Source organism: Mesorhizobium sp. M0904, assembly GCF_040319475.1.
Taxonomy (GTDB): Bacteria; Pseudomonadota; Alphaproteobacteria; order Rhizobiales; family Rhizobiaceae; genus Mesorhizobium.
Window position 1 is genome coordinate 55,347 of the sequence record NZ_JAMYOC010000011.1, and the last position, 55,559, is coordinate 110,905.

A 55,559-nucleotide genomic window follows, 5' to 3' on the forward strand; every position below is an offset into this window, starting at 1 on the left:
TGAGATCGGCCAGCATCAGCGGATCGCCGTCGTAGGCGAAGCCGGGAACCAGGCGCCCTGCAAGCAGCGCCTCGGCCAGCGTCGGCAGGAACGGCGCTCCGGGCGGAATCGAGAAAACGCGGCGGGAGCCGCTCATTTCGACTCGGTAAGAGCGCCGGGTGCCTCAGCAACAGCATTGGGCGTGCCGGCAAGCGCGGCGGCGACCGCTGCTTCCGCCCGCGGGATCGCGTCAGGTGTGCCGACAGTGATCCAGTGACCCTGCATCTTCATGCCGAACAGGCGGCCGGCGGCGATTGCCGCATCGAAATAGGCGTTGAGCGACAGCGGGCCGGCCGGCGCATTCTTGAAGATGCGCGGATGGACGATCGCGGCGCCGGCATAGATCAGGCCGGCCGGATCGTTGTTCGCACGCCGCAAGGCGCCATCCGGCGCCATCAGGAAATCGGTGCCGCCGCTATGTCCGGTTGCCGACTGGAGATCCGCAAGCATCAGCAGAATGTCCATTGTCGCGCCCTCCCATGCAAGGGCAAGACGCCTGAGATTGGAAACGCCGCTGTCTATCCAGAAGGTGTCCGCGTTAAGCACATAGAAGGGCGCCCCTAACCAGGGCAATGCCTTGACGATGCCGCCGGCAGAGTCGAGCAAGCCGCTGCTCTCATCCGAAATGACGATTCTCGGCGCACTGCGGCGGGCTACATGGTCCACGATCTGTTTCGGCAGGTAATGGACGTTGACGACGGCCTTGGCGACGCCGGCTTTGGCTAGGCAATCCAGCCCCCAGTCGAGCAATGTCTTGCCGGCGATCTTGACCAGCGGCTTCGGCATGGTGTCGGTGATCGGCCGCATGCGCTTGCCGAGCCCGGCGGCGAGCACCATGGCGGTCGTTGGCATCGGTCCCTCGTCCGACACCGCCAGGCCTGAATCCTTAGCCGTCAAATCGAGCGTTCCTCCAGCAAGCCGTGGGCGATGTAGAAATCCTGCAGCCCGGCCAGCGCCGGATGCGCCAGCGCCCGGCGAAGATAGTCGCGGATGCGCGGCAGATGCTTCAGATAATAAGGCTTGCCGTCACGTTTTTCGAGCCGCACGAAGATGCCGAGTACCTTGGAATTGCGCTGTGCGGCCATGATTGCATAGGTTTCGAGGAATTCGTCCTCGTCGAAGACGCCGGCCGCGCGCCGCGCGGCGATATAGGCGGCGAGCGTGTGCTTTTCGATTTCAGGTGAAATGGTGACGCGCGCGTCCATGGCGAGCGATGCGACGTCGTAGGCGGACGGTCCGATCAGCGCATCCTGGACATCGACGACGCCGAGGCGGTCATGACCGGAACGGTCAGCGCGCCAGATCAGGTTGGGCGAATGGAAGTCGCGCAACATAAGCGTGTATTCGCGCCCCTCGAGCCGATCGAGCACCGCATTCCATTCGCTGCGGTAGCCGGCGCGCAGCGCCTCGCTTGGCGGAGTGCGTGAAATCGCCGGGACATACCAGTCGACCAGCAATTCGGCCTCGATCATCATGGCGTCGCGGTCGAAAGGCGGCACTTCGTGGAAGACGCCGGGGCCGGCCTGCATACGGGCCGGCCATGTTTTGCCGTGCATCATGGCAAGCAGTTCGGCCGCCGCCGCATAACGCTCGACCACCGGCTGGCCGCGCTTGTCCAGAAATCCTTGGGAACCAAGATGTTCCAGCAGGAGAAAACCCTGGTCGAGGTCCTGGGCGTGGATTTCCGGGACGCTGACACCGCCGGCCCGCAAGGCCCGGTCAATGGCGACGAATGCCGAAACGGATTGCGCCGTGTGGGCGATCTCGGCATAGGGTTTGCCGTCGCGGACTGGCGGTCCGAGCACCAGCCTTGGCGAGTTCATCAGCACGCGCGGCGGAAATCCGGCGAGCGTGACGATCTCGTAGGAGCGAGCCGAGGCATCACCGATGAAATGTCGTCGCTGCGCTTCGCCCCAACCGGCCTGCCCGAGAAAATCGCGCATCGCCAGCGATCGCGCCGCGCGCTCGAAGGCGGCGCCCTCTCCCGACAGTCTCGCCAGTCGGCCGTCGCCCCGCTGGAGAAGTTCGACCAGCACCGAGGTTTTCGGCAAATATGCCTCTGCCCGCTCCGGCCATTCGATCAGCGCAGCCCCTTGGGACAGCGCCTCGTCGAAGCCCAGCTCGTCCAGTTCGGATGCCGTGCCCAAGCGGTAGAGATCGAAATGATGGACCGGCACACGCGTGTCGTAGCTCTGGACCAGCGTGAAGGTCGGGCTCGGCACGTCGAGGCCGGCATCGTCGGCCAGCGCCCTGATCAGCGCCCGTGCCAAGGTCGATTTGCCGGCGCCGAGATCGCCCTTGAGAGCGAGCACGTCGCCAATGCGCAGCGACATGGCAAGATCCTCGCCGAGCCTTGCCGTCGCAGCCTCGTCGGCGAGAAAACGCTCCAGCACCAATACCGCCATCGGACGCGCTACTCGGCCGCCGCACGAATGCCCGACGGCGTGTCGGGAAAAGCGCAAACAACCGTGGTGCCCTTATCCCTGCCGGTCTCGATGCGGACGCTGCCGCCATGGAGTTCGACAAAGCTCTTGACGATCGACAGGCCGAGCCCGGCGCCACGGCGGCGGCCGCCATTGGTGCGCGGCTCGAAGCGCCGGAACACTGACTCAAGCAGGTCCGGCGGCATGCCGGGGCCGTCATCGTGAACGGAAAATTCCACGCCGTCGGCAAGCTGGCGGCAAGCGAGCGTTATGGTGCTCGCCTCCGGCGCGTAATTGGCGGCATTGCTGAGCAGATTGTAGAGTATCTGGCGGACGCGGATCTCGTCGCCGTGGAAGGTCTTCGGCGCGGCAGCCGCGTCGATCCTAAGCTTGATCGCATGTTCCTCCAGCCGATCGGCGACCAGTTCGGCGGCGGCCGTAATGGTTCGATTGATGTGAACTTCGGAAATGTCGAGTTCCATGATGCCGGCATCCACCGTCGCCAGATCGAGGATGTCGTTGACGATGGTGAGCAGGACCGAGGACGACGAGCCGACATGCCCGATATATTCGCGTTGCTTCTGGTTCAACGGACCAGTCGACGGCAGTGAAAGAAGCTCGGTAAAGCCGATGATGTTGGTGAGCGGCGAGCGCAGCTCATAGGAGACGTGCTGCACGAATTCGTTCTTGATCTGGTCGGACTTTTGCAGCGCCTCATTCTTGTCCTTCAGTGCCCGCTCGACATTGACGCTGTCGGTAACGTCGACAAAGGTCATCATCACCTGGCCGTTGGGCAAAGGGATGACGGCGTAGCGCAAAACGGTGCCGTTGTTCAATTCGGTCTGGCCGTGGCGGTCGCGGCGCTCGTCGTCGAAGCCGGTGATGGCGGCAACGAACCCGCCCCATGGACTGTCGACGGCACGGCGGTCGCAAAGTTCGCGGATCGTCGAGACATGGACGTTGGGTTTTGAGGCATCGGCATCCAGCCCCCACAGTGCCGCGAAGGCCGGGTTGGACAATCTCAGCCTGCCGTCGGGGCCGAACACAGCGACGCCTTCGGCAAGGTTGTCGAGCGTCTCACCCTGAACCCGCACAGCGGTCTGATAGCGGCTTTCAAGGTCCATCTTCTCGGTCAGGTTCTCGAATACCCAGGTGACGCCGCCCTTGGGCTGCGGATTGGCGACGACGCGAATGGTTTTGCCGTCCGGCAGATGCCACCAATGCTCCTGCGATTCAACCGCGCGGTAAGCGCCGAGCAGGCTCTCTTTCCAGCGTCGCCATTCGGGCTGCTCGGCGATCTTGCCTTCGCTGCGCAGGCGGTCGAGCAGCAAGGCGTTATCCGGCGCGCTGTGCAGGAAGCCGCTGTCGAGGCCCCATAGTTTCTGGAACGCCTGATTGAAAAACCGCAATTTCTCGTCGGTATCGAAAATCGCCACGGCGGTGTTGAGCTGATCGAGCGTGTCGGCGTGGCTCTGCACGGTCCGCTCATATTCGGCGCGAATGGCCTCGATGGCGCTGATGTCGCAGGCAAGACCAGCCGAACCATCCGCCCCGGCAAAATCGGTCACGGCAAACATACGGCGGTCGCCTTCGATCACCGTGGAGAGCGTCTGTTCGAAGACGGGGTGCGACTTGTGCTGCTCAGCGATCGTGTCGCGCGCCTGGCCTCCGAGGAATTCCTTGCCGTCACGAACCGCCGCTTCGGCATTCTCGGCCTCGACCGCTTCGGCATAGGCCCGGTTGACCCATTTCAGCCGCCCGTCGACGGCCCGCAGCCATGATGGCATCTTGAGCGCATCCAGAAGGCCGATCAGCGTCTCATGGTCGGCGGCTAAGCGCTGGTTCTCGATCTTCAGCCTGGCCTGGCTTCGCTGTGTCTCCGAAAGCGAGACGAAGCGAACCAGCACATGCGCCGCACTCTTGCGGCCGTGAACCTCGAGCGGCTGGCCGGCCTGCGATTCGATGACCAGATCGAACGGCTTTGCCTTGTCCCGCAGTGATGCGACGGCATGTTCGAGTGCGGCCGCCGAACGCGGCATCAGCCAGCGGCCGAAAGCCAGGAAGGCCGCCCGGTCCTCCGGCGCGCCGCTCTCGATCGGCAATGTCCCGACAAGCTCGGGCTTCTTGTTCTCGGCCGCCCATACCACCACGCGCTGATCGCGGGAATGGAGCAGCGCCTCCGAGCGCTGCAGCGCGGCATTGACGTCGGCGATGCGGGTCCTGAGCTCGGCATTTTCCGCCGCGGTGCGCGCCCGTTCGCGGATCAGAAAGATGGCCGACAGCAATGCCGCCCCCATGACGCCGACGAACATGGCGAGTTGCATGACCTCGACCGTGCTGACCGACAGCCCGGCCTTTTGCGCCGCGCGGGTTTGGGCATGTGCAGCAGAGCCAAGCAGCGGACCAACCAGCGCGGACGAAGCAAGCAGCACTCCGATACGGCTGCCGGCACGCCACAAAAGGCTGCCGCCTCTGGCAGCGGAGCCCGTGACCCAATCGTTATGGCCGCCGGAAACGGCCTGTCCCGCGCAAGGCGGGTTATCCCCCGGCATGTCTTGGTCCTCTTCGCCGCCTGAATGCAAGACCGCCCTGATGCGTGCGCCCGGGCCTCGTCCCCGGACCGCGAATCAGCACCATAGCGCTTGCGCGAATCGGCGTGAAGAATCAATCAGCGCAAAAATAAAGCCGGGCGAAAAGTCAATCGCCCGGCTTCAATATCTAGTGGCAAGTTTCGCCGTGGTTAATAGCGGTAGTGTTCCGGCTTGAACGGTCCCTGCGGAGTGACGCCGATATAGGCGGCCTGTTCGCCAGACAGTTCGGTCAGGCGGGCACCGAGCTTGTCGAGATGCAGGCGCGCGACCTTTTCGTCGAGATGCTTCGGCAGGACATAGACCTGGTTCTCGTACTGGCCGGGCTTGGTGTACAGCTCGATCTGGGCCAACACCTGGTTGGTGAAGGACGCCGACATGACGAAGCTTGGATGGCCGGTGGCGTTGCCGAGGTTGAGCAGGCGGCCTTCCGACAAAAGGATCATCCGTTTGCCGTCCGGGAAGGTGATCATATCCACCTGAGGCTTGATGTTGGTCCATTTCAGGTTGCGCAGCGAGGCAACCTGGATCTCGTTGTCGAAGTGACCGATGTTGCCGACGATCACCATGTCCTTCATCAGGCGCATGTGATCGAGGGTAACGACGTCCTTGTTGCCGGTGGTGGTGATGACGATGTCTGCCGTCGGCGCCGCGTCTTCGAGCGTGACCACCTCGAAACCGTCCATCGCCGCCTGCAGCGCGCAGATCGGATCGACCTCGGTGACCTTGACGCGGGCGCCGGCGCCCTTGAGCGAAGCCGACGAGCCCTTGCCAACATCGCCATAGCCGCAGACGACCGCGACCTTGCCGGCCATCATCGTGTCGGTGCCGCGGCGAATGCCGTCTACAAGCGATTCCTTGCAGCCATATTTGTTGTCGAATTTCGACTTGGTGACGGAATCATTGACGTTGATTGCCGGGAACGGCAGCAGGCCTTTTTTCTGCAACTGATAGAGCCGGTTGACGCCGGTCGTCGTCTCTTCGGTGACGCCGCGGATCGCTTCCTTCTGCCTGGTGAAGAAGCCGGGTGATGCCTGCATGCGCTTCTTGATCTGGGCAAACAGGATCTCTTCCTCTTCGCTGCCCGGATTGGACAGCACATCCTCGCCGGCCTCGGCGCGGGCGCCGATCAGGATGTACATGGTGGCATCACCACCGTCGTCGAGGATCATGTTGGAGGTGCCGCCATCGGCCCACTGGAAGATCTTGTCGGTGTAGACCCAATAATCCTCCAGCGTCTCGCCTTTGACGGCAAACACCGGAATTCCGGCCTCGGCAATGGCCGCGGCGGCGTGGTCCTGGGTCGAGAAGATATTGCAGGAAGCCCAGCGGATATCGGCGCCGAGCGCCTTCAGCGTTTCGATCAGCACCGCCGTCTGGATCGTCATGTGCAACGAGCCGGTGATGCGCGCGCCCTTGAGCGGCTTCTTGTCGCCGAATTCCTCGCGGCAGGCCATCAGGCCCGGCATTTCGGTTTCGGCGATCTCGATCTCCTTGCGGCCCCAGCCGGCAAGCGCGATATCTGCGACCACATAGTCCTTGCTACCCGTCATGGCAGTGCTCCGATGCGAATTGATTGCGGGACGCGCCCCGCCCCGAAGGCGTGTCGGAGGGCGCGAGTTGCCGGCCTGACTAGCAGATCGGGAGTTGGACGACAATGGGATATAAAGAAATCTTTATCCGTGCATGTCTTCGGAAGCGATCAGCACGTCAGCATTCCTCGCCAAAACGGGAAGCAACCAGTTGCTCCAGCGCATCGATGACCTCTTCGGCCTCCGGGCCGGTGGCGGTGACGCGGATCGAATAACCGGGGCTTGCCGCCAGCATCATCAGGCCCATGATCGAGGTGCCGCCGACCTTGACGCCGTCCTTCTCGACCTGGACCGTGGCATTGAAGCCGCTGGCAATTTGAACGAACTTGGCCGAGGCGCGCGCATGCAGGCCGCGCTGGTTGACGATCGGAAAGTCGCGAACGATCTTGTCCTTTTCCGGCAACAGCGCGCTCATTTGCTGCTCAGGAGTTGACTGGCGACATTGATGTATTTGCGGCCGGCAGCCTGCGCTTCATCCAGCGCTGCCGTCATGTTGTCGCCTTTGCGAACGCTGGACAGCTTGATCAGCATCGGCAGGTTCATGCCGGCAATGACCTCGATGCGGCCGGATTCCATCACGGAAATGGCGAGGTTGGAGGGCGTGCCGCCGAACATGTCGGTCAAAACGATGACGCCTGATCCCGTATCGACGCGGCCGACTGCGTCGATAATGTCGCGGCGGCGCTGTTCCATATCATCGTCGGCACCGATCGCCACGGTCTCGAAATTGTCTTGTGGCCCAACGACGTGTTCCACGGCATTGCGGAACTCGGCGGCCAGTTGACCGTGCGTTACAAGCACGAGTCCGATCATTCTTTGGTGGCTCCCGTCATCGCCGCTTCACAGGCGCATTTTATGCTCGCCGACCGTTCCAGGCGGCGGGAGCGCTATCTTGTCGACGCAAGGCCCGTTGACAAGCCCAAAATTGCGCCGGCCCAAGCCAATTTGACGCATTGCAGCAAAAAATCGAAATCGGATCACAGGAAAGGCGCAATCGACAGACGCGACATCACTGCCGGCAAGGCGGCCGCGACATTGCGCCCGGCAAGATCGATGCGCGGCACTGTCACGCCGACAACGGGTTCGCTGCAGTCTTCCTGGAAACGGGCCATTTTGCCGGCTGGCACCAGCCGGATAATGAGGTCGATCACGCAGCTTGGCTCGAACTGTATCGGTTTGGGGCCGAATCCCGGCACCTCCACGAGGCCGGCTATGCTGGCTGGTGCGCGGCAGACCAGCCGCCCCTCGCAATCGGCCGCAAAGAGCTGGTCATCGCCGATCAGCCGGGAAAACAGCCCACGTTGGCTGCAATGATCGATCAAGGCGAGCGCCAGCGTCGTCTTGCCCAAGCCGGACGGTCCGGTGATGAGAATGCCGCGATCACCTATCAGGATCGCGGTGCCGTGAATGTGTTCAGGCTGCACAATAGGACCAGGCGTGATTGGAATTCATCCCTCAGCCTTCCGCCGGCAGCGTCACCACGAAGCGCGCGCCCTTGATCTCGCCAGGCTTGGTGCCCGGGATGTTCTCGGCGCTCAGCGTGCCGCCATGGGCTTCAACGATCTGCCTGGATATCGACAGGCCAAGGCCCGAGTTCTGGCCGAACGCCTCGCCGGCCGGCCGATCGGTATAGAACCGCTCGAAAATGCGATCGATGTTATCGGCCCGGATGCCGGGGCCATTGTCGTCGACGGTGACGATGTTGAACTTGCCGGCGCGTGCCAGCGATATGGTGATGTGGCCACGATCTTCGGGAACGAACGAGCGGGCATTCTCGATCAGGTTGGTGATCACCTGGCCGATCCTCAGATCATGGCCGACGACGAAGTAGCCTTTCACGCCCTGCGGCAGTTTGGCGACCTTGAACTCGATCTCGACCGCCTTCTTGTTGCGCGTGGCCTCGCGCGAGACGGCGACCAGATCGGTGATGAACTTCTTCAGGTCGACGGTTCCCGCGTCTTCCCGCGCCAGCTCGGCATCAAGACGGGAGGCATCGGAAATATCGGTGATCAGGCGGTCCAGCCGCCTCACATCGTGCTGGATGATATCCATCAGCCGGCTCCGCGAATTGTCGTTCTTGGCCAGCGGCAATGTCTCCACAGCGCTGCGCAGCGAGGTAAGCGGGTTCTTCAGCTCGTGCGAGACATCCGCGGCAAAACTTTCGATCGCCTCGATACGGGCGTAGAGCGCATTGGTCATGTCGCGCACGGCGATCGAGAGATTGCCGATCTCGTCCTGGCGGTCGGAGAAGTCGGGGATTTCCTCGCGGTTCTTGACGCCGCGGCGAACCCTGACCGCCGCCGCGGAAAGCCGGCGAAGCGGGTTGGCGATGGTGGAGGCCAGCAGCATCGACAGGATGGCGGTAACCAGGGCGGCGATGCCGAACACACGCAGGATCGCCTTGCGCTCGGCCGCGACGATCTTGTCGATGTCGCCGCCTTCGGTCGACAGCATCAGCACGCCGAGAACGGCACGGAAGCGCTGGATCGGCACCGCCACTGAAACGATCTGCTCGCCCTGCTCCGAGATCCGCACGATCGTCGACGGACTGCCGGTAAGCGCCTTGACCACTTCCGGAAACGCAGCACCGTTGCCGCCCGGCTGCTCGCGATAGACAGGCAGCTGCTTGTTGCGGAAGAAATCAAAGACGAATTTCTGGATGCGCTCCAGAAGGTCCGGCTGTTCCACTTCGACCGGCGGCAGGTCGTAGCGAAGGATCTGGCCGCGCGAATAGAGATGGCGGGAATCGAGCAGCAGGTTGGCGTCGCGGTCGTAGATGCGGGCGCGCGTGCGCGTCGGCGAGATCAGCCGCCTGAGCACCGGCGCCACGCGCTCCGGATTGATCGGGAAATCGAGATTGTCGAGCTGGTCGGAGCCCGGGCCGAGGCTTTCGCCGGCCTGCAACTCAAGCAGCTTTTCCGGATCGATGCTGATGGAATCGGTTTCGACCGTCGCCGACGCGGCGATTGCGCCGGCGATGATCTCGCCTTGGGTCATCAGGCTCTCGACACGGGCGTCGATCAGCCCGTCGCGAAAGGTATTGAGATAGAGAATGCCGGTGACCAGGACGGCAAGGCCGGCAAGATTGAGAAAGAGGATACGCCGCGTCAGGCTGGAAAAGATGTGATGGCCGAGAAACCGGCGCATCGGCACCGTAATTTTCGACACGAAGGCGGGCAGAATCCGCGGCGGGCGCCTGGCGGCGCCCGACCGTCTCACTCGCTCTACTTCCACTGCCATCGAATAGCAGCTCCCGCTCGGTAATTAGTGAGTAGTGAGTAGGCAGCAGGAATAGAGAAATGGTTGGCTGAGATCGCGGCGATGCATGAGTGGCCGCTCGCATCATTCAAAACTGACTACCGACTATTCCCTACTGCCTACTGCCTATTCATGCTTCGCGGAACCGATACCCGACTCCGTAAAGGGTTTCGATCATTTCGAAGTCATCATCGACGGCCTTGAACTTCTTGCGCAGCCGCTTGATGTGGCTGTCAATGGTGCGGTCATCGACATAGACCTGCTCATCATAAGCGGAATCCATCAGCGCATCACGGCTTTTTACGACGCCCGGTCGCTGTGCCAGGGAATGCAGGATGAGGAACTCGGTGACGGTCAGCGTCACCGGCTCGCCCTTCCAGGTGCAGGTGTGGCGCTCCTGATCCATGACAAGCTGGCCGCGCTCAAGCGACCGAGCCTGCTGGTTGGGCGCCTTGGCCGCCGCCTCGCGGGTGCTGGCGCGGCGCAGCACGGCGCGGACGCGTTCGACCAGAAGACGCTGCGAGAAGGGTTTGCGGATGAAGTCGTCGGCGCCCATCTTGAGGCCGAACAGTTCATCGATCTCATCGTCCTTGGAGGTCAGGAAGATCACCGGCAGGTCGGATTTCTGACGCATCCGGCGCAGCAACTCCATGCCGTCCATGCGCGGCATCTTGATGTCGAGGATGGCGAGGTTCGGCGGGCGCGCCGCCAGTCCCTCCAGCGCCGATGCCCCATCCGTGTAGGTTTCGACCCGATAACCCTCGGATTCGAGGGCGATCGAAACCGAAGTCAGAATGTTGCGATCGTCGTCGACAAGCGCGATTGTTGCCATTTCAAGCGGCTCCCTCATGAGCTGTCCCTTCTTTCGTCGAGAAGGGGCTTTTGCAGGACAAATTAGGTACAAAATGTGGCATAGGCTTTATCCGCTGTCACGCGCGGCACGCCGGCGGCCACAATTGTACCTCGATATGGATTGGACGAATGAACATCGCCAATCCTTTGGGCAACCATCAGTGTTTTTGCACATATAAACGATTTAAACAACTTTCAAAATATTTAAATCGATTAATGATTTGATATCATTCGCCTTTTCTGGTTTTGACGTTATTAGCTCCTGCAATGGGGTTTCCGGAATTCGCCGGTAAAGACGCGGTAAATCGAAGAAGGGAAACCCATGTCGGAAGCCGGCAAACGCAATCCTGCATGTGCAATCGATCGGATCGGCCTGAGAACCACTGGCGTGGTGCGCTATAATTTCGGCGCGGCCGCGCTCTACGAGGAGGCAATCCGCCGTGGCGAGGCCCGACTCACCGCGCATGGCGCGCTTGCCGCCGAGACCGGGCAACACACCGGCCGCTCGCCCAGGGACAAATTCGTGGTGCGCGACGAAAGCACCGCGCCGCATGTATGGTGGGACAACAACAAGGCGATTTCGCCGATCCAGTTCGATAGGCTGCTTGCCGATTTTCGCGCCCATGCGGCTGGAAAGGACCTTTATGTTCAGGACCTGGTCGGCGGTGCCGACGAGGAACTGAAGCTGCCGACCAGGGTGATCACGGAGCTTGCCTGGCACTCCTTGTTCATCCGCAATCTGCTCATCCGGCCTGCAGCCGCCGAACTCAAGCATTTCGTGCCCGACTTGACGATAATCGACCTGCCGTCGTTCCGCGCCGATCCCGCCCGCCACGGCACGCGCGGCGAAACGGTGATCGCGGTCGATCTTTCGCGCATGATCGTGTTGATTGGCGGTACCTCCTATGCCGGCGAGATGAAGAAGTCGGTGTTCACCGTGCTCAACTATCTGCTGCCGACAAAAGGCGTGATGCCGATGCATTGCTCGGCCAATGAAGGGCCCGCCGGCGACGCGGCCGTTTTCTTCGGCCTTTCCGGGACCGGCAAGACGACGCTGTCGGCCGACCCGTCGCGCACGCTGGTCGGCGACGACGAGCATGGCTGGGGACCGCACGGCATCTTCAATTTCGAAGGCGGCTGCTATGCCAAGACGATCAAGCTTTCGGCCGAAGCCGAGCCGGAGATCTTCGCCACCACCCAGCGCTTCGGCACCGTGCTGGAGAATGTGGCGCTCGACGCCGGCCGCGTGCCGGATTTCGACGACGGCGGGCTGACCGAAAACACGCGCTGCGCCTACCCGCTCCATTTCATCCCGAACGCCAGCAAGACGGGGCGCGCCAGCCACCCGAAGAACATCATCATGCTGACCGCCGACGCATTCGGCGTGATGCCGCCGATCGCGCGCCTGACCCCGGCGCAGGCGATGTATCATTTCCTCTCCGGCTATACCGCCAAGGTGGCGGGGACCGAGAAGGGCGTTACCGAACCCGAAGCGACATTTTCGACATGCTTCGGCGCACCGTTCATGCCGCGGCATCCGTCGGAATACGGCAATCTGCTGCGCGAGCTCATCGCCCGCCACGGTGTCGATTGCTGGCTGGTCAACACCGGCTGGACCGGCGGCGCCTACGGCACCGGCAAGCGGATGCCGATCAAGGCAACGCGGGCGCTGCTTGCGGCGGCGCTCGACGGCTCGCTGAAAGCGGCCGACTTCCGCACCGACGCCAATTTCGGTTTTGACGTACCGGTGACGGTTGCCGGCGTCGACCGCGCCATTCTCGACCCGAGATCGACCTGGGTCGACAAGCCCGCCTACGACCGGCAGGCGGCAAGGCTGGTCGGCATGTTCGTCGACAATTTCGAAAAGTTCGAAGCCCATGTCGACGCCACCGTGCTCGGCGCCGCACCACGCATGCAGGTAGCGGCTGAATAGCCGTCGCCCCTGGTGATGCTTCAAGGCCCGGCTTCGATCGGGCCTTTTCTTTTTCCGCCTGCCGCGCCATGACTGCGGCATGAACGCCGACGACAAGATCATCATCACCGACGATGCGGTGATTAATCCGGGCGACCTGCACGAGGACTTCATCCGTTCGTCCGGCCCGGGCGGCCAGAACGTCAACAAGGTGGCGACGGCAGTGCAATTGCGCTTCGATGCCGCCAATGCGGCTGGCCTGTCGGAGCGGGTGCGCGAACGGACCATCAAGCTTGCCGGCCAGCGCGCCACCAAGGACGGCGTCATCGTCATCGAAGCCGGACGCTTCCGCACCCAGGAGCAGAACCGGGCGGACGCCCGGGCGCGGCTGACGGCACTGGTTGCCAAGGCCGCCGAACCACCGCCACCGCCGCGCAAAAAGACCAGGCCATCCAAAGGCGCGGTCGAAAGACGGCTCAAGAGCAAGGCCGGGCGCGGCTCGATCAAGAAAATGCGCGGCCGGGTTGAGGATGAGTGACAGCCGAAGCGGCTTCGGATCTCAGATCGCCGGCGTAAAGTGCGCAGCTACTGTCGGAGGCGGCTTTCGGGTCGCCGTTTTCGTTTGACGGTGGCATTCTGATTTTCCAGACCAACGGATCAAGCGACGCGATGCTCGTACTGCCCAAAGGCGTCCGCCATATGCCCGGCCACCTGTCGCGCGCCATGCAGGAAGTGCTGGTGGAAGATATCAGGAAGGTCGTGGAGGAAGCCCCGCTGTTCGTGCCGGCAATGCCGCGTACCGGCAAGGAGATGAGCGTGCGCATGACCAATTGCGGCCCGCTGGGCTGGGTCACCGACAAGGAGCACGGCTATCGCTACCAGCCGACCCACCCGGTGACCGGAAGGCCTTGGCCGCCGATCCCGGAGATGCTGCTCGATCTGTGGCGGGACGTATCTGCCTATGGGCACCCGCCGGAGGCCTGCCTGGTCAATTTCTATTCGCAGGATGCCAAGATGGGTCTTCACCAGGACCGCGACGAGAGCGATTTCTCCGCGCCGGTCGTCTCCGTCTCACTCGGCGACGATTGCCTGTTCAGGGTCGGCCAGACGACGCGCGACGGCGCCACCAAATCGTTCAGGCTGAAAAGCGGCGACGTCGTAGTGCTCGGCGGCGAAGGGCGGCTCTGCTTTCACGGCGTCGACCGTATCTACCCCTCGACCTCAGCCTTGTTGAAGAACGGCGGGCGGATCAATCTGACGCTGAGGCGGGTGACGACGCCGAAATAGGCTGTTCGGGTGCCCGGGGGTGCCAGTACCACGACCGCCGTTGTAGCGTTTGGCCAGCAGCAGGGCACTGCCCGGCCAGGGTTGCAAGCCCGGAGCCTGGCGGTGCGTTGCATCGTTGCGCGCACGCCAGGCCTGGAGCGCCAACAGCCGATCTCGGGCGGTCCGGGAATCGCATCATCTCGAGCCGTTCCGCAAACCTAGACCAGCACTGGCGAATACCCAGTGGCGAAGCACCACATAGTTGACGAGCGGGACCACGAAGCATGTCAGCACAATCGGAACCTGCGCCTGCAGGCCCAGAATCCCGGACAACACGGCGGGCAGAAGAAATGACACCGCCAGACCAAGCAATGTCAGCACGAAAAAGCGAGGCGCCTCGAAACGATGCGCCCCGCTGGACGCGAAGGTAAAATACTTTTGTCCGGCATAGGAGAAGACGGCGGCGATGGCATAAGCGAGCACCGAGGCCGAAGCCGGCCGCATCGACACCGCGTCCCCCATCGAAAATACCGCGGCAAGCAGTGCGTAGAGCAGAGTGGCGCCAAAGCCGATAATCAGGAAACGCGCCGGCCGCTTTGCAAGTCTGAAGCCCGAACCGGCGCTAAACACGGCCGCTGCACACATATTGCGCACCGAGCGGCAGGTGCGAGACCCAGCCCTCGACCTTGCGCGCGACGGAATTCGCGAAGGGAAACATCAGGAAATGCCTGCCTGCAACCTGTGTGAGGCCGGCCGCCTCCAGGAGACGGCCGGCTTTGCGGCGACTGATCAGCACGGCGTCTTCATCGAATGGGCAGCGAAGCACGGCAAGGCGTGTCAGCGGATTGTACGGGTTGTGCTCGATAACCGACACGACGCCGCCGGGCCGCACGACGCGTCGCATCTCGGAAACAAAGCTCGGCCAATGTTCAGGCGGCACATGATGGACGACGCAAACGGCGAATGCGAGGTCGAATGTGCCATCCGCGTAAGGCAGCACGGGAGCCGTGTAGTCGGCATAGGTGACCCAGGGGTTTTCCTCACGCGCCCGGGCGATGGATTCCCTCGAAATGTCGCAGCCGTGAAGGTCTGGAAAAAGCGGCTTCACGTAGGGATGCAGTGCGCCGACCCCACAGCCAACATCAAGCGCCCGAACGCAACCGTCGCGCCTTGCAATACCACGCTCGGCGATCAGGTCGGCAAGGAGGACTGACTTCTCCTGCAGGAAGAAGTCATGCTTCAGCCCGGAGAACCTGATCGAGTCGTCGACCGTCCTGTTATAGGTGGTGCGATATTGATCGAAGAGTTCGGCCATCAACCAAACCTTCTGTCGCGTGACGCCGACAACGTCGCCTCGGTGTTTCGATTGTCGACTTCCGCCCGGAGCGCGTCCTCGAAGCCAGTAAGGCGATCAATGACATAGAGCGGCCGGCGCTTGATCTCGGAGTGGATCCCGCCGACATAGAGGCCGACGATACCGGTCATGAACAGGTTGATCCCGGACAAGAAGGAAACAATAACAACTGTCGACGTCCAGCCTTGGACAACACCGAAACTGAATGCCCAGGAAGCCACAGCGAAGAGCCCGAGCAGCGCGGCTACCCCCGAGATAGCGAGCCCGGCCCAGAGCGCCATACGCAACGGTTTTTCCGAAAAGCCGATGACCCCGTGGACAGCCAGGCGGAGCATCTTCCAGAAAGGATACTTTGTTTCACCTGCGGCGCGCGCCGGTCGCTCGAATGAAACCGCCGTCTGCTTGAATCCCATCCAACCGAACATGCCGCGCACGAAACGGTTGCGCTCCGGCATCTGCTTGAACGTATCGAGAGCCTTGCGGCCGATTAGTCGGAAATCGCCAACGTCGCGGGGAATGTCGACCGAAGTCATCTTCTCCATCAGCCGGTAGAAGATGCTGGCTGTCAGCCGTTTGAACCAGGTTTCGCCTTCGCGCCGCATACGCCTCGCGTAGACGATTTCATAGCCCTCCTTCCACTTTTCCACCAGTTGGAGAACGACTTCAGGGGGATCCTGGAGGTCGGCATCCATGACCACCACGGCTTCGCCGGCAGCCGCGTCCATACCGGCCGTAATTGCAATCTGGTGCCCGAAATTGCGCGACAGTTCGATCAGCCGGAAGCGTGGCTCCTCGGCAACCATCCCACGCAGGTAGATCACACTCGTGTCGGTACTGCCGTCATCGACGAAAATAGCCTCTGCCGGTGCGTCCAGCGCGTCGAGCAGGGCGACTATTCGCCGGATAAGGAGTGGAAGAACCGCCTCCTCGTTGAAGATCGGAATGACCAGGGAATAGCGGGGCTGCCTCGCACGAACTCCGGTACTGCTCGCGTTGATCACAGACTGCTCCCGACAGATCCGCTGGATTGCCCATCGAACACTAGCCGGGATAGCCTAAGGCGCCGTTAACCGCGCCGTTACAGTTTCCTGAGCGCCACTTCCTCGACCAGATGGTTGGCGCCCTTGCGCAGGATGAGATCGGCTCGGGCGCGGGTCGGCAATATATTCTCGCGCAGATTCTTCAGGTTGATGTTGGTCCATAGGCCCTCGGCGATGGCGCGGGCCGCATCCTCGGAAAGTTGCGAATAGCGGTGAAAGAAGGAGGCCGGGTCGCGGAAGGCGGTTTCGCGCAACCGCATGAAGCGGGCGATATACCAGTGATGGATCAGCGCCTCCTCGGCATCGATGTAGATGGCAAAGTCGAAGAAATCCGACAGAAAAGGCACGATCTTGCCGTCCTTCGGCAGCTTGCCCGGCTGCAGGACGTTAATGCCTTCGAAGATCAGGATGTCGGGCCGGTCGATGGTCTGGAACGCGCCCGGAATGACGTCATAGGTCAGGTGCGAATAGACCGGCGCGCGGACGTTGCGCTGCGCCGATTTGATGCCGGACAGGAAACGCAGCAGCGCGCCGACGTCGTAGCTGTCGGGAAAGCCCTTGCGTTCCATCAGATTGTTGCGGCGCAGGACTTCGTTCGGCAGCAGGAAGCCGTCGGTGGTGACCAAGTCGACCTTGGGACTCGACGGCCAGCGCGCCAGCAGCTCCTTTAGCACGCGCGCCGTGGTCGATTTGCCGACCGCGACGGAACCGGCAATGCCGATGATGAACGGTGTCTTGGCCGCGTGCAGCGCGTTGAAGAAGGCCTGGCGCTGCCTGAAGAGGAGTTGACTGGCTTCGACATGAGCCGACAACAGCCGCGACATCGAAAGATAGATGCGCTCGACCTCGTGGAGATCGACCGGATCGTTCAGCGACCGCAGACGACGGATCTCGTCCTCGGTGAGCGTCATCGGCGTATCGGCGCGGAACCGCGACCATTGCTCGGCCGAGAAGAAACGATAGGGTGAATACTTCTCGGTAGGAGCGAGCTGGTCCATCGAGTTCCTCCGCAGCGATCAGCCCCGGTCCAGCCGAGACGCCTTTTCGGCGATGCCCGAACGACCGGTGCGGCGTTCAAGCTCGTTGAGCACCTCGCTCAGCGGAATGTCCGCTATGCCGAGAACGACAAGCCAATGATAGATGAGATCGGCGCTTTCCGAAACAAGCGCGTCCCGGTCGGCGCTGACGGCTGCGATCACCGTTTCGACCGCCTCTTCGCCGAGTTTCTGCGCTGCCTTGCTCATGCCGCGCTGAAAGAGCTTGGCCGTCCACGAATCCGGATCGCCGGAACGTGCACGTTCGCCAATAATCTTCTCCAGATCGGAGAGCGAGAACTCGGTCATGACGGCGTTTACAGCCTCTTCTTAGCTGGAAAGGCTCTAGGACCGATTACCCGGCGAGTCCAGCCGCATCGGCAGTCCGGCTTGAGCCATGTGCAGCTTGGCTTCGGCGATGCTGTAGGTGCCGAAATGGAAGATCGACGCCGCCAGCACCGCGCCGGCATGGCCGTCGCGAATGCCTTCGACAAGGTCGTCGAGCGTGCCGACGCCGCCGGAAGCGATGACCGGTACGCGTACGGCGTCGGCGACCGCGCGGGTGAGTGCTATGTCGTAGCCGGCCTTGGTGCCGTCGCGGTCCATTGATGTCAGCAGGATCTCGCCGGCGCCGAGATCGACCACTCGCCGAGCGAACTCGACGGCGTCGATGCCGGTCTTCTCGCGGCCGCCGTGGGTGAATATCTCCCAGCGATCGGCCTCGCCCGCAGCGGACACTTTCTTGGCATCGATGGCGACGACGATGCACTGGTTGCCGAATTTGTCCGCTGCTTCGGCGACAAAATTTGGGGTCTTCACCGCCGCCGTGTTGATCGACACCTTGTCGGCGCCGGCCAACAGCAGCTTCCTGATGTCGGCGACCCGACGGACGCCACCGCCAACGGTCAGCGGCATGAAACATTGTTCGGCGGTGCGGGCGACGACATCCAAAATGGTCTCGCGGTTTTCCGACGAGGCGGTGATGTCGAGAAAGCAGAGCTCGTCGGCGCCGGCCGCGTCATAGGCTTTTGCCGCTTCGACGGGATCGCCGGCATCGACCAGGTCGACGAAATTGACGCCCTTGACGACACGGCCGTTCTTGACATCCAGACAGGGGATGACGCGGGCTTTCAGCATCAGATCCTCTCGATCTCCGCAAGAAAGTCGACGAGCAGCTGGCCGACGACGGGCGGAACCTCGGACTGGGAATCAAAGGCCGGGTCGTAGGCCGAGAGCGTCACGCCGACGATCGGGATGGACCTGGCCAGTCCGCAGGCAAGCTGCCGCAACTGTTCCGGGCTCGGACCGCCCGGGTGCGTGTAGCGGTTCACCTGCAGCACATTCGGATCGACGACGTCCAGGTCGAGATGCAGATGCGCCCGCACAGTCCCTGTCGCCGTGAGCTTTCCGATCATATCGAGTGCACCGGCACATTCGGTGCGCACGATCGGCAAGGTTTCCAGCAGGCGCTTTTCGTCGGGATCGAGGTCGCGGGCATCGACCAGCATGCAGCGCGCCGGGTTTATCGGCCGGAACCCCGGAATCGCTGCCGCCATCGGACGCCAGCAGAGCCCGAGAGTCGCCGCCAGCGCCATGCCGTCGAGAAAGCCGTAGGCCGACGTCTCCGGCGTGTTGAGATCGCCATGCTGGTCGATCCAGATGATCGAATCCGCGGCTTCACCGGCAACCGCTCCGGCGGCGGTCAGACAATTTCCAGCAACGATAATGGGGAAGCGCCCTCCATCGCGGGCGAGGCTAACCTTGGTCGCGACAGTGTTGCAGACGGCAAAGCCGGTTGCGATTTCGCGCCCCTGCTCGTCTCCCACCTTGCCGATATCTTCGACGGCGACTTCATGGCCAGCCACGGTCAGGGCTTCGACGAGCCCACCGCCGACAATGGCGTCCGGACCCTGGCCGCACCCTTCGTGATAGTGCCCGCTGTCATAGGGAGCGAGGATAATCGAGACCTTCACGTTTCACACCCCTGCCATCGGTTTGCCACGCAGGATCGCCAGTGCCTCGGCCGGATCGATGCGGCCGTCGTAGAGCGCGCGACCGGAGATCGCGCCTTCGAGCTTCTGCGCATCGGGCATGGTCATGCGCACGATGTCGGCGATCGAGGCGAGCCCGCCCGAGGCGATGACCGGGATCGACACCGCGTCGGCGAGATCGATGGTGGCGTCCCAGTTGATGCCGGTCAGCACACCGTCGCGGTCGATATCGGTGTAGATGATGGCGGCGACGCCGACACCCTCGAATTTCCTCGCCAGTTCGATGACGCCGAGGCTCGAGGCCTCGGCCCAGCCTTCGACCGCGACCTTGCCGCCCTTGGCGTCAATGCCGACGGCAATCTTGCCCGGGAAGGCCTTGCAAGCCTGCCTGACCAGATCCGGGTCGCGCACCGCCACAGTACCAAGAATGACGCGGGCCAGCCCACGGTCGAGCCAGTCCTCGATCTGCACCAGGGTGCGGATGCCGCCGCCGAGCTGCACCGGATTGCTCGTCGCCTTTAGGATGGCGCCGACCGCCGCGCTGTTGACGCTCTGGCCCTTGAAGGCGCCGTTGAGGTCGACGACGTGCAGCCATTCGAAGCCCTGCTCTTCGAAGGCGCGCGCCTGAGCGGCGGGATCGTCGTTATAGATCGTCGCAGTTGCCATGTCGCCATGCCTGAGGCGCACACATTTGCCGTCCTTGAGGTCTATGGCCGGAAACAGGATCACCTTCAGGCGCCTTCGACGATGACAAAGTGCCCGGTCGAGCCAGCGAGCCTGTACTTCAAGGCCTCCTGGTATTCAGGCGAGCCGTAGCATTCCAGCGCCATTTCATAGGATTCGAATTCCACCAGCACGTGGCGATTGCCGGTCGGTCCTTCCGGGCTGGTATACCGCCCGGCGCGCACCGGGAACTTCGCGCCGTATTTCGCGAAAGCCGCGGCATTGGCCTCGATGTACTGCTTGTAGATCTCGGGATCGTGGACATCGACCATTGCCATCCAATAGCCCTTCTTGCTCATGGTTCAGGGCCTCCAGCCTAGGAAATTGGTGATCAGCGCCAGGCCCAGCGCCTGGCTCTTCTCGGGGTGGAATTGCGTTCCGGCCAGGTTGTCGCGGACGACAGCGGCCGTTATCGGGCCGCCATAGTCGGCAACCGCCAGCACCTCATCCTCTTCCCGTGCATCGAGATGGTAGGAGTGGACGAAATAGGCGTGCAGTCCCTTGCCGCCCGTCGCAATGCCGGAAAACAGCGGATGCTTGCGCTTCAGGTCAATCGTGTTCCAGCCGATCTGCGGGATCTTCAGCGTCGGATCGGCCGGCGTAATCTCCTTGACGTCGCCGGCGATCCAGCCAAAGCCCTTTGTGACGGTCTTTTCCAGGCCTCGCTCCGACATCAGCTGCATGCCGACGCAGATGCCGAGGAACGGCCGAGCCTTGGCGATCGCCACCTCCTCGACCGCCTCCCACATGCCGGCGACCGCACGCAGTCCAGCGGCGCAATCGGCATAGGCGCCGACGCCGGGCAGGACGATGCGGTCGGCGGTCCTGACCCGCTCGGCATCGGCGGTGAGTTCAATCGCGGCGGCAATGCCGGCTTCATGCGCGGCACGCTCGAAGGCCTTGGTGGCCGAGCGCAGATTGCCCGACCCGTAGTCGATGATCGCGACCCTCATCTCAGGGCTTTCCCGGAATATGGTTCAGCCCCAGTGCCAGGCCCATCTGCGCCGGCCGGGCATGTGCTGCGTCTGGGACGATACGCTGCGCAGGAGTTTGTGCATCCGAATCCGCAGCGGCTTCCAACACATAGCGGATGTCGGCGTCGTCGAGCCTGTCGGCCTCGACGACACCCCATTCATGCCAGCCGCGGCGACGAAGGGCTGCAATTCGCAAGCCTTGTCCCTCCAGCCCGACAAAGAGCATGACAAGGAAGGATAAAAGCGAGCCGGCTGTTTCCAGGTCCAGCCTTTCGCCCAGCATCGAGAGCAGGCCCATGGCGACAAACGCCAATGCCGCCTCGACCCACAGCCGGTGCCAGGCCAGCCACAGCGGCGGCACCACGAAGCCGAGCCAGGCAAAGCCGTCACGGATAAAGGTGGTGTCCACGCTTTCACCGCGGCCTGGCGGCTCCATCACGACATAGATGGCCATGGCGTTACCCTTTCAGGGATCCCTTGGTGGAGGGAACCGCGTCCGGCTGGCGCAGGTCGCGCTCAAGTGCCGAACGCAAAACACGCGCCACGGCCTTGAAGCAGGTCTCGGCGATGTGGTGGTTGTTGGCGCCGTAATGATTGGTGACATGCAGCGTGATGCCGGCATTCTGCGCCAGCGCGTGGAAGAATTCGCGCACCAGCTCGGTGTCGAACGTACCGATCTTCGGCGATGAGAAGGAAACATTCCAGACCAGAAAAGGCCGGCCGGAGACATCGATTGCCGCCCGCGTCAGTGTCTCGTCCATGGCGAGGTCGATCGAGGCGTAGCGCATGATGCCGCGCCGCTCGCCCAATGCCTTGGCCAGCGCCTGGCCGAGCGCAATGCCCGTATCCTCGACGGTGTGGTGGTCGTCTATATGCAGGTCGCCCTTGGCCTTCACGGTCATGTCGATCAGCGAATGGCGCGACAACTGGTCCAGCATATGGTCGAAGAAGCCGACGCCCGTCGAAATGTCGGATTTGCCCGAGCCGTCGACTTGAACCGACACGGAGATGTCGGTTTCCCTGGTCTTGCGGCTTATCTCGGCGGAACGGGGCGCCATGACCTCATCCTTGTTTCAGATTTGCACGTCAGGCGTTCACAGGCCTGAAAACGAAAGCCTTCTAGCAGCATGATCCGGCGATTGCCAGTTACCGCTGCGGAGCACTATCCGACCCGGCGGATGGCCGGTTTGCAATCGTCCGGCCTATGCATACATATGGCCGATCAAGTCACTCGTAACGCACCGATCGCCTCGATGGGATCGGTGCTTGTCGGAGCAGGAAATGTCGAATGAACTGACCATGCATGCCACGACCATCCTGACCGTGCGCAAGGGCGGCAAGGTGGTGATCGCCGGCGACGGCCAGGTCAGCCTCGGCCAGACGATCATGAAAGGCAACGCCAAGAAGGTGCGCCGCATCGGCAAGGGCGGCAATGTCATCGCCGGTTTCGCCGGCGCCACCGCCGATGCCTTCACTCTGCTGGAGCGGCTGGAAGCCAAGCTCGAACAATATCCCGACCAGCTGACACGCGCCTGCGTCGAGCTTGCCAAGGACTGGCGCACCGACCGCTATTTGCGGCGGCTGGAAGCGATGATGCTGGTGGCCGACAAGTCGGTGTCGCTGGCGCTGACCGGCACCGGTGACGTGCTGGAGCCTGAATTTGGAGTCATGGCCATCGGCTCCGGCGGCAATTACGCGCTGGCAGCGGCACGCGCGCTGATGGACAGCGACAAGGGCGCAGAGGAGATCGCCCGCAAGGCGATGCAAATCGCATCAGACATTTGCGTCTACACAAACAACAACTTCGTCGTCGAAACCCTCGATGCCGCCTGAGCGGAGCCTCCGCTATGGTTTTCGGCCGGTGACCCAGAGGGACCTGCCGATGATCGCCGGCTGGCTTGCCGAGCCGCATGTCGCCGAGTGGTGGAACGACCCAGAGACCGAGATTGCGGAGATCCGCGAGCATATCGACAGCATTTCAGTCGAGCCGCTGATTATCGAGCTGGACGGAAAGCCCATCGGCTATTTGCAGAGCTACGATCCGCATCTGGAGGACGGCCATCCCTATAGCGACCAGCCGTTCGGCACGCTCGGCATCGATCTGTCGATCGGCGTGCCGGAGCTTGTCGGGGTCGGCCACGGCTCCGCGATCGTCCGGCAGTTCGTCGAGCAGCTTTTCGAGGAAGGTACGCCGCGCGTCATCATCGACCCGGACCCCGCCAATGCACGGGCTATCCGTGCCTATGAAAAGGCCGGTTTCACGGCTATCGATCGCAGGAAGTCGGAATATGGCGATGCCGTGCTGATGGCGATTGATGGCCCAGAGGGTGATGCCGGACAGGGTGACGCAGAAGAGGGGCAATAGCAGCATGAGCGTATCCAGCGACAAAACCGTCTCGGCCTACGAAGACAGTTGGCGAATGGGGCTCCTACTGGTTCTCGGCCTGGTCATCTTCCAGACCGGGGTCCTCTATGGCATGGGGCGGACGCCGATCTGTACCTGCGGCTATGTCAAGCTGTGGCACGGCATCGTGCAAAGCTCGGAGAATTCCCAGCATATTTCCGACTGGTACAGCTTCTCGCACATCATTCACGGCTTCCTGTTCTATGCGCTGGCGTGGTTCCTTTTCCCGCGCTCGCCGATCGGGCTCAGACTGGCGTTTGCGGTCGTCATAGAGGGCGGCTGGGAGCTGCTCGAGAACAGTCCTTTCATCATCGACCGCTACCGCGCCGGCACGATCTCGCTCGATTATTATGGCGACAGCATTATCAATTCGGTGTCCGACACGCTGGCCATGGTGCTGGGGTTTGTCATGGCGCGAAGGCTTCCTATATGGGTGATCGTCACCCTCGCCCTCATCTTCGAATTCGGTGTCGGCTATCTCATCCGGGACAATCTGACACTCAACGTGATCATGCTACTGCATCCGTTCGAATCCATTCGGCAGTGGCAAAGTGGAATTTAGTGATATGAGCACCTTCTCTCCCCGCGAAATCGTTTCGGAACTCGACCGCTTCATCATCGGCCAGAAAGACGCCAAGCGTGCGGTGGCGATTGCCTTGCGCAACCGTTGGCGCCGCCAGCAGCTCGAGGGCCAGATGCGCGAAGAGGTGATGCCGAAGAACATCCTGATGATCGGCCCGACCGGTGTCGGCAAGACCGAGATTTCACGCCGCCTGGCACGCCTTGCCGGTGCGCCTTTCGTCAAGGTCGAAGCCACCAAGTTCACCGAGGTCGGTTACGTCGGCCGCGACGTCGAGCAGATCATCCGCGATCTGGTCGAGATCGCCATCGGGCTGGTGCGCGAGAAGATGCGCGAGGACGTCAAGGCGCGTGCCCACATCAACGCCGAGGAACGGGTGCTCGAAGCGCTCGTCGGCAAGACGGCGAGCCCGGCCACCCGCGACAGTTTCCGCAAGAAGCTGCGCGACGGCGAGCTCGACGACAAGGAGATCGAGATCGAAGTGGCCGATACCGGCAATGGCGGCATGCCTGGCTTCGAGATCCCCGGCATGCCGGGCGCCAATATCGGCGTGCTCAACATCAACGACATGCTGTCGAAGGCGATGGGCGGCAAGAAGACCAAGTTGCGCAAGACGACCGTCAAGGAGTCCTACGGGCTGTTGATCAGCGACGAGTCCGACAAGCTGCTCGATCAGGACGAGGTGGTGCGCAGGGCCCTCGAATCGACCGAGAATGACGGCATCGTCTTCCTTGACGAGATCGACAAGATCGCCTCGCGCGAAGGCGGCATCGGTGCCGGTGTTTCGCGTGAAGGTGTACAGCGCGACCTGCTGCCGCTGGTCGAAGGCACCACGGTTGCGACCAAATATGGACCGGTGAAGACCGACCATATCCTGTTCATCGCCTCGGGCGCGTTCCACGTCGCCAAGCCCTCCGACCTGCTGCCGGAATTGCAGGGCCGCCTGCCGATCCGCGTCGAGCTGCGGGCGCTGGAGAAGGACGATTTCGTCCGCATCCTTACCGAGACCGAAGCCAGCCTGATCAAGCAATATATCGCGCTGATGAAGACCGAAGGCGTCGACCTGGTCTTCACCGATGACGCGATCGATTCGTTGGCCGGCATCGCCGTCGACCTTAACGCCAGCGTCGAGAATATCGGCGCCAGGCGGCTGCAGACGGTGATGGAACGGGTACTGGACGACATCTCCTATGACGCGCCGGACCGTAACGGCACCTCGGTGACAATCGATGCAGCCTATGTCGAGAAGCATGTCGGCGACCTCTCCAGAAACACGGACTTGTCGCGTTTCATCTTGTAGGAGACTCTTGATTCTCCAAGAGGCCGGGGAATTACTCCCGGCCTCCGTCAAATTCGGCCCGGCATTCCGGAGGTGTGGCCAAATGGAAGCATCCGGCAAGCTTTCGTCCCGTCCGGTGCAGGCGTCTCTCGACTCCCGGTGGAGCATTACCTAGTTTGCCGCCGACTATTTGGGCGGCGGCGCATGAAAAAACTGATCCTCGTCATTTTGGGGCTGACGCTGGCGACAGCTATGTTCGGCGCGCAAGCGGCAACGATGGTGCCGCCGGGCAACCGCAACACCGAGCAGCCTGACATACCGGGCGCATCGAGCCGGCGCACCCAGGCGACCAACACCACCTTCCAGGCGAAATACCGCAAAGTCTTTGCGCTGCTCCAGAACGATGCCGCGCTGCGCGGCAAGATCAAGCAGGCAGCCGCGGCTTATGGCATCGACCCAATGCATATCGTCGGCGCCATCGTCGGCGAGCACACCTACAATGTCGATGCCTATGACCGGCTGCAGACCTACTACGTCAAGGCGATCTCGTATTTATCGAGCAAGCTCTCCTTCGCCTATGACGGCGAGGACATCACCGATTTCGTGCAGCGGCCGCAATTCGCCAAATGCGCAGGGAAGTCCGATAGCTACGACCTATGGGAGTGCCGCGAGCAGGTGTGGAACCGGTCGTTCCGCGGCAAGACCGTCAACGGCGAGAGCTTTCCCAACGACCGCTTCGGTGCCACTTTCTTCCAGCCTTATTATGCCGGCCAGACTTTTGGCCTTGGCCAGCTCAATCCGCTGACGGCGCTGCAAATGAGCGACCTCGTGCACAAGGTTTCCGGCCTGCCGGAACTCGACGTCGGCGACCCCAACGCGGTCTACAAGACCATCATGGATCCTGACCTGACACTGCCTTATGTCGCAGCAACGATCCGGAAATCGATCGACGCCTATAGAAGCATCGCCGGCTTCGACATCTCAGGCAACCCCGGCATCACGTCGACGCTCTACAATGTCGGCAACCCCGAACAGCGCGCCTATGCGCTGAAGGCCGAGAACGACAAGCGCCGCGCTGCGGGCGAGCCGGAAAAATTGCCTGAGGAGAATTACTATGGCTGGCTGATCAACGACAAGCTGCCGGAGCTGAAAGCGCTGTTTTAGCCAAACGCGTTCGGCCAACTATCCACGCCCTCAGCTCACGCCGCCAGCAGCGACTTCAGCTTGACGGAGTGCGAGCCTAGCGCTTCCGGCGCCGGCTTTGCCTGCTTTGCAATCAGCATCTCGGCCAGCCTTATGTCACGGGCGACCGCGTTGCCGGGGCCGATGCCGCTTGCCGCAACCAGCCTGCCGTCCTCGGCCAGATGAAACAGGATGAAGGCGCCGTCGCCAACGTCGCGGCGAACGATGCTGCGGCCTTCGTCCGACAGGCCGGCGATCTGCAGGGTCAATCCGTACTGATCTGACCAGAACCAAGGCACCGCCGAATGCGCCTCGCCGGCGCCAAGCATGTTCCTTGCGGCGAGTGCGCCCTGCTCCTGCGCATTGCGCCAAGCTTCCAGCCGCACGCGCCGGCCGCCATAGATAGCGAGCGGAAACGAACAGCAATCGCCGGCTGCAAAGATATCCCGGTCGCTGGTGCGAAGCTCGGCGTCGACGGCGACACCATTGTCGATGGTCAGCCCCGCCTGCCCGGCAAGTCCGGTCACCGGCACGGCGCCGATCCCGATCACGGCAAGATCGGCGACAATGTCGTGTCCACCGGCAAGCGCGATGCGCACTTCGGCGCCGTCATCGGCAATGGCCGCGATGCCCTCGCCGCACAGGATTTTTACGCCTTCGGCTTCATGCGCCTGATGGATGACCTGCGCGATCTCGGCCGGCACGCCGCGCATCAGAATGCGCGGCTGCGCCTCGATGACGGTGACCGCGGCACCCAGCCTGCGCGCCGCCGCGGCGAGCTCGAGCCCGATGAAGCCGCCGCCGACTATGGCGATGCGATTGCCGGCGTTGAGATGGGCACGAATGGCCAGCGCGTCGTTGAAGGTTCGCAGATAGACGCAGCGCCCGCCAAGGCCCGGCATCGGCAATTTGCGCGGCACCGAACCGGTCGCCAGCAGGAGCTTGTCGTAGGCCAGGGCGGAACCGTCGGACAGGCGCACGACATGCGCCGTGCGGTCGATCGCCACAGCCAGAACCGAATGGATATGCCGGATAGAGCGCTCGGCCAGGATCGCGTCGCTGGCGATCGCCTTGATCAGGGGCGCGTCGGCGACCATCGCTTCTTTCGACAGCGGCGGGCGCTCATAGGGAAGATGCGGCTCGTCGCCGACCAAGGTTACGGGGCCATCATAGCCGAGCTCGCGCAGCGCAAGGGCGGCGCGCCCGCCGCATTCGCCGGCGCCGATGACGACCATTCCCTTCGTCATCATCAACCGATCCGGACAAGGACTTTGCCGGCGTCGACTTTGACCAGATAGGTCCTTAGATCGACGCAGACAGGCGCGCCCCTGGCAGCCCCTGTCTTGTAGTTGAAGCGGCCATTGTGCTTCGGGCATTCGATGATGTCGTCCATGACCAGCCCGTCGGCCAGATGCACCTTCTCATGCGTGCAAAGCCCGTCGGTGGCGAAATACTCGTCGTTGGGGCTGCGATAGATAGCAAAGGTGCGGCCGCCATGGTCGAAGCGCATCACGTCCTCTTCGTCGATGTCCTCGGCGTCACAGGCCTCGACCCAGTCGCTCATTTACGGGTCCCTCGATTTTTGGTGCCTCGGCATGGGCTTGTCATTCGGCAGCCACCGCAGCGGCAGCGTTGTCGTTGTGGAAGTCCTCGCGATAGGGCCTCGCCGTCGGCGGCAGTTCGCGCTTGATGAAATAATCCTCATTGCGCAGCTGCCGCAGGAAGGTCGGTATCATCTCGCGGTAGCCGGCCAGGATGGACGGTGTCGGCGCCGGCAGATCGTGCTTGATCAGCTCATGCAGCCTGGGCAGCGCATGATAGGGCACCATGGGAAACATGTGATGCTCGACGTGGTAGTTCATGTTCCAGTAGATGAAGCGGCTTATCGGGTTCATGTAGACGGTGCGGCTGTTGAGCCGGTGATCGGTGACGTTTTCAGCCAGGCCGCCATGCTGCAGCAGGCCGACCATGACATGGTGCCACGCGCCGTAAAGCCTGGGCAGCCCGACCAGCATCAGCGGCAGGAACGAGCCCGTGTAGAGCGCCAGCGCAATGGTCGCGGCATAGACTGTCGTCCAGATGCGGGCAATGCCAATTGCCTTCGGCTGCTCCTGGTCGGGAATGAAGGTTCTTTCGGCCGGACTGACGATACCGGCTGCATTGCGCAGCATGTCGCTCATCGCATGCCAGGCGTCGAGAATGCCGACGAAGTTGAGCACGACGCGCAGCAGATCGGGCGGACGCATCACGGAGATCTCCGGATCGCGGCCGACGATGATGGTATCGGTATGGTGGCGCGTATGGCTCCAGCGCCAGGTCACCGGGTTGCGCATGATCATGAAGCAGGCGATCTGATAGACCACGTCGTTCATCCACTGCGTTCTGAAGGCGGTGCCGTGGCCGCATTCGTGCCAGCGTGAATCGGTGGAGGAGCCGTAGAGGACGCCGTAGACGAAGAAGAACGGCACGCACCACCAGCTGCCCCAGAACCAGACGCCGCCGGCTCCGCTCAGGATTAAGGCGCCGAGCCAGATGACCGTATCGCGGATCGCCGGGCCGTCGGAGCGCTGCATCAGCTCCTTCATCTGCTTGCGTGGCACGTCCGTGTGATACCACTCGGCCGCCGCCAGCCCGCTCTCGATGGCGAGCTTCGCGTCGCGGCCGATCAGGCTGTAGTCACGCCGGGACGCTGCTGTGGCGATCGTGTTCCCGGTTCGGAGTCCAATATCCACCATGGCGGAGGCCTCGATCATAGTCGGTCCGCATTCAAATAACGCCGAAGCCTGATAGGCTCAATATCACAAAGATAGTTTCTATCATTTTCCATCATAATGGTGTAAAAGCCGAACAATAGAGCGAGGCAGCGATGGCGAAACGGCCGACGATTACCGATTTGGCACGCATTTCGGGGGTCAGCGTCGCCACCGTCGACCGGGTGCTGAACAACCGGTTGCCAGTGCGCGAGGAAACCGCGCGCCGCGTCTATGAAGCGGCGACCAGCATTGGCTATCACGCAGCCGGGCTGATCAAGCAGCGGATGCGCCATGAATTGCCGGAGTATCGGCTCGGGTTCCTGCTGTTGCGGCGGGAGGACGTCTTCTACAGCGAATTTGCCCGCGAGCTTGAACTGGCGGTATCGCAGTCGCCGCGCGTTCGCGGCGTGGCGACCATCGACTTCGCCGGCTCGCTGGCGCCGGACGAGATCGTCGAGCGGATGCGCAAGCTGGCCGCCAAATCCAGGGCCGTCGCCCTGGTCGGGCCTGATCACCCGACGCTGACGGTCGCCGTCGAGGCTCTCAAAGCCAATGGCGTACCGGTGTTCTCCCTGCTTTCCGACTTTGCGTCCGGTATTCGCGAGGGCTATGTCGGCCTGGACAATCGCAAGGTCGGCCGCACCGCCGCCTGGATGATCTCGAAGGCTGCGAAGAGGCCTGGCAAGGTTGCCCTCTTCGTCGGCAGCCATCGCTTCCATGGCCATGAGCTTCGCGAGATCGGTTTTCGCTCCTTCTTTCGCGAGCAGGCGCCGGAATTCACCCTGCTCGAGACGTTGGTCAATCTGGAAGCGAACCAGATCACGCATGATGCAATGATCGAGCTTCTAGCCCGCCACCCTGATCTCGTCGGCTGCTATGTCGCCGGTGGCGGCATGGAAGGCGCGATCTCGGCGCTGAGGGAGGCAAAGCCGGCAGAGGTGCCGGCGGTCGTCTGCAACGAGATCACGCCCGACTCCCGCTCGGCGCTGGCGGATAATTTCCTGACGATGGTGATCTCGACGCCACTGGCAGCGCTTTGCCGCGAGCTTGTCGGGCTGATGGCGCATGCCATCGAGACCGGCGCTGCGAATGCGCCGGGCCAGACCTTTCTGCCCTTCGACATCTATCTGCCGGAAAACATCTGACGTCGCGGTCATTGGCGGCAGACATGATGTAATCTATCAGAACGCTTTCAGGCTTGGCTTGCCTGAGCGTCCGTCCAAATGCGCTTGAAATGCCGAAAATCCATCCTTCATGGCGAAATCTCGCTTGACGCCCACGCGAAATGGAATAAATATTTCACCGACAGAGCATTTTGGTTCTTTCGTTCCGGAAGATCTGTTTCAGGCAAATGCCTCCGGAACTAAAATGGCAATCGGGAGAGAATTCCCTGCGAGATCGGGGATTCCGGGTAGATCGGTGCAGCCGGACACCAATGTGGAGGAGAAATAAAATGAAAAAACTGCTGTTGGGCGTCGCGTTCGCGGCGCTGATGAGTTCGTCCGCCTTCGCTGCCAAGATCGGCGTGTCGATGGCGTTGTTCGACGACAATTTTCTCACCGTGCTGCGCAACGGCATGATCGAGCAGGCCAAGGGCATGGACGGCGTGGAACTGCAGGTGGAGGATGCGCAGAACGACGTCGCCAAGCAACTCGACCAGATCAAGAACTTCGCCGCCTCGGGCGTCGACGCCATCATCGTCAACCCGGTCGACACCTCGGCGACCCAGGCGATGTCGGACGCAGCCGCCGCCGCCAAGATTCCACTGGTCTATGTCAATCGCGAGCCGGTCAACGTCGACACGCTGCCCGAAAACCAGGCCTTCGTCGCCTCGAACGAAGCCGATTCCGGCACGCTCGAGACCAAGGAGGTCTGCCGCCTATTCAAGGAGGCCGGCAAGACTGAAGCCAACGTCTATGTGATCATGGGCGAACTGTCGAACCAGGCAGCGGTGCAGCGCACCAAGGACATTGACGATGTGATCGCCACGCCGGAGTGCAGCTTCATCAAGATCATCGATAAGCAGACGTCGAACTGGAAGCGCGAAGAAGCGCAGAACCTGATGACCAACTGGCTGTCGACCGGCAAGCCGTTCGACGGCGTCATCGCCAACAATGACGAAAGCGCGATCGGCGCCATCCAGGCGATGAAGGCCGCCAACATCGACATGAAGTCGGTTGTCGTCGGCGGCGTCGACGCTACCCAGGACGCGCTTGCAGCGATGCAGGCGGGCGATCTCGATGTGACGGTGTTCCAGGACGCGGCCGGCCAAGGCGCCGGCGCGCTTGACGCGGCGCTCAAGCTGGCGAAGGGCGAAAAGGTCGAGCACAAGGTCTATATCCCGTTCCAATTGGTCACGCCGGCGAATATCGACAAGTTCCTGACGAAGAACTGCGGCCGCGGACCGGCGCGGCGCACCAGCGCCGCTCCTCCTTCTCTCTCTCTCGGCCTGAAGAGCGGCCGAAAGAGACTGTGGCTGACGGAGGAAGCACGATTGGCACAGACATCTCACGGCGTCGGCGGGCTCAGCTATGATGCGAAGCGGCGCGCATGGCCGGCCGAATTCAACGTCTTCCTGGCGCTCGTCATCCTGGTCGGCGCTTTCGAGCTGATCGGCCGGGTCTTCCTGGGCGACAGCTTCCTGTTCAATACCCGCGACAATATCGATGCGATCTTCAACGAAGCGCGCCTGCAGATCATCATCCTGCAGGTGTCGATCGTCGGCATCATTGCCATCGGCGTGACGCAGGTGATCATTACCGGCGGCATCGACCTGTCCTCAGGTTCGATCGTCGGCGCCACGGCAATGATCGCCATGAGCTTCGCCCAGGTGGCGACCGTCAACGGCAACCCGAACCCCAAGGCGATGTTCATCGCCCAGGGCTGGACCGACCTGCCGGTGATCGTGCCGGTGCTGGTCGCGATCGGCTGCGGACTGCTGGCCGGCCTGGTCAACGGTGCATTGATCGCCTACACCCGCATTCCGCCGTTCATCGCCACGCTCGGCATGATGGTGACCGCGCGCGGCATCGCCAAATGGTGGTCGAAGGGACAGCCGATCTCGTTTCCGACCGAGAGTTTCGCCGCCATCGGCAAGGGGCTGATGCCGGTCATCATCTTCATATCGCTCGCGGTGCTGTTTCAGCTGATCCTGAGCTACACCAAATATGGCAAGCACTGCTATGCAATCGGCTCCAATGAGGACGCCGCGCGCATGTCCGGCATCAACATCGCCAACCACAAGATCCTCGTCTACGTCATTGCCGGCGTCCTCGCCGCGCTCGCCGCCGTGGTGCTGAGCTCGAAGAATCTCACCGCCCAGGCCGGCATGGGTGTGATGTACGAGCTCGACGCGATCGCCATGGCGGTTATCGGCGGCGTCTCGCTGTCGGGCGGCCGCGGCTCGATTATCGGGACGGTGATCGGCTCGCTGATCTTCGGCGTCATCATCTCCGGCTTCACCTTTCTGCGCCTCGACGCCTATTATCAGGAGATGGTCAAAGGCGTGATCATCGTCGGCGCAGTCGTTCTCGACCAGTGGCGCCAACGCCTGCGGGCAATGAGGGCTTGACCATGTCGGACATCGTCCTGAAGACGGAAAACCTGACCAAGTATTATGGCGGCGTCCATGCGCTGGAGGGTGCCAACTTCGAGCTGCACAAGGGCGAGCATGTCGCTATCATGGGCGACAACGGCGCTGGCAAATCGACCTTCGTACGCCAGATCACCGGCGTCGAGCAGCGCACTAGCGGCAGGATGTGGTTCGACGGCAAGGAAGTGAATTTTGCCGGCCCGATCGAAGCCCGCGAGGCGGGCATCGAGACCGTGTTCCAGAACCTGGCGCTCGCCGACGATCTCGACGTGCCGTCGAACCTGTTCCTCGGCCGCGAGCGGGTGCTGTTCAATCTAGGACCCTTCTCGATCCTCGATCGCAAGTTCATGCGCAAGGCGACCGAGGCAGCCTTGGTCCGCACGGCGGTCAAGATCCCCAATCTTTCCAACACCATCCGCCATATGTCGGGCGGCCAGCGCCAGTGCGTGGCAATTGCCAGAACCGCGACCTTTGCTTCCAAGCTCATCATCATGGATGAGCCGACGGCGGCACTCGGCGTGCAGGAGACGATGCAGGTCGAAAACATCATCCGCACGCTGAAGGAAAATGGCGAACCGCTGATCCTGATCTCTCACAACATGCGCCAGGTGTTCGACCTGGTCGACCGCATCGTCGTTTTCCGGCGCGGCCGCATCGTCGCCAATTTGCGCAAGCAAGACACCGACGGCAACGATATCGTCTCCTACATCACCGGTGCCAAGACCGGGCGGGCGGAGCTTGCGGCGTAACGGCAACGCCAGGCCACAGGCGCTGACACGCCTTCCCTTCCCAACCATCCTCAAAGGAAAATTCTTCATGCCTCTTCGCTTTGCTCTTCTCGGTGCCGGCCGTATCGGCAAGGTCCATGCTCGCGCCGTTGGTTCCAATCCGCAGGCCAGGCTGGTTGCAGTTGCCGATGCCTTCGAGAAGGCGGCGACCGATCTGGCCTCTGCCTATGGCGCCGAAGTGCGCAGCATCGATGCCATCGAGAAGGCCGGCGATATCGATGCGGTCGTCATCTGCACGCCGACCGACACTCATGCCGATCTGATCGAACGCTTCGCCAAAGCGGGTAAAGCGATTTTCTGCGAAAAGCCGATCGACCTCGACGCCGCCAGGGTGGAACGTTGCCTGGCCGTCGTCGACAAGGCCGGCGCCACCCTGATGGTCGGCTTCAACCGCCGCTTCGATCCGCATTTTGCCGCCGTGCGCAAGGCGATCGACGACGGCGCCATCGGCACCGTCGAAATGGTGACGATCACCTCGCGCGATCCCGGCCCGCCGCCGCTCGACTATATCGGCCGCTCGGGCGGCATCTTCCGCGACATGACCATTCATGATTTCGACATGGCGCGCTTCCTGCTCGGCGAGGAGCCGGTGGCGGTCAGCGCGCACGCTTCGGTGCTGGTCGACAAGAAGATCGGCGAAGCCGGCGACTTCGACAGCGTCAGCGTCATCCTCGAAACCGCCTCCGGCAAGCAATGCGTCATCTCCAACTCGCGCCGCGCCACCTATGGCTACGACCAGCGCATCGAGGTGCATGGCTCGAAAGGCATGATCGCGGCCGAAAACCAGCGGCCGGTGTCGATCGAACTGGCCAACGAGAAAGGTTATACGCGGCCGCCGCTGCACGATTTCTTCATGACCCGTTATCTCGACGCCTATGCCAACGAGATCGCCGCCTTCATCGCGGCAGCGACGTCGGGCAAGAAGGCGGCGCCGAGCGGCCAGGATGGCCTGGTGGCGCTCAGGCTGGCAGATGCGGCGCTGAAATCGGCCAAGGAAGGCAAGACCGTCCGCCTCGACAAAACAATCTGACTATCAAACACAGGAGCAAGGCGATGAACGGTTCCGCCGGTCGCAATTCCGAAACACGCGCCATCGTCACCGGCGGCGCACAAGGCATCGGCTTTGCCGTCGCCGAAGCGCTGGCCGATGAGGGCTGCCGGGCGCTGGCGCTGATCGGCCGCTCGCAAGAGAAAGGCGACAAAGCTGTCGCCACTCTCAAGCGGGCAGGTGTCGATGCCATCTTCATCAGTGCCGACGTCTCAGAGGTGGCCGACTGCAAGCGTGCGGTCGAAATGGCGATTGGCCATTTCGGTACCGTCAACGCGCTGGTCAACGCCGCTGCCACCTCGGCTCGCGGCTCGCTGGTCGAGACCTCCGAGGATCTCTTCGACCAGATATTCCAGACCAATGTGCGCGGCCCGTTTTTCCTGATGCAGGGCGTGGTGGCGCATTTGCTGGCGCGCAAGGCACCGGGCTCGATCGTCAACGTGCTGTCGATGTCGGCGCATTGCGGCCAGTCGTTCCTGGCACCCTATTCGTCGAGCAAGGGTGCGCTGGCGACACTGACCAAGAATGTCGCCAATGCCTATCGCGGCAATCGCATCCGCTGCAATGCGGTGCTGCCCGGCTGGATGGACACCGAGGGCGAAGCGATCGTGCAGAAAAAATGGCACGACGCGCCGGACGACTGGCTGGAACGGGCCGAGGCCGCGCAGCCGATGGGTCAATTGGTGAAACCGGCACAGCTTGCCCGGTTGATCAGCTATATGATCAGCCCGCAGTCCGGCGTCATGACCGGATCGCTGGTCGACTACGACCAGAGCATCGCGGGGGCGTCGCCGGAGTAAGGCCAGCTGAGTGGCCCTGCGTCTGTTGCGTCGGCATCGCCATTCCCGCATAGTCAACGTAGTCGGACTAGTCACGGGATTAAGATGCCGCCTGCACCTAAGAATACCAATTGGACGGTCGCCGGGGCAAAAGCCCGGCTCTCAGAGGTCATCGAGCGCGCGCAGTCGGCGCCGCAGACGATCACCAGAAACGGCAAACCGATCGTGGTTGTCGTCTCGGCCGAGGAATGGCAGCGCAAGACCGCACGCAAGGGTACGCTTGCGGAGTTCCTGTTGGACTCCCCGCTGCGCGGCGCCGATCTCAACCTTGGGCGTCAGCGTGACGAACCGCTGGGGCGGCAAGAGCACGTCTGATGCATCCCTATTGGATCAAGGTAAGCGGCCACCTCGGGGTTGGCGTCACCGCGCAATCGAAAGCCGACGCGCTACAACTCTTTTCGCTTGCCTTTGGGTCTGCCGAGAATGTTGTCGGCATCGAGATCATCAAGGACATGAATGACCTTGACCAGAATCACGTCATACCCAATCTGGGCGTGGCCAACTGGTTTCGGCGTGGCATCTGGTTTCCCCAAGGCCAGGAGCACATTTCAAACTGAGACACTGCTTCGCCTCATCACCCACGTGACAAGCGCCCCGGCATCGATTATATGAGCCGCATGATCAACCTGACCGCCACCTATTGGTACTTTAGCAGCTCGCTGGCGGCGGGAGGATTGCGCTCGATCTGAAGATTGCAGCATCAAAAATCCGAACAGCCGCCAGACCTGGCGGCTTTTTTGTTTGCCGGCAGGTCTCCTAAAGCATGATCCCGAAAAGTGGCATCCGGTTTTCGGAAAAGATCATGCTCCAAACAAACAGGAGCAGAAAGCCGTGTTGACGACCACAGACGATCTTCGGGTCAAAGAAATAAGGGAATTGAGCACGCCGGACGAGGTGATGCGGGAGATACCGCGCACGCTGACGGCGACGCGCACCGTTGCCGCATCACGCAACGCGATCCACGCCGTGCTGACCGGCGCCGACGACCGACTGGTGGTTGTCGTCGGCCCCTGTTCGATCCACGACCCGGCCGCTGCCGTAGACTATGCCAGTCGTCTGGCGACGCTGCGCGAAAGCCTGTCGGACCGGCTGGAGATCGTGATGCGGGTGTATTTCGAGAAGCCGCGCACGACGGTCGGCTGGAAAGGCCTGATCAACGATCCCGATCTCGACGGCAGCTTCAACATCGACAAGGGGTTGCGGATGGCCCGCAACGTGCTCTCCGCGGTCAACAATCTCGGCCTTCCGGCGGCCACCGAATTCCTCGACATGGCCACCCCGCAATATATTGCCGACCTCGTCGCCTGGGGCGCGATCGGCGCGCGTACGACCGAGAGCCAGATCCATCGCGAACTGGCGTCAGGCCTGTCCTGCCCGGTCGGCTTCAAGAACGGCACCGACGGCAATTTGCGGATCGCCGCCGAAGCCGTGAAATCCGCCGCCCAGCCGCATCATTTCATGGCGGTGACGAAAGGTGGGCGCAGCGCCATCGCTACGACAACCGGCAACGAGGACTGCCACGTCATCCTGCGCGGCGGTATTGTGCCGAATTATGACGCGGCCAGCATTGCTGCTGCCTGCGCGGAACTCGGCCGGATCGGCGTGGCGCCGCGGCTGATGATCGATGTCAGCCACGCCAACAGCAGCAAGAAGCCGGAAAACCAGCCAGGGGTGGCAGCCGAGGTGGCGGGCCAGGTCGCAGCGGGCGACGAGCGCATCATCGGCGTCATGATCGAGAGCAACCTTGTCGCCGGCCGGCAGGATGTCGTGCCCGGCAAGCCGCTTGTCTATGGCCAGAGCATCACCGATGGCTGCATCGACTGGGCAACCACCGAGACGGTGCTTTACGGCCTTGCCGACGCCGTCGAGCGGCGCCGGTCGGTGCGCCGCGCCATGATATCAAGCCGTCCGGGAGCCGCCTGACCCGGCCGGCGCCGCTGCCATGGACGTTGCGCCCTTCGGGCGCGGAATTCACGCCGCCTTCAAGCCTTCCCAGACGGTGAGCGCCGAAACCGCAACGAGAAGCAGTCCGGCCGCCCGGCCGGCAAGAGCGGTTGCCCTTGGATTGGCGACCAGCAGATCGCGGCTGCGACCGGCGGTAATTGCGAGTCCGCCATAGACAGCGAACTGCGTGGCGATCGTCATGAGCCCCATGATGATCGCCTGCATCCAGATCGGGCCGTAATCCGGCCTCAGAAACTGCGGATAGACGGCAAGAACAAAGAGATAGGCCTTTGGATTAATCAGGCAGGTCATGATCCCCTGGCGAAAGGCCTTCCATGCGGAGCGGCTGGCGGCAGGGCCGTCATGGCCGACGGTGATGGAGCTGCGCATCAGCGTGATGCCGATAAAGGCCATGTAGGCCGCGCCGGCAATCAGCAGCGGATTGAAGAGGATCGGCAAGAAATGCATGAGCAGGCCGACGCCGAGCGCGCCGTTCAGCGTATGCACCACGCCGCCCAGCATGATGCCGCCGGTCGCCGCAAGCCCTCTGCTGCTGCCGCCGGTCAGCGCATTGGCAAGCACGAAAAGCATGTCCATGCCGGGCACGATGATGATGCCGAGAAGGAGGAGAAAGAAGAGCCAGAGGTTTGCCGCGTAGTCCATGTCAGTTGCCTGTCGCCTCATGCAGGCGAGCTGCAGAGGAACTTGTTGATTTTCAATTCGATAGGCGATCCTATAGGTCAGTCCAACTGACGAGGTGTTGTCAGTTGCCTTCGGGCCGAGTGAGGGAATGCGCAAGGCGTCGCGTCTGTTCGAGATCATCCAGATCCTGCGGCTGGCGAGGAAGCCGGTGACGGCGGCAATGATCGCCGAGCGGCTGGAGGTGACGGTGCGCTCGGTCTATCGCGACATTGCCGCACTGCAGGCGATGCGCGTGCCGATCGAGGGCGGGCGCGGCATCGGCTACATACTGCGTCCTGGCTTCGACTTGCCGCCGTTGATGTTTTCGATCGAGGAGATGGAGGCGATCGTACTGTCTCTCGCGCTGCTCGAACGCACGGGCGACAGCGAGCTCAAGCAGGCGGCCAAGCGCGTCAGCGCCAAGATCGCCGGCGCGGTGCCGCCGCCTTTGCGCCAAACGCTCGACGCCAATCAGTTGCATGCATGGGGTTTTGCCACGCCATCGGCCTCCGCGGTCGATCTGGCGTTGGTGCGCCGTGCCATCCGCGACGAGGCCAAGCTGGACCTTTCCTACCGCGACGAACTGGGCCGAGCCACCGAGCGCATCATCTGTCCGATCGCCCTCATCTACTACTCCGAAACCGCCAACATCGTTGCCTGGTGCGAGCTGCGCCAGGCAATCCGCAATTTCCGCAGCGACCGGATCGAGGATTGCCAGGCGACGGGACTATGGTTCAAGGGTGAAGGCGACGGTTTGCGGCAGGTCTGGGTGAACGGGTGGGAAACGGACACCTCGGCCGCAGGCGGCTGAAGCGGCCACTGTGAAGCGGATGCCGGGGAGGGCTACCTCACGTCCTCCCAGCGGCTCTCACTGAACGACCTGGCCATCGCGTGCACGGTGCGCTCGATCTCCAGGCCTTCTTCGAAATCGATGATGCGCGCCGGCTTGCCGGCCAGCCGCGTCAAAAGTTCCCTGCATTCGATGATCTTGAGGTCGTTGAAGCCAAGCCCGTGGCCGGGTGCCGGCAGGAAGGCGTCGTAGGGCTTGTGGTGCGGCGCCACCAGGATCGTGCGATAGCCTTGCTCGGTCGGCCGGTCGGCTGTCAGATAGAGCTGGAACTCATTCATCCGCTCCTGATCGTACAGGATCGAGCCCTTCGAGCCAAAAATCTGGATGGCGATCCGGCCTTTGCGGCCCCAGGCCGAACGGTTGACCAGCAGCGTGCCGGCGATGCCGTTTTCGAGATGCATCAGGATACTGGCGATGTCGTAGGTTTCGACCGTGCGGCGCCCGCCCGAGGCGACGCGGCGTTCGGCATAGGGTTTGGCCATGTCGCACATGACGCGGGCAACGCGGCCGAACAGCACGGCGATGAGCGAAAGCGGATGCACGGCGAAATCGTCGAGCGCGCCGTAACCGGACGCCGCCTCGTGCTTCCAGAAGAACAGCGCCTCCGGATCGGCCATGAAGTCCTCGTCCATCTCGATGCGCAGATGGTTGACCTCGCCGATGATCTTCTCGTCGAGCAGCGCGCCGATATGGCGGATTGCGGGGTTCTGGATGTAGTTATAGCCGAGCGCGGCGACTTTGCCGGACTTTTGGGCTGCCGCAGCCATTGCTTGCGCCTCCGCAAAACTCGGCGCCATCGGTTTTTCACACCACAGATGCTTCCCGGCTTCGAGGATGGCGATGGCCATTTCCGGGTGGAACTGGTTCGGCGTGGTCAGCGAGATGACATCGACGTCGGGATCGTCGACCACCGCGCGCCAGTCACCGGAGGCCCTGGCGAAGCCGAATTCGCTGGCACGGCGTTTGGCAAGGTCCTCGTTGACCTCGCCCAGATGAACCAGCCTTGGCTTGTCCACATCGGGAAAGACGGTACCAACCGCGTTCCAGGCAATGGCGTGGCACTTACCCATGAAGCCCGTGCCGATAAGACCTACCCCGACCATCCGCTTGCCTCCCTGTGTGCAAAGTTTGTGTGGATGAATTAGTCCAATTTGTCTGCAGATGGAACGCTTGTCTCATTTTTTATGGTGTTCTTGCACAGGCCCGCTATGATGGGGCACAGAGGGAACCAGACGATGAGCCGGGGCGGAGCGACGATGGACGAACGGGTGCCGCGCGATTTCGAGACGCTGCGGGCGACGATCCTGGAGCGGCGCCAGAGCCTGCCGAAACGTATCGCCCAGATCGCCGCCTATGCGCTCGACAACCCAGACGATATCGCCTTCGGCACCGCCGCCAGCATCGCCGCTTCCGCCGGTGTCCAGCCTTCGACGCTGATCCGCTTTGCCCAGCAGCTTGGTTTTGATGGTTTCACCAGCCTGCAGTTGGTGTTTCGCGAGCGTCTGCGCGAGCGCAACTCGTCCTATGATGAAAGGCTGGCGGCATTGCGCGCCAAGGCCGAGGAAGGCGCCGGCCACCGCGCGATTTTCGACGGTTTTGTTGCCGCAGCCAGCACCTCGCTCAACGACATTTCGCGCACGCTGAATGAAGACCATTTCGAAGATGCGATCGCCGTGCTGGCCAAGGCCGAAACCATTTACGTCCTGGCCAAGCGGCGCTCCTACCCGGTCGCCTCCTATATCGCCTACGCATTGGGCAAGCTCAAGATCCGCAACCAGCTTATCGAATCGGCCGCCGGCCTCAATGCGGAGATGATCGGCTTTGCCTCTCCAAGGGACGCCGTCATCGCCATAAGCTTTTCACCCTATGCCCCGGCCACCATCGAGGAGGCGCGCGTCATTTCGGAACAAGGCGTGCCGATCGTGGCGATTACCGACTCCTCCTTTTCGCCGCTCGCCCAGTTCGCCAGGGTCTGGTTCGAGGTCGCCGAGGCCGATTTCGCCGGCTTCCGCTCGCTGTCGGCGACGATGGCCTTGGCCATGGCGCTGACTGTCGCCGTCGGCGAGAAGCGGCGCGATAGCGGCAGGAAGCGCAAGCCTTAGAGCACCTCTATTGCCGTTTCGCCTCCTGCCAAAAGCCGCGCTGCGTCGCGGGCAGGCGGCGATCCGAACTGGCGGGCATACTCCCGGCTGAACTGGGAAGCACTCTCATAGCCGACAGCGAAGGCGACACGCGCCACGTTGCCCGGCTGGGCAATCAGCAGATGGCGGGCTTCCAGCAAGCGGATTTGCTTTTGATACTGGATTGGGCTCATGGCCGTCGCCGCCTTGAAGTGACGATAGAACGCAGCGCTGCTCATATGGGCGATTTCGGCCAGATCCCCGACCCGGACTGGCTGATGGGGATGCGAGCGGATCCAGGCGATCGCCTGGCCAATCCGGGACAGATGGCCGTCGGCGCGCGCAAGTTCACGAAGCTTTCCGCCTTGCGGGCCTTGCAGGAGCCGAAACAGCATCTCCCGCTCGAGCATGGCCGCAAGCACGGGAATCTCCGCTGGCCGGTCAAGCAGCCGCAGCATTCGGCGCAACGCGTCGAGCAGGTCGTCATCAACGGGAGAGGTGGAGAACCTGTCGCCGCCGAGGACCGGCCCGTGCTCAACGAGGAGTGCGGCGACAGCCTGCAGGTCAAGGGTCAAGCCAATGGCCAGATAAGGACGTGCGGCGCTCGCTTCGACTATCTGGCTGATGCTGGGCGTCTCGACAGTGTAGATGAAATAGCTGGCCGGGTCGTAACGAAGAGCCCGGTCGCCGATCAGAACCGTCTTCGCGCCCTGCAATACGAATAAGACCCCCGACCCCCACACACCCGGCAATGGCGCCGTCGCGACTTCGCTGCGGCCGATCGAAACGCGGGGAATCGCCGTTCCTATTCTTCGCCCGCGCGCATGGCGGCCGGCGATTTCGATCAACTCCTGCAGCGCCTCGCTCATTGCGCCAGCATCGCGCATTCGCACCAGCCGCGCAACAGCGTGAGAGGATTAGGCAACAGCCGGAGAGTTTCCGGCGCGCGGCGCCCGCTGCCTCGCGCCATTTGTGGGTCTTCCACAGCAAACATGGAGACACGATATGACGACATCGAAAACTGCGCTGGTGACCGGCGCCAACAAGGGTATAGGCCGTGAAATCGCCCGGCGAATGGCGACCATGGGCTTCAAGGTCTGGCTCGGAGCCAGGAGCGCCGAACGCGGCATGGCGGCGGCGCAGGCATTGCGTGCCGAAGGCCACGACGTAGAGTGGCTTGAGTTGGACGTCACGAGGGATGACAGTGTGAAGGCGGCAGCCGAGGCGTTCGGGCAGGCCAGCCCCCGCCTTGACGTGCTGGTGAACAACGCCGGCGTCGCCATCAACTACGACCTGCCGCCGAGCCAGCAGCGGATCGCCGATGTCCAGGCCACCTACGACGTCAATGTCTTCGGCCCGATCCGCGTGACCCAGGCATTCCTGCCGCTGCTGCTGGCAGCACCTGCTGCCCGGATCGTGATGGTGAGCAGCTCCACCGGCTCCATCGGCCGGGCGCTGGATCCCGCCACCGCGAACCACGCCGTCAATATGATGAGCTACGGCAGCTCCAAGACAGCGTTAAACGCCATCACGGTGGCCTTCGCCAGGGAGCTCGCACCGCAAGGCATCAAGGTCAACGCCGCCGCGCCTGGCTACACTGCCACCGATCTCAACGGCTATAAAGGTCACCGTACGGTGGAGCAGGCGGCGGAGGTCGTCATTCACCTGGCGACCTTGGACGCCGATGGCCCGACCGCCGGGTACTTCAACGATGATGGCCCACTTCCTTGGTAAATCAGCTGGTCTCAGTGGTAGACACTTGACGTTCGTCTGACTTCAAAGTTTCTGAACGCGCGAGCCTTGCACAGCACTTTTCAGCTTGGGAATGCTCGTTCCATATTGACTATGAATTGGAATTATTATTTCATATTGCTGGCGCCACGCTGCCGCTCGCGCGTGTTACCCAAGACAACAAAGCCGATGGGAGGTTCGAATGGGCGAGGCCGTGGAAGCGAAATATTCGCCGCTCGACATCATCACGATCGGCCGCGCTTCCGTCGATCTCTACGGCCAGCAGATCGGCTCGCGCCTTGAGGACATTACTTCCTTTGCCAAGTCGGTCGGCGGCTGTCCGGCCAATATCGCAGTCGGCACTGCCAGACTAGGCCTGCGCTCGGCGCTGCTCACCCGCGTCGGCAATGAGCAGATGGGCCGCTTCATCCGCGAGCAGCTGACCCGCGAGGGCGTTTCGGTCCAAGGCCTCAAGGCCGATCCGGAGCGGCTGACCGCCCTGGTGCTGCTGTCGGTCGAGGATGAAGGCGTCTCGCCGATGATCTTCTATCGCAGCGATTGCGCCGACATGGCACTTTCGGAAGACGACATCGATGAGGCGTTCATCGCTTCGGCACGCGCGATCGTCGTCACCGGCACGCATTTTTCACGACCCAACAGCGACGCCGCCCAGCGCAAGGCGATCCGTGTCATGAAAGCCAAGGGCGGCAAGGTGGTGTTCGACATCGACTACCGCCCCAACCTGTGGGGTCTCGCCGGCCACGCCGAAGGTTTCGAGCGCTATGTGAAATCCGACCGCGTCTCGGCGCGGCTGAAGACGGTGCTGCCCGACTGCGATCTCATCGTCGGCACCGAAGAGGAAATCATGATCGCGTCGGGCGCAGACGATTGCCTGAGCGCGCTGAAAACCATCCGCTCGCTGTCGGCGGCAACCATCGTGCTGAAGCGCGGCGCCATGGGCTGCATCGTCTATGACGGGCCGATCAGCGACGATCTCGAGGACGGCATCGTCGGCAAGGGGTTTCCTATCGAGGTCTACAATGTGCTTGGCGCCGGCGACGCCTTCATGTCGGGCTTCCTGCGCGGCTGGCTCGGCGAGGAAAGCCTGGCGACAGCGGCGACCTGGGCCAATGCCTGCGGGGCATTTGCCGTGTCGCGGCTCCTCTGCGCTCCTGAATACCCGACTTTCGAGGAATTGCAGTTCTTCCTGAAAAACGGCAGCAAGCACCTGGCGCTGCGCAAGGACGAGGCGATCAACCACATCCATTGGGCGACCACGCGCCGGCGCGACATCCCCTCGCTGATGGCGTTCGCCTGCGACCACCGCGTCCAGCTGGAGGACGTCGCGGCAAAAGCCGGCGCCGATCCGTCGCGGATCCCGGCTTTCAAGGTGCTGACTGTCAAGGCTGCGGCCAAAGTCGCGGCCGGCCGCGCCGGCTATGGCATGCTGCTCGACGAAAAATACGGACGCGAGGCGATGTTCGAATTCGCCCACCATTCCTTCACCTGGCTCGGCCGGCCGGTCGAGTTGCCGGGTTCGCGGCCGCTTCGCTTCGAGTTCTCGCAAGACATTGGTTGGCAACTGACCGAATGGCCGGTCGACCACTGCATCAAGTGCCTGTGCTTCTATCATCCCGATGATCCGGCGGAGCTGAAGACCGAACAGCAGCAGAAACTGCGCGCTTTGTTCGAGGCCGCGCGGAAAGTGGGCAGAGAACTTCTGGTGGAGATCATCGCCGGCAAGCATGGCAAGCTCGACGACATGACCATCCCGCGCGCGCTCGAGGAACTCTACGCACTCGGCATCAAGCCCGATTGGTGGAAGCTCGAACCGCAGGCATCGCACGGCGCATGGGCAAAGATCGAGGCGGTGATCCTGAAAAACGATCCGTGGTGCCGCGGGATTGTGCTGCTCGGTTTGGAAGCGCCGCAGGACGAGCTGGAAGCGGCCTTTGCCGCCACCGCCAAGGCGCCCATCGTCAAGGGCTTTGCCGTCGGCCGCACCATCTTCATCAACGCGGCCGAACAATGGCTTGCCGGCAAGATGTCGGACGATGAAGCGGTTGCCGACATGGCATCTCGCTTCGAGAGACTGACCGAGGCGTGGCTTGCCGCGCGCGGCCGCAAAGCAGCATAAGAAGGCGCGGCATAAGGACTGCGGAGGAACCGACATGACCAAGACAATCCGCCTGACGATGGCGCAGACTCTGACCCGCTTTCTTGCTCGACAGATGACCGAGATGGACGGGGGGAAGGTGCCGATCTTTGGCGGCGTCTGGGCGATCTTCGGCCACGGCAATGTCGCCGGCGTCGGTGAGGCGCTGTACCAGGTTCGCGACGAGCTGCCGACCTTCCGTGCCCATAACGAGCAGGCAATGGCGCATGCGGCTATCGCCTATGCCAAAGCCAATTTCCGCCGCCGCTTCATGGCTGCGACCAGTTCGATCGGCCCCGGCGCGCTCAACATGGTGACCGCTGCGGCGCTTGCGCATGTAAACAGGTTGCCTGTCCTGTTTCTGCCCGGCGACGTCTTTGCCAATCGCATTCCCGACCCTGTCCTGCAGCAGGCCGAGGATTTCTCCGACGGCACGGCGACCGTCAATGACTGCCTCCGGCCGGTGTCGCGCTATTTCGACCGCATCACCCGGCCGGAGCAGATCATGCCGGCGCTCAACCGCGCCATGCAGGTGCTGACCGATCCCGCCGAGTGCGGCCCGGTGACGCTGGCGCTGTGCCAGGACGTGCAGGCAGAAGCGTATGACTACCCCGAGAGCTTCTTTGCCGAACGAATCTGGCATCAGCGGCGACCGCGTCCGGATCGCCAGGAGTTGGCCGCCGCGGTGGCAGCACTTAAAGCGGCGAAGAAGCCATTGGTGATTGCCGGCGGCGGCGTACTCTATTCGCAGGCGTCGGGTGAACTGGCCAGACTGGTGCAGGACGCCGGTGTTCCGGTCTGCGAGACGCAAGGCGGCAAATCCTCGCTGCCCGACGATCATCCGCTGAACATGGCGGCGGTCGGCGTCACCGGCACTTCGGCTGCCAACAGGCTGGCCGAAGAGGCCGACGTCGTGCTTGCCGTCGGCACCAGGTTGCAGGACTTCACCACCGGCTCCTGGGCACTGTTCAAGAATGCCGGCAGGACCATTATCGGACTCAACGTCCAGCCCTTCGACGCCGGAAAGCACCAGGCGCTGCCGCTGGTCGCCGATGCGGCGGAAGGGCTCGCCGAACTCGGCGAGGCGCTGAAGGGTTGGAAGGCGCCTGCCGCCTGGACCGACAATGCGATCAAGGGCAAAAAGGAATGGCAGGCGGAGGCGGGCAAGGTGACTGCGTCGACCAATGCCGCCTATCCGTCCGACGCGCAGGTGATCGGCGCCGTACAGCGCTCCATGGGCTCCGGCGTGGTACTGCTCCACGCCGCCGGCGGCTTGCCCGGCGAGTTGCACAAGCTCTGGCAGGCGGGCGCGCCCGGCTCCTACCACGCAGAATACGGCTTCTCGACAATGGGCTATGAAATCGCCGGCGGACTCGGCGTCAAGATGGCCAAGCCGGACGAAGAGGTAGTCGTGATGATCGGCGATGGCTCCTACCTGATGCTCAATTCCGAGATCGCGACCTCTGTGATGCTCGGCCTCAAGCTGACCATCGTGCTGCTCGACAACCGCGGCTATGGCTGCATCAACCGGCTGCAGATGGCGACCGGCGGCGCCAACTTCAACAATCTGCTGAAGGACGCCCGTCACGAAACCTTGCCCGAGATCGACTTCGCCGCGCATGCTGCGAGCATGGGTGCGATTGCCGAAAAAGTGCCATCGATCGCCGGGCTGGAAACGGCGCTGGCGCAAGCGAAGAAGAACACGCGAACGACCGTGCTGGTCATCGACACCGACCCGTTGGTTTCGACGGAGGCCGGTGGAAGCTGGTGGGATGTAGCAGTGCCGGAAGTCTCGGCACGGCCGCAAGTGAATGCGGCGCGCAAGAAATACGAGGAAGCGCTGAGCGGGCGGGTTCTTTGAGCCATCCGCGAACGCGCCTCGAAATGTCCGAAACTGGAGTGACGACTTGAAAGCCAAACTGGGCATGTCCCCCATTGCGTGGTGGAACGACGATCTTGCCGAACTCAGCGATGATGTGTCGCTGGAGGAGTGCCTGCGCCAGTCGCGCTCGGCTGGCTTTACCGGCATGGAAATGGGCCGCCGCTTTCCCAACGATCCGCAAATCATGCTGCCGATCCTGAAAGAGGCCGACGTGACGCTTTGCGGCGGCTGGTTCTCGGGGACGCTGGTCGACGAATACATGGCGAAGAACAAGGATCGTATCCAGCCGATGATCGACCTGTTCAAGGCGGTGAATGCGCCCTGCATCGTCTATGGCGAAGTCGGCCGCTCCATCCAGGGCGACCGTTCGAAACCCCTCGCCAGCAAGCCCAGGCTTTCGGACGATGAGATGAAAGCCTACGCGAAGCAGCTCACGCAGTTCGGCGAATGGTGTGCCGAGCAAGGCATGCCGCTCTCCTATCACCATCACATGGCGGCGGTGGTCGAGACCGAGCCAGAGCTCGACGCCTTCATGCGCTATTCGGGAGAAGGCATTCCATTGCTGCTCGACGCGGGTCACCTGGCCTTTGCCGGGGGCGATGTGCTGCGCGCTATTGATAATCACCACCGGCGCATCAACCACGTGCATGTGAAAGACGTGCGCATGGAGGTGATCAACAAGCTGGATCGTAGCAGGCAATCCTTTCTCGATGCGGTGGCGCTTGGTGCCTTCACCGTGCCGGGAGACGGCTCGCTGGACTTTGGCGCCATCGTCCAGAGGCTCGCCGACCATGGCTATGAAGGCTGGTTCGTGGTGGAGGCCGAGCAGAATCCGAAGAAGAACCCGCCGCTCAAGATGGCGCAGGTCGGCTACAAGGAATTGATGCGGGTGATGACAGCGGCCGGCTACACGGTGGAGACACAAGGCTTTCCCAATGCTTGAGGCTCGCGCGGAAGGGCTGATCCGATGCCGGGGGTGATCCGATGAAGGACTCCGAGCACCCGTTTTTCCGGCCGCTGTGGCGGCGCGTTGCCGTTGTCGCGGTCTGCCTGGTCTGGTCGGTGATCGAATTCGCCACCGGCACGCCGTTCTGGGGCGTGATCGCGCTCGGCTTCGCCGGCTATGCCGTCTGGCAATTCTTCTATCTCTACAAGCCGGCTGACGAGGACAAGCCATCGGCGGACGCCAGACCGAAGGAATGACCATGTCGAAGCTGCTCATCAAAGCCAATAAGGGCCACGGCCGCGTCGCTCATGTGACGCCGCAAAACGCCGGCTGGACCTATGTCGGCTTCGATCTGCATCGGCTGAGGCCCGGCGAGAGCGCTTCCGGGCAAACCGCGGATCGTGAGGTCTGCCTGGTGTTCGTCACCGGCAAGGGCAAGGCCAAAGCCGGCGGCAAGGATCTCGGCCTGCTGGGCGAACGCATGTCGCCGTTCGAAGGCAAGCCTTGGTCGGTCTATGTGCCGCAGGGGTCGGAGTGGTCGGTGAGCGCCGATACCGATCTCGAACTTGCCGTCTGCTCGGCGCCAGGACTGGGCGGCGGTCTGCCGGTCCGTGTCATCGGGCCCGACGATCTCGGCCAGGAGGTTCGCGGCAAAGGCACCAACACGCGCTACGTCACCAACATCCTGCCGGAGGGCAAGCCGGCCGATTCCTTGCTGGTGGTCGAGGTCATCACACCCGGCGGCCACACATCAAGCTATCCGCCGCACAAGCACGACCAGGACAATTTGCCGGCTGAATCCTATCTGGAGGAAACCTACTACCACCGCCTCAACCCGCCACAGGGCTTTGCTTTCCAGCGCGTCTACACCGACGCCGACCAGAGCGGTGCTCGTTCGCTCGACGAGGCGATGGCGATCGAGGACGGCGACGTCGTGCTGGTACCCAGGGGTTATCACCCCTGCGCAGCCTGCCACGGCTATGATCTCTATTATCTCAACGTCATGGCCGGACCGAAGCGGACGTGGAAATTCCACAACGCGCCCGAGCACGAATGGCTGATGAAGGCCTAACCACTTCCCCTTCGCCCCAATCGCTGGTCCAAGCGAAAATCGTCGGCTAACGACCCGGCTGTGTGGTTTTGTTACCGAAAACGCCGCAAAGCTTCGTCAATTCGTCATGGAAATCACCTATGGCAGCGGGGCTGACGAGGACTTTCGATGCGCTACGCGATCTATTTCACCCCCCGACAGGACGAACCGCTGGCACGGATCGCCGCCAACTGGCTCGGCCGCGACCCATTCGGTGCCGCCACAAAGCCGGTCGAGGCAGTGGGCGAGTTGTCGGCGGCAGAAGTTGCCTTCCATACCGCTTCGGCGCGCCGCTATGGCTTTCATGCTACGCTGAAGGCGCCCTTTCGACTGGCCTCCAATGAGACGGAAACCTCGCTTCGCGCGGCACTCGACGATTTTGCCGAGGCAACGCCGGTGGTTACGGTCCCGCGCCTCGTCGTCAGCCAGATCGACGGTTTCTTCGCGCTGGTGCCGGAAGCACCGCTGCCGTCGCTCAACCGCTTCGCCGATGATGTGGTGCGCGACTTCGACCGCTTTCGCGCGCCGTTGACGGAAGCCGAGATCGAACGGCGCAGCCCCGATTCGCTGAAGCCCGACGAGTTCCGCAATCTCTGCCAATGGGGTTATCCCTATGTCTTCGAGACGTTTCGCTTCCACATGACGCTGTCCGGCCGGGTCTCGTCACAGGAAAGCCCTCGTCTTCGCTTAGCAATCGACAGTCTGTTTGCGGGCGTGCTGCAAAGGCCGGTGCCGGTGGACGCGCTGACGCTGTTTGTGGAAACTGAACCCGGCGCGCCGTTCATGGTGCTGTCCCATCACGCGCTCGGGCGCCGCCCGGCCAGAAGAACTGCCTAATGACTATTTGCTCTAACCGCGTTTGTGCGACGCCAATTGGTTCCAGTTGGCTGCAAAATCCTGCAAGGACTGCTTGAAATGACCGCCGAGACTGTTCTTGACAACGCCCGGATCGTGCTCGCCGACCAGATCGTCCAAGGGTCGATCGTGCTGCGCGACGGCGTGATAGCCGACATTGCTCCCGGCGCTGGCCGAACCGGCGAGGACATGGGCGGCGACTTCATCATCCCTGGCCTGGTCGAACTCCACACCGATCATCTCGAAGGCCATTACGCGCCACGGCCGAAAGTGCGCTGGAACCCGATCGCCGCGGTGCTCGCCCATGACGCGCAGGTGGCGACCGCCGGCATCACCACCGTGCTCGACGCCTTGCGCGTCGGCATGGACGAGGATGCGGACCTGACGGCTGCCGACATACGCAAGCTGGCCGACGCGATCGAGGACAGTGTCCAGCAGGACCGGCTCAGGGCCGACCATTTCATCCATCTGCGCTGCGAGGTTTCGGCGCCGGACTGCCTTCCAGCCTTCGCCAATTTCGACGGTGACGAGCGGGTCAGGCTGGCGTCGCTGATGGACCATGCGCCGGGACAGCGGCAATTCGTCGATCTCGAGACCTACGCCTACTACTATCAGCGCAAGCTGAAGCTTACGGATCGCGATTTCCAGAAATTCTGCGAAAAGCGGATGGCTGAATCGGCGAGGAACTCGAGCCCGAACCGCAGCTTCATCGCCGCGGCTTGTCATGAGCGCGGCATCGTGCTCGCCAGCCATGACGACGCGACCGTCGGCCATGTCGACGAAGCGATCGAGCAAGGTGTGCGCGTCGCCGAGTTCCCGACCACCGAGGAGGCAGCAAGGGCTTCGAAAAAGGCAGGGCTCGGCGTATTGATGGGCGCGCCGAACGTCATGCGCGGCGCTTCGCATTCGGGCAATGTCTCGGCCCGCACGCTGGCCGGCGACGGCCTGCTCGATATACTGTCATCGGACTACATTCCGTTCAGCCTGATCCAGTCGGCCTTCTTCCTCGGCGACGTGGTCGAAGGTATCTCGCTGCCGCAGGCTGTGGCCATGGTTTCGAAGAACCCGGCCGAGGCGGTCGGCCTCACCGATCGCGGTGTCATCGAGCCCGGCCGGCGCGCCGATCTGGTTCGCGTGCGCGTCGACGACCATGTCCCGGTCGTCCGCACGGTCTGGCGGCAGGGACGCCGGGTCGCATGATGGTGTCGGCATCGGTCGAGCGTGAATTGTCCGCCGCGGGATTTCCGATCCGCGACGGTGTCTTCGTCGCCGTCGTCGGGCCGAGCGGTGCCGGCAAGGACACGGTGATCGGCTATGCGCGCGCGGTCTTTGCCGGCGAGAGCCGGCTGGAGTTCGTGCGCCGGGTGATCACCCGGCCGAGCGATGCGGCCACCGAGGATCACGATACGCTCGCCGATGCTGCCTTCGTCGAGGCCGAAGCGGATGGGGCCTTCGCCATTTCCTGGGAGGCGCATGGCCTGCGCTACGGCATCCCGGCCGAAGTCGACTGGTCGGTCTCCAACGGCCGTGTCGCGATCGCCAACGTCTCGCGCGCGATCATTCCGGCGCTGCGGGAGCGTTACGCCAATCTGGCTATCGTCGAGATCACGGCTACACCGGAGATCCTGGCCGAGCGGCTGGCATTGCGCGGTCGCGAGTCGCGCGGCGAAGTGCTAGCGCGGCTGGCGCGCAGTGCCAATGTGGCGCTGTCCGGACCGGGTGTCACCTCGATCGACAATAGCGGTCCTCGTGAAGCCGCCGGCGAGCGCTTCGCCGAGGTGCTGCGCAAGGCCATGGCTTTCTCCGACATGTCGGGCGTTATCTAAAGTAGCGCCCATCCGGTGCATTCGGTATGGGCGCTAACCAATATCTTTGGAAGCCGGTATCCCCTTTTCGGGATTATGGCCTCATGCGGCGTGCCGGTCCCGACCAGCGTGACGAGTATCCGCGGCAGTGGTTGTCGAAGGCTTCACTGGCGCATCCGCCGGTGTATCCAGAACTGCAACGTGATGGCGATACACCATTTCCCAGCCCTTCCAGCCGGTGAACAGCAGTATGCAGACCACTATGAACGACAAGAGCACACCCCATGGGCGGACCGCGGCTTCGGCGCCTTGGGCATAGCGAAGATAAAAATTGATCAGTGCCACAACGACCGCGGTCAGGTTGCCCAGCATGTGATACCAGGCGTCCGACAAGGCGCGAATGCGCGGCTCGTTGAGGAAGTCGATAAAACCGGCTGTCGCGGCGAGAAGGGCCATTACGATGGCTGCCCCGATCAGCCACATCGATGCCCGTGCCCAGAAAGCATCGGCAGTTCCCCAGAAAACCAGGTCGGTGACAAAGGCACCGACAAGAAACGCGACAGGAAAAGGTATCAGCATCGGGTGGAGAGGGTGAGTTCCGACCTTTGCGGTACTTACTGGATTCGTGGGCATGGGACGCCTCCGCATAGCAAAGCTTAAATAAACGCTTCGATACGGGTTTCGTTCCAAATGGAGATTAATCTGAACTGCTGTCGCGAAGCTCAGGCCGACTTTTTGATGCCTGCTAATGGCAGTCGGCGCATTTCATCCAGCTATTTTTGCATCATTCCGCGGCAGCACCCGCCACGCCCTTACGGGTAGCTTCCAGCATCCGCCGCCGCGCCCTGAACACGCCCCATTGCTGGTCGACCAGCACGCCGATGAGGATCACCCCGCCCATGACGGCGAAGTTGAGCGAGGACGGGATGCCGAGCAGGTTGACGAGGTTCTGCAGCTCCTGCAGCAGCACCGTGCCGAGCAGGACGCCGATCAGCGAGCCTTCGCCGCCGCGCAGCGAGAAGCCGCCGAGCACCGCTGCCGCGATGGCGTAGAGTTCGTAGAACTGGCCGTGGCTCGCCGGCGAGATCGAGCGTGTGTACATGGCGAAATAGATAGCCGACAGCGCCGTCAGCACGCCGCAGATGACATAGGCGGCCATGACGATGCGGCCGGTGCGGATGCCGGAATATTTTGCCGCTTCTTCGTTCTTGCCGATGGCGTAGAGATAGCGCCCGAATACCGAACGGTGCAGCACCACCCACATGACGACGGCGATGACGATCAGCGCGATGAAACTGTTCGGCACGCCCCAGGACCGCCCCGCCGTCAGGAATTCGAGTTCCGGGAAGTTCTGCCCAAAGGCAAAGCCGGCGGTGCCGTCGGCAGTGTAGAAGCGCGCCACGCCGCGATAGATCAGCAGGCCGCAGAGAGTGACGACAAACGGCTGCAACTTCAGCCGGGTGATCAGCCAGCCATGCATCAGGCCGATGATGGCGCCGAGCGCGATGATCAGCACGAAGGCCAGAGGCCACTCCATCTCCCGCACGGCGATGAAATCGATGAACAGCGTACCGAGTAGCGCAACCACCGAGCCGACCGACAATTCGATGCCGCCGGTGATGATGACGAAGGCTTGGCCAATCGACAGGATGCCGAACAGCCCGATCAGATTCGAGGTGTTGGCGAGATTGATCGGCAGCAGGAAGCGCGGGTTGATGATCGCCACCACCGCGCCGACCACCAGGATCAGGATCAGCAGGCCGAGATCTTTCTTGCTCATCGTCTTCTCCCAACGCCTGCGAATTACTTCGGCTGCTTGCCGACCGCCAGCAGCAGCACGTTTTCCTGGCTGAACCGGTCCTTGTCGAGAATTCCGGAGATCTGGCCCTCATGCATGACGGCAATGCGGTCGGAAACGCCGATCACCTCCTCCATGTCGCTGGAGATCATCAGCACGGCGACCCCGGCATCGGCCAGCGCCCGCATCAGCCCGTAGATCTCGGCCTTGGCGCCTATATCGATACCGCGCGTCGGCTCATCGAGGATCATCACCTTCGGCTTCATCGCCAGCCATTTGGCCAGCACGACCTTTTGCTGGTTGCCGCCCGACAGCGTGCCGGTGCGCGTCTGCACGGAGGGCGCCCTGATGCCGAGATCGGTCTTCTGTTTTTCGGCGGTGGCGGTCTCGGCGCTGGCCGAGACCAGCGAGCGCCGCGAATGCGCCGGCAGATTGGGCAGCGAGATGTTCTGGGCAATCGACAAGTCGAGCAGGATGCCAGTCAGCTTGCGGTCTTCCGGGACGAGGAAGATACCGTTGGCCACTGCGTCGGCGGCCGAACCAAGAACCAGATCTTTTGCGTCAAGCTGGAACGAGCCGCCAAAGCTCCTGTCGATGCCGAACAGCACGCGCGCCAGTTCCGTCCGGCCGGAGCCGACGAGGCCGGCCAGGCCGAGGATCTCGCCATGCCTAACGTCGAGGTCGACGGGGCGGTCAGGATAGGCGGCGGTGCGAATGGCCTTGACCGACAGCGCGACAGAGCCAGGCGGGCGCGCCGATTCTGCGGCCTTCTCGCGCTCCTTCAGCATGCGGCCGATCATCAGCTTGACCATCTGGTCGTGATTGATGGCGCTCTTCGGCAAGGTTCCGGCGAGCATTCCGTCCCTGAGCACGACGACGCGATCGGCGACGCGCTCGACCTCGTGAAGGCGGTGCGAGATGAAAATGACACCGATGCCGTCTGCCTTCAGCGCCTTGATGACACCGAGCAGCTTGTCGGTTTCGGCGATCGGCAGGCTGGACGTCGGTTCGTCGAGGATAACCAGCCGTGCCTTGATCGACAGCGCCTTGGCGATCTCAACCATTTGCTGCTGCGCCAGCGACAGCGCCGACACCGGCGTATCGGCCGAGAAATTGGCGCCCACGCGTTTGAGCAGCGGCGCCGCCTGCGCTCGCAGCCTGGCGCGGTCGACGAGCTTGAGCGGCCCGGCGCGCAGCGGTTCGCGGCCGAAGAAGATATTGGCGGCCACGTCGAGGTTTTCGAACAGGTTGAGTTCCTGGTGGACGAAAGCGATGCCCGAGCCGATGCTGGCCTCGACAGTCAGCCCGTCATGGGCGACGCCATCGACGGTGATGGTGCCGGTGTCCGGCCTGGTCACGCCACCGAGGATCTTCATCAGCGTCGATTTGCCGGCGCCGTTTTCGCCAACCAGGCCAATGACCTCGCCGGGCCTGACCTCCATCGAGAATCCGTCCAGCGCAACGACGCCGGGATAGGTCTTGCGCACACCGTCGAGGCTCAGGAACGGAGCGTCCGCAGATGCAACGATGGATGGGTCGGAATAATTCATCACGCCTGACAGCAGCCGGTGAGCCGTTTGGTCTCAGACTGACGAGCCTCGCGAGGCCCGTCAATAGAACGCCGGCTCAAGGCGAACCTTGAGCCGGCGCAATCTAATTCGCTCAGTTTCCAGACATCGCCTTGAGGCTGGCGGCGTAGGCGTCGACATCGTCCTTGCCGATGATCTTGGTCGGGATGATGATCAGGCCATCGGCGGGAATGCCCGACTTGTCGCCCTCGAGATAGGCAGCCATCAGCTTCATGCCCTGATAGGCCCATTCGAAGGGCTGCTGCACGACGGTGGCGGCGACGGTGCCTTCCTTGACGCCGCCCAGCGTGATCGGATCGTCGTCGAAGCCGACGACGGTGATCTGGCCGAGCTTGCCGGCATCGCGCAGCGCTTCATAGATGCGCGGCGTGTTGTAGGAATAGAAGCCGACCATGCAGGTGACGTCGGGGCTGGCGACCAGCGCGTCCTCGACGTTCTTCTTGGCGCGGGCCTGATCGATGTCGTCGCCACGCACGTCGACCAATTCGATCTTGGTGCCGGCGAGACCTTCCTTCATGCCCTGGATGCGCTCCTTGGCGTTGTCGGCGCCGAGCAGGCCGACGAAGCCGAGGCACTTGCCGCCGTCAGGCATTGCCTTCTTG

At 62.6% G+C, this 55,559-nt stretch carries 59 protein-coding genes and 1 pseudogene (2 of these 60 cut by a window edge); 28 read left to right on the plus strand and 32 right to left on the minus strand.

Annotated features, from left to right (window positions below; translation table 11 throughout):
• The 10 genes from addB to NKH80_RS13520 all read right to left on the minus strand — a co-directional run.
• Positions 1–136, minus strand: the start of a protein-coding gene (gene addB / locus NKH80_RS13475; protein ID WP_352991929.1) for a double-strand break repair protein AddB. The gene continues 3,002 nt to the left of window position 1, outside the view; the window shows 136 of its 3,138 coding nt (coding positions 1–136); it begins with the start codon at positions 134–136; the stop codon falls past the left edge of the window.
• Positions 133–876 carry a nucleotidyltransferase family protein gene (locus NKH80_RS13480; protein WP_352992057.1) on the minus strand — a complete coding sequence of 248 codons (744 nt, stop codon included), beginning with the start codon at positions 874–876 and terminating at the stop codon, positions 133–135. Before NKH80_RS13480 ends, addB begins: the two co-directional genes overlap by 4 nt.
• 56 nt (positions 877–932) lie before the next feature.
• Complete coding sequence (gene tsaE, locus NKH80_RS13485) at positions 933–2,444, minus strand: tRNA (adenosine(37)-N6)-threonylcarbamoyltransferase complex ATPase subunit type 1 TsaE (RefSeq protein ID WP_352991931.1); 1,512 nt, start codon at positions 2,442–2,444, stop codon at positions 933–935.
• Between the two features lie 8 nt (positions 2,445–2,452).
• A complete protein-coding gene (locus NKH80_RS13490; protein ID WP_352736770.1) occupies positions 2,453–5,014 on the minus strand; it encodes a sensor histidine kinase in 2,562 nt (853 codons plus the stop codon).
• Positions 5,015–5,202: 188 nt separating this feature from the next.
• Complete coding sequence (gene ahcY / locus NKH80_RS13495; protein WP_352650205.1) at positions 5,203–6,603, minus strand: adenosylhomocysteinase; 1,401 nt, start codon at positions 6,601–6,603, stop codon at positions 5,203–5,205.
• A gap of 157 nt (positions 6,604–6,760) precedes the next feature.
• Complete coding sequence (locus NKH80_RS13500) at positions 6,761–7,057, minus strand: HPr family phosphocarrier protein (RefSeq protein WP_023677551.1); 297 nt, start codon at positions 7,055–7,057, stop codon at positions 6,761–6,763.
• The gene (locus NKH80_RS13505) at positions 7,054–7,455 is read right to left on the minus strand and encodes a PTS sugar transporter subunit IIA (RefSeq protein ID WP_254815942.1); all 402 of its coding nucleotides are present in this window, start codon (positions 7,453–7,455) and stop codon (positions 7,054–7,056) included. The genes NKH80_RS13500 and NKH80_RS13505 overlap by 4 nt, the downstream gene beginning before the upstream one ends.
• Before the next feature lie 164 nt (positions 7,456–7,619).
• Positions 7,620–8,066, minus strand: a complete 447-nt coding sequence (locus NKH80_RS13510; protein WP_352807550.1) for an HPr kinase/phosphorylase — start codon at positions 8,064–8,066, stop codon at positions 7,620–7,622.
• A 31-nt stretch (positions 8,067–8,097) separates the two neighbouring features.
• Entirely contained in the window at positions 8,098–9,882 is a 1,785-nt protein-coding gene (locus NKH80_RS13515; RefSeq protein ID WP_352900378.1) for a sensor histidine kinase, read from the minus strand.
• Between the two features lie 148 nt (positions 9,883–10,030).
• On the minus strand, positions 10,031–10,732 hold the full coding sequence (locus tag NKH80_RS13520; protein WP_023677547.1) for a response regulator transcription factor: 702 nt from the start codon (positions 10,730–10,732) through the stop codon (positions 10,031–10,033).
• Between the two features lie 342 nt (positions 10,733–11,074).
• Here NKH80_RS13520 and NKH80_RS13525 point away from each other — a divergent pair, with 342 nt between their 5' ends.
• From NKH80_RS13525 to NKH80_RS13535, 3 genes are all read left to right on the plus strand, one after another.
• Entirely contained in the window at positions 11,075–12,685 is a 1,611-nt protein-coding gene (locus tag NKH80_RS13525) for a phosphoenolpyruvate carboxykinase (RefSeq protein ID WP_352991934.1), read from the plus strand.
• Positions 12,686–12,764: 79 nt separating this feature from the next.
• The gene (gene arfB, locus NKH80_RS13530) at positions 12,765–13,202 is read left to right on the plus strand and encodes an alternative ribosome rescue aminoacyl-tRNA hydrolase ArfB (protein WP_352480188.1); all 438 of its coding nucleotides are present in this window, start codon (positions 12,765–12,767) and stop codon (positions 13,200–13,202) included.
• Between the two features lie 131 nt (positions 13,203–13,333).
• Positions 13,334–13,951 carry an alpha-ketoglutarate-dependent dioxygenase AlkB family protein gene (locus NKH80_RS13535; RefSeq protein WP_352991937.1) on the plus strand — a complete coding sequence of 206 codons (618 nt, stop codon included), beginning with the start codon at positions 13,334–13,336 and terminating at the stop codon, positions 13,949–13,951.
• 174 nt (positions 13,952–14,125) lie between these two features.
• Here NKH80_RS13535 and NKH80_RS13540 read toward each other — a convergent pair whose 3' ends face one another.
• The 12 genes from NKH80_RS13540 to hisB form a co-directional block, all read right to left on the minus strand.
• Positions 14,126–14,575 carry a GtrA family protein gene (locus tag NKH80_RS13540; RefSeq protein ID WP_352879416.1) on the minus strand — a complete coding sequence of 150 codons (450 nt, stop codon included), beginning with the start codon at positions 14,573–14,575 and terminating at the stop codon, positions 14,126–14,128.
• Positions 14,553–15,245, minus strand: coding sequence for a class I SAM-dependent methyltransferase (locus NKH80_RS13545; protein ID WP_352991940.1), 693 nt, complete (start codon positions 15,243–15,245; stop codon positions 14,553–14,555). The genes NKH80_RS13540 and NKH80_RS13545 overlap by 23 nt, the downstream gene beginning before the upstream one ends.
• On the minus strand, positions 15,245–16,285 hold the full coding sequence (locus tag NKH80_RS13550) for a glycosyltransferase family 2 protein (protein ID WP_502894276.1): 1,041 nt from the start codon (positions 16,283–16,285) through the stop codon (positions 15,245–15,247). The genes NKH80_RS13545 and NKH80_RS13550 overlap by 1 nt, the downstream gene beginning before the upstream one ends.
• A gap of 77 nt (positions 16,286–16,362) precedes the next feature.
• On the minus strand, positions 16,363–17,322 hold the full coding sequence (gene coaA, locus NKH80_RS13555; RefSeq protein WP_352991942.1) for a type I pantothenate kinase: 960 nt from the start codon (positions 17,320–17,322) through the stop codon (positions 16,363–16,365).
• An 18-nt stretch (positions 17,323–17,340) separates the two neighbouring features.
• Complete coding sequence (locus NKH80_RS13560; protein ID WP_352991944.1) at positions 17,341–17,667, minus strand: phosphoribosyl-ATP diphosphatase; 327 nt, start codon at positions 17,665–17,667, stop codon at positions 17,341–17,343.
• A 36-nt stretch (positions 17,668–17,703) separates the two neighbouring features.
• Positions 17,704–18,498 carry an imidazole glycerol phosphate synthase subunit HisF gene (hisF, locus tag NKH80_RS13565; RefSeq protein ID WP_352992059.1) on the minus strand — a complete coding sequence of 265 codons (795 nt, stop codon included), beginning with the start codon at positions 18,496–18,498 and terminating at the stop codon, positions 17,704–17,706.
• Complete coding sequence (locus NKH80_RS13570) at positions 18,495–19,331, minus strand: arginase family protein (protein ID WP_352991946.1); 837 nt, start codon at positions 19,329–19,331, stop codon at positions 18,495–18,497. The genes hisF and NKH80_RS13570 overlap by 4 nt, the downstream gene beginning before the upstream one ends.
• 3 nt (positions 19,332–19,334) lie before the next feature.
• The gene (hisA, locus tag NKH80_RS13575) at positions 19,335–20,078 is read right to left on the minus strand and encodes a 1-(5-phosphoribosyl)-5-[(5-phosphoribosylamino)methylideneamino]imidazole-4-carboxamide isomerase (RefSeq protein ID WP_352991948.1); all 744 of its coding nucleotides are present in this window, start codon (positions 20,076–20,078) and stop codon (positions 19,335–19,337) included.
• Between the two features lie 2 nt (positions 20,079–20,080).
• The gene (locus NKH80_RS13580; protein ID WP_352800780.1) at positions 20,081–20,371 is read right to left on the minus strand and encodes a DUF1330 domain-containing protein; all 291 of its coding nucleotides are present in this window, start codon (positions 20,369–20,371) and stop codon (positions 20,081–20,083) included.
• 3 nt (positions 20,372–20,374) lie between these two features.
• Positions 20,375–21,025, minus strand: coding sequence for an imidazole glycerol phosphate synthase subunit HisH (hisH, locus tag NKH80_RS13585; protein ID WP_352480180.1), 651 nt, complete (start codon positions 21,023–21,025; stop codon positions 20,375–20,377).
• Position 21,026: 1 nt separating this feature from the next.
• A complete protein-coding gene (locus tag NKH80_RS13590) occupies positions 21,027–21,500 on the minus strand; it encodes a DUF2628 domain-containing protein (protein WP_352991951.1) in 474 nt (157 codons plus the stop codon).
• A 4-nt stretch (positions 21,501–21,504) separates the two neighbouring features.
• Positions 21,505–22,104 carry an imidazoleglycerol-phosphate dehydratase HisB gene (hisB, locus tag NKH80_RS13595; protein WP_352991953.1) on the minus strand — a complete coding sequence of 200 codons (600 nt, stop codon included), beginning with the start codon at positions 22,102–22,104 and terminating at the stop codon, positions 21,505–21,507.
• 223 nt (positions 22,105–22,327) lie between these two features.
• On the opposite strand from hisB, the gene hslV reads away from it, so the two are divergent.
• The 5 genes from hslV to NKH80_RS13620 all read left to right on the plus strand — a co-directional run bounded on the left by hslV (position 22,328) and on the right by NKH80_RS13620 (position 26,473).
• A complete protein-coding gene (gene hslV, locus NKH80_RS13600; protein ID WP_254815927.1) occupies positions 22,328–22,879 on the plus strand; it encodes an ATP-dependent protease subunit HslV in 552 nt (183 codons plus the stop codon).
• Positions 22,869–23,411, plus strand: coding sequence for a GNAT family N-acetyltransferase (locus NKH80_RS13605; protein ID WP_352991955.1), 543 nt, complete (start codon positions 22,869–22,871; stop codon positions 23,409–23,411). The genes hslV and NKH80_RS13605 overlap by 11 nt, the downstream gene beginning before the upstream one ends.
• A 4-nt stretch (positions 23,412–23,415) precedes the next feature.
• On the plus strand, positions 23,416–24,012 hold the full coding sequence (locus NKH80_RS13610) for a DUF2585 domain-containing protein (protein WP_352991957.1): 597 nt from the start codon (positions 23,416–23,418) through the stop codon (positions 24,010–24,012).
• Between the two features lie 4 nt (positions 24,013–24,016).
• Entirely contained in the window at positions 24,017–25,330 is a 1,314-nt protein-coding gene (hslU, locus tag NKH80_RS13615; protein WP_254815924.1) for an ATP-dependent protease ATPase subunit HslU, read from the plus strand.
• 183 nt (positions 25,331–25,513) lie between these two features.
• Positions 25,514–26,473, plus strand: coding sequence for a DUF1402 family protein (locus tag NKH80_RS13620; RefSeq protein ID WP_352991959.1), 960 nt, complete (start codon positions 25,514–25,516; stop codon positions 26,471–26,473).
• Positions 26,474–26,508: 35 nt separating this feature from the next.
• Here NKH80_RS13620 and NKH80_RS13625 read toward each other — a convergent pair whose 3' ends face one another.
• The 3 genes from NKH80_RS13625 to NKH80_RS13635 are packed head-to-tail and all read right to left on the minus strand — an operon-like array spanning position 26,509 to position 29,226.
• Positions 26,509–27,738 carry an NAD(P)/FAD-dependent oxidoreductase gene (locus NKH80_RS13625; RefSeq protein ID WP_352992061.1) on the minus strand — a complete coding sequence of 410 codons (1,230 nt, stop codon included), beginning with the start codon at positions 27,736–27,738 and terminating at the stop codon, positions 26,509–26,511.
• Between the two features lie 2 nt (positions 27,739–27,740).
• Positions 27,741–28,055 (minus strand): MocE family 2Fe-2S type ferredoxin, encoded by a 315-nt coding sequence (locus NKH80_RS13630; protein WP_352477080.1) that lies wholly within the window; start codon positions 28,053–28,055, stop codon positions 27,741–27,743.
• 40 nt (positions 28,056–28,095) lie between these two features.
• Positions 28,096–29,226, minus strand: coding sequence for a fatty acid desaturase family protein (locus NKH80_RS13635; RefSeq protein WP_352701399.1), 1,131 nt, complete (start codon positions 29,224–29,226; stop codon positions 28,096–28,098).
• Between the two features lie 131 nt (positions 29,227–29,357).
• On the opposite strand from NKH80_RS13635, the gene NKH80_RS13640 reads away from it, so the two are divergent.
• The 9 genes and pseudogenes from NKH80_RS13640 to NKH80_RS13680 all read left to right on the plus strand — a co-directional run bounded on the left by NKH80_RS13640 (position 29,358) and on the right by NKH80_RS13680 (position 37,434).
• Entirely contained in the window at positions 29,358–30,389 is a 1,032-nt protein-coding gene (locus NKH80_RS13640) for a LacI family DNA-binding transcriptional regulator (protein ID WP_352700970.1), read from the plus strand.
• 308 nt (positions 30,390–30,697) lie between these two features.
• Positions 30,698–31,636 (plus strand): annotated as a pseudogene (locus NKH80_RS13645) (sugar ABC transporter substrate-binding protein); the annotation flags it as partial.
• A 102-nt stretch (positions 31,637–31,738) separates the two neighbouring features.
• A complete protein-coding gene (locus NKH80_RS13650) occupies positions 31,739–32,815 on the plus strand; it encodes an ABC transporter permease (protein ID WP_292655972.1) in 1,077 nt (358 codons plus the stop codon).
• Positions 32,816–32,817: 2 nt separating this feature from the next.
• Positions 32,818–33,585: an ATP-binding cassette domain-containing protein gene (locus NKH80_RS13655; RefSeq protein WP_352700971.1), complete on the plus strand. Its 768-nt coding sequence runs from the start codon at positions 32,818–32,820 to the stop codon at positions 33,583–33,585.
• A 67-nt stretch (positions 33,586–33,652) separates the two neighbouring features.
• Complete coding sequence (iolG, locus tag NKH80_RS13660) at positions 33,653–34,654, plus strand: inositol 2-dehydrogenase (protein WP_254815917.1); 1,002 nt, start codon at positions 33,653–33,655, stop codon at positions 34,652–34,654.
• 23 nt (positions 34,655–34,677) lie between these two features.
• Positions 34,678–35,472 (plus strand): SDR family oxidoreductase, encoded by a 795-nt coding sequence (locus tag NKH80_RS13665; RefSeq protein WP_352899465.1) that lies wholly within the window; start codon positions 34,678–34,680, stop codon positions 35,470–35,472.
• Between the two features lie 84 nt (positions 35,473–35,556).
• On the plus strand, positions 35,557–35,826 hold the full coding sequence (locus NKH80_RS13670) for a type II toxin-antitoxin system Phd/YefM family antitoxin (protein WP_352686499.1): 270 nt from the start codon (positions 35,557–35,559) through the stop codon (positions 35,824–35,826).
• Positions 35,826–36,068 (plus strand): hypothetical protein, encoded by a 243-nt coding sequence (locus NKH80_RS13675; protein ID WP_352686496.1) that lies wholly within the window; start codon positions 35,826–35,828, stop codon positions 36,066–36,068. Before NKH80_RS13670 ends, NKH80_RS13675 begins: the two co-directional genes overlap by 1 nt.
• A gap of 274 nt (positions 36,069–36,342) precedes the next feature.
• Complete coding sequence (locus NKH80_RS13680; protein ID WP_352700973.1) at positions 36,343–37,434, plus strand: 3-deoxy-7-phosphoheptulonate synthase; 1,092 nt, start codon at positions 36,343–36,345, stop codon at positions 37,432–37,434.
• Positions 37,435–37,482: 48 nt separating this feature from the next.
• On the opposite strand, the gene NKH80_RS13685 is transcribed toward NKH80_RS13680, so the two are convergent.
• On the minus strand, positions 37,483–38,118 hold the full coding sequence (locus NKH80_RS13685; RefSeq protein WP_352700974.1) for a LysE family translocator: 636 nt from the start codon (positions 38,116–38,118) through the stop codon (positions 37,483–37,485).
• A 127-nt stretch (positions 38,119–38,245) separates the two neighbouring features.
• Between NKH80_RS13685 and NKH80_RS13690 the strand changes: the two genes are divergently transcribed.
• Positions 38,246–38,947 carry a helix-turn-helix transcriptional regulator gene (locus NKH80_RS13690; protein WP_352991964.1) on the plus strand — a complete coding sequence of 234 codons (702 nt, stop codon included), beginning with the start codon at positions 38,246–38,248 and terminating at the stop codon, positions 38,945–38,947.
• 32 nt (positions 38,948–38,979) lie between these two features.
• Here NKH80_RS13690 and NKH80_RS13695 read toward each other — a convergent pair whose 3' ends face one another.
• Positions 38,980–40,089 (minus strand): Gfo/Idh/MocA family protein, encoded by a 1,110-nt coding sequence (locus NKH80_RS13695; protein ID WP_352647770.1) that lies wholly within the window; start codon positions 40,087–40,089, stop codon positions 38,980–38,982.
• 153 nt (positions 40,090–40,242) lie between these two features.
• Here NKH80_RS13695 and NKH80_RS13700 point away from each other — a divergent pair, with 153 nt between their 5' ends.
• Positions 40,243–41,088, plus strand: coding sequence for a MurR/RpiR family transcriptional regulator (locus NKH80_RS13700; RefSeq protein WP_352464792.1), 846 nt, complete (start codon positions 40,243–40,245; stop codon positions 41,086–41,088).
• Here the strand turns inward: NKH80_RS13700 and NKH80_RS13705 are convergent.
• The gene (locus NKH80_RS13705; RefSeq protein ID WP_352992064.1) at positions 41,085–41,975 is read right to left on the minus strand and encodes an AraC family transcriptional regulator; all 891 of its coding nucleotides are present in this window, start codon (positions 41,973–41,975) and stop codon (positions 41,085–41,087) included. The two genes, NKH80_RS13700 and NKH80_RS13705, sit on opposite strands and share 4 nt — an antisense overlap.
• A 136-nt stretch (positions 41,976–42,111) precedes the next feature.
• Between NKH80_RS13705 and NKH80_RS13710 the strand changes: the two genes are divergently transcribed.
• The 9 genes from NKH80_RS13710 to phnN all read left to right on the plus strand — a co-directional run bounded on the left by NKH80_RS13710 (position 42,112) and on the right by phnN (position 51,591).
• Positions 42,112–42,840 (plus strand): SDR family oxidoreductase, encoded by a 729-nt coding sequence (locus tag NKH80_RS13710; RefSeq protein WP_352991966.1) that lies wholly within the window; start codon positions 42,112–42,114, stop codon positions 42,838–42,840.
• A gap of 199 nt (positions 42,841–43,039) precedes the next feature.
• Complete coding sequence (locus tag NKH80_RS13715) at positions 43,040–44,974, plus strand: bifunctional 5-dehydro-2-deoxygluconokinase/5-dehydro-2-deoxyphosphogluconate aldolase (RefSeq protein ID WP_352991968.1); 1,935 nt, start codon at positions 43,040–43,042, stop codon at positions 44,972–44,974.
• A gap of 34 nt (positions 44,975–45,008) precedes the next feature.
• The gene (gene iolD / locus NKH80_RS13720) at positions 45,009–46,853 is read left to right on the plus strand and encodes a 3D-(3,5/4)-trihydroxycyclohexane-1,2-dione acylhydrolase (decyclizing) (RefSeq protein WP_352991970.1); all 1,845 of its coding nucleotides are present in this window, start codon (positions 45,009–45,011) and stop codon (positions 46,851–46,853) included.
• Between the two features lie 46 nt (positions 46,854–46,899).
• On the plus strand, positions 46,900–47,817 hold the full coding sequence (iolE, locus tag NKH80_RS13725; RefSeq protein WP_352991972.1) for a myo-inosose-2 dehydratase: 918 nt from the start codon (positions 46,900–46,902) through the stop codon (positions 47,815–47,817).
• Between the two features lie 41 nt (positions 47,818–47,858).
• On the plus strand, positions 47,859–48,077 hold the full coding sequence (locus tag NKH80_RS13730) for a DUF3329 domain-containing protein (RefSeq protein ID WP_352991974.1): 219 nt from the start codon (positions 47,859–47,861) through the stop codon (positions 48,075–48,077).
• Positions 48,078–48,079: 2 nt separating this feature from the next.
• Positions 48,080–48,892 (plus strand): 5-deoxy-glucuronate isomerase, encoded by an 813-nt coding sequence (iolB, locus tag NKH80_RS13735; RefSeq protein ID WP_352991976.1) that lies wholly within the window; start codon positions 48,080–48,082, stop codon positions 48,890–48,892.
• 147 nt (positions 48,893–49,039) lie between these two features.
• Positions 49,040–49,747: a DUF1045 domain-containing protein gene (locus NKH80_RS13740; RefSeq protein WP_352700982.1), complete on the plus strand. Its 708-nt coding sequence runs from the start codon at positions 49,040–49,042 to the stop codon at positions 49,745–49,747.
• Between the two features lie 78 nt (positions 49,748–49,825).
• Positions 49,826–50,965 carry an alpha-D-ribose 1-methylphosphonate 5-triphosphate diphosphatase gene (locus NKH80_RS13745; protein WP_352477064.1) on the plus strand — a complete coding sequence of 380 codons (1,140 nt, stop codon included), beginning with the start codon at positions 49,826–49,828 and terminating at the stop codon, positions 50,963–50,965.
• Positions 50,962–51,591 (plus strand): phosphonate metabolism protein/1,5-bisphosphokinase (PRPP-forming) PhnN, encoded by a 630-nt coding sequence (gene phnN / locus NKH80_RS13750; protein ID WP_352991978.1) that lies wholly within the window; start codon positions 50,962–50,964, stop codon positions 51,589–51,591. The genes NKH80_RS13745 and phnN overlap by 4 nt, the downstream gene beginning before the upstream one ends.
• Before the next feature lie 81 nt (positions 51,592–51,672).
• Here phnN and NKH80_RS13755 read toward each other — a convergent pair whose 3' ends face one another.
• The 4 genes from NKH80_RS13755 to NKH80_RS13770 form a co-directional block, all read right to left on the minus strand.
• On the minus strand, positions 51,673–52,203 hold the full coding sequence (locus NKH80_RS13755) for a DUF2231 domain-containing protein (protein ID WP_352800813.1): 531 nt from the start codon (positions 52,201–52,203) through the stop codon (positions 51,673–51,675).
• Positions 52,204–52,354: 151 nt separating this feature from the next.
• Positions 52,355–53,350 (minus strand): ABC transporter permease, encoded by a 996-nt coding sequence (locus NKH80_RS13760; protein ID WP_352490501.1) that lies wholly within the window; start codon positions 53,348–53,350, stop codon positions 52,355–52,357.
• 23 nt (positions 53,351–53,373) lie between these two features.
• The gene (locus tag NKH80_RS13765; protein ID WP_352991981.1) at positions 53,374–54,918 is read right to left on the minus strand and encodes a sugar ABC transporter ATP-binding protein; all 1,545 of its coding nucleotides are present in this window, start codon (positions 54,916–54,918) and stop codon (positions 53,374–53,376) included.
• Between the two features lie 112 nt (positions 54,919–55,030).
• Positions 55,031–55,559: the 3' portion of a sugar-binding protein gene (locus tag NKH80_RS13770; RefSeq protein WP_352991983.1), read on the minus strand. It continues 434 nt past the right edge of the window; the window shows 529 of its 963 coding nt (coding positions 435–963); its start codon lies beyond the right edge, outside the window — the gene reads right to left on this strand; the stop codon is at positions 55,031–55,033.

Bases quoted from the DNA above. Each gene is read 5' to 3' on its own strand.
- NKH80_RS13480 (WP_352992057.1), bottom strand. From the start codon at position 876: ATGGTGCTCGCCGCCGGGCTCGGCAAGCGCATGCGGCCGATCACCGAC.
- tsaE (WP_352991931.1), bottom strand. From the start codon at position 2,444: ATGGCGGTATTGGTGCTGGAGCGTTTTCTCGCCGACGAGGCTGCGACG.
- NKH80_RS13490 (WP_352736770.1), bottom strand. From the start codon at position 5,014: ATGCCGGGGGATAACCCGCCTTGCGCGGGACAGGCCGTTTCCGGCGGC.
- ahcY (WP_352650205.1), bottom strand. From the start codon at position 6,603: ATGACGGGTAGCAAGGACTATGTGGTCGCAGATATCGCGCTTGCCGGC.
- NKH80_RS13500 (WP_023677551.1), bottom strand. From the start codon at position 7,057: ATGAGCGCGCTGTTGCCGGAAAAGGACAAGATCGTTCGCGACTTTCCG.
- NKH80_RS13505 (WP_254815942.1), bottom strand. From the start codon at position 7,455: ATGATCGGACTCGTGCTTGTAACGCACGGTCAACTGGCCGCCGAGTTC.
- NKH80_RS13515 (WP_352900378.1), bottom strand. From the start codon at position 9,882: ATGGCAGTGGAAGTAGAGCGAGTGAGACGGTCGGGCGCCGCCAGGCGC.
- NKH80_RS13520 (WP_023677547.1), bottom strand. From the start codon at position 10,732: ATGGCAACAATCGCGCTTGTCGACGACGATCGCAACATTCTGACTTCG.
- NKH80_RS13525 (WP_352991934.1), top strand. From the start codon at position 11,075: ATGTCGGAAGCCGGCAAACGCAATCCTGCATGTGCAATCGATCGGATC.
- arfB (WP_352480188.1), top strand. From the start codon at position 12,765: ATGAACGCCGACGACAAGATCATCATCACCGACGATGCGGTGATTAAT.
- NKH80_RS13535 (WP_352991937.1), top strand. From the start codon at position 13,334: ATGCTCGTACTGCCCAAAGGCGTCCGCCATATGCCCGGCCACCTGTCG.
- NKH80_RS13540 (WP_352879416.1), bottom strand. From the start codon at position 14,575: ATGTGTGCAGCGGCCGTGTTTAGCGCCGGTTCGGGCTTCAGACTTGCA.
- NKH80_RS13545 (WP_352991940.1), bottom strand. From the start codon at position 15,245: ATGGCCGAACTCTTCGATCAATATCGCACCACCTATAACAGGACGGTC.
- coaA (WP_352991942.1), bottom strand. From the start codon at position 17,322: ATGGACCAGCTCGCTCCTACCGAGAAGTATTCACCCTATCGTTTCTTC.
- NKH80_RS13560 (WP_352991944.1), bottom strand. From the start codon at position 17,667: ATGACCGAGTTCTCGCTCTCCGATCTGGAGAAGATTATTGGCGAACGT.
- NKH80_RS13580 (WP_352800780.1), bottom strand. From the start codon at position 20,371: ATGAGCAAGAAGGGCTATTGGATGGCAATGGTCGATGTCCACGATCCC.
- hisH (WP_352480180.1), bottom strand. From the start codon at position 21,025: ATGAGGGTCGCGATCATCGACTACGGGTCGGGCAATCTGCGCTCGGCC.
- NKH80_RS13590 (WP_352991951.1), bottom strand. From the start codon at position 21,500: ATGGCCATCTATGTCGTGATGGAGCCGCCAGGCCGCGGTGAAAGCGTG.
- hisB (WP_352991953.1), bottom strand. From the start codon at position 22,104: ATGGCGCCCCGTTCCGCCGAGATAAGCCGCAAGACCAGGGAAACCGAC.
- hslV (WP_254815927.1), top strand. From the start codon at position 22,328: ATGTCGAATGAACTGACCATGCATGCCACGACCATCCTGACCGTGCGC.
- NKH80_RS13605 (WP_352991955.1), top strand. From the start codon at position 22,869: ATGCCGCCTGAGCGGAGCCTCCGCTATGGTTTTCGGCCGGTGACCCAG.
- NKH80_RS13610 (WP_352991957.1), top strand. From the start codon at position 23,416: ATGAGCGTATCCAGCGACAAAACCGTCTCGGCCTACGAAGACAGTTGG.
- hslU (WP_254815924.1), top strand. From the start codon at position 24,017: ATGAGCACCTTCTCTCCCCGCGAAATCGTTTCGGAACTCGACCGCTTC.
- NKH80_RS13620 (WP_352991959.1), top strand. From the start codon at position 25,514: ATGAAAAAACTGATCCTCGTCATTTTGGGGCTGACGCTGGCGACAGCT.
- NKH80_RS13625 (WP_352992061.1), bottom strand. From the start codon at position 27,738: ATGACGAAGGGAATGGTCGTCATCGGCGCCGGCGAATGCGGCGGGCGC.
- NKH80_RS13630 (WP_352477080.1), bottom strand. From the start codon at position 28,055: ATGAGCGACTGGGTCGAGGCCTGTGACGCCGAGGACATCGACGAAGAG.
- NKH80_RS13635 (WP_352701399.1), bottom strand. From the start codon at position 29,226: ATGGTGGATATTGGACTCCGAACCGGGAACACGATCGCCACAGCAGCG.
- NKH80_RS13640 (WP_352700970.1), top strand. From the start codon at position 29,358: ATGGCGAAACGGCCGACGATTACCGATTTGGCACGCATTTCGGGGGTC.
- NKH80_RS13655 (WP_352700971.1), top strand. From the start codon at position 32,818: ATGTCGGACATCGTCCTGAAGACGGAAAACCTGACCAAGTATTATGGC.
- iolG (WP_254815917.1), top strand. From the start codon at position 33,653: ATGCCTCTTCGCTTTGCTCTTCTCGGTGCCGGCCGTATCGGCAAGGTC.
- NKH80_RS13665 (WP_352899465.1), top strand. From the start codon at position 34,678: ATGAACGGTTCCGCCGGTCGCAATTCCGAAACACGCGCCATCGTCACC.
- NKH80_RS13670 (WP_352686499.1), top strand. From the start codon at position 35,557: ATGCCGCCTGCACCTAAGAATACCAATTGGACGGTCGCCGGGGCAAAA.
- NKH80_RS13675 (WP_352686496.1), top strand. From the start codon at position 35,826: ATGCATCCCTATTGGATCAAGGTAAGCGGCCACCTCGGGGTTGGCGTC.
- NKH80_RS13685 (WP_352700974.1), bottom strand. From the start codon at position 38,118: ATGGACTACGCGGCAAACCTCTGGCTCTTCTTTCTCCTCCTTCTCGGC.
- NKH80_RS13690 (WP_352991964.1), top strand. From the start codon at position 38,246: ATGCGCAAGGCGTCGCGTCTGTTCGAGATCATCCAGATCCTGCGGCTG.
- NKH80_RS13695 (WP_352647770.1), bottom strand. From the start codon at position 40,089: ATGGTCGGGGTAGGTCTTATCGGCACGGGCTTCATGGGTAAGTGCCAC.
- NKH80_RS13700 (WP_352464792.1), top strand. From the start codon at position 40,243: ATGGACGAACGGGTGCCGCGCGATTTCGAGACGCTGCGGGCGACGATC.
- NKH80_RS13705 (WP_352992064.1), bottom strand. From the start codon at position 41,975: ATGAGCGAGGCGCTGCAGGAGTTGATCGAAATCGCCGGCCGCCATGCG.
- NKH80_RS13710 (WP_352991966.1), top strand. From the start codon at position 42,112: ATGACGACATCGAAAACTGCGCTGGTGACCGGCGCCAACAAGGGTATA.
- NKH80_RS13715 (WP_352991968.1), top strand. From the start codon at position 43,040: ATGGGCGAGGCCGTGGAAGCGAAATATTCGCCGCTCGACATCATCACG.
- iolD (WP_352991970.1), top strand. From the start codon at position 45,009: ATGACCAAGACAATCCGCCTGACGATGGCGCAGACTCTGACCCGCTTT.
- NKH80_RS13730 (WP_352991974.1), top strand. From the start codon at position 47,859: ATGAAGGACTCCGAGCACCCGTTTTTCCGGCCGCTGTGGCGGCGCGTT.
- iolB (WP_352991976.1), top strand. From the start codon at position 48,080: ATGTCGAAGCTGCTCATCAAAGCCAATAAGGGCCACGGCCGCGTCGCT.
- NKH80_RS13740 (WP_352700982.1), top strand. From the start codon at position 49,040: ATGCGCTACGCGATCTATTTCACCCCCCGACAGGACGAACCGCTGGCA.
- NKH80_RS13745 (WP_352477064.1), top strand. From the start codon at position 49,826: ATGACCGCCGAGACTGTTCTTGACAACGCCCGGATCGTGCTCGCCGAC.
- phnN (WP_352991978.1), top strand. From the start codon at position 50,962: ATGATGGTGTCGGCATCGGTCGAGCGTGAATTGTCCGCCGCGGGATTT.
- NKH80_RS13755 (WP_352800813.1), bottom strand. From the start codon at position 52,203: ATGCCCACGAATCCAGTAAGTACCGCAAAGGTCGGAACTCACCCTCTC.
- NKH80_RS13760 (WP_352490501.1), bottom strand. From the start codon at position 53,350: ATGAGCAAGAAAGATCTCGGCCTGCTGATCCTGATCCTGGTGGTCGGC.
- NKH80_RS13765 (WP_352991981.1), bottom strand. From the start codon at position 54,918: ATGAATTATTCCGACCCATCCATCGTTGCATCTGCGGACGCTCCGTTC.